Source organism: Leptospiraceae bacterium, from assembly GCA_016708435.1.
Lineage (GTDB): Bacteria > Spirochaetota > Leptospiria > Leptospirales > Leptospiraceae > UBA2033.
The window spans coordinates 115,343-173,013 of record JADJFV010000008.1; the positions used below are offsets into that span (position 1 = coordinate 115,343).

55 protein-coding genes, 1 tRNA gene and 5 pseudogenes are annotated in these 57,671 nt (G+C 35.7%); 32 read left to right on the plus strand and 29 right to left on the minus strand.

The annotated features are described in order from the left end of the window. Positions 1 to 198 precede the first annotated feature (198 nt). From IPH52_13690 to IPH52_13725, 8 genes and pseudogenes are all read left to right on the plus strand, one after another. Positions 199 to 1,122 carry a Fic family protein gene (locus IPH52_13690; protein ID MBK7056078.1) on the plus strand — a complete coding sequence of 308 codons (924 nt, stop codon included), beginning with the start codon at positions 199 to 201 and terminating at the stop codon, positions 1,120 to 1,122. Between the two features lie 151 nt (positions 1,123 to 1,273). After that, positions 1,274 to 1,951, plus strand: coding sequence for a hypothetical protein (locus IPH52_13695; protein ID MBK7056079.1), 678 nt, complete (start codon positions 1,274 to 1,276; stop codon positions 1,949 to 1,951). A 19-nt stretch (positions 1,952 to 1,970) separates the two neighbouring features. Beyond that, positions 1,971 to 2,735, plus strand: coding sequence for a DNA repair protein RecO (gene recO / locus IPH52_13700; GenBank protein MBK7056080.1), 765 nt, complete (start codon positions 1,971 to 1,973; stop codon positions 2,733 to 2,735). After that, complete coding sequence (locus IPH52_13705) at positions 2,719 to 2,943, plus strand: hypothetical protein (protein ID MBK7056081.1); 225 nt, start codon at positions 2,719 to 2,721, stop codon at positions 2,941 to 2,943. The genes recO and IPH52_13705 overlap by 17 nt, the downstream gene beginning before the upstream one ends. After that, a pseudogene (locus IPH52_13710) lies at positions 2,930 to 4,682 on the plus strand (arginine--tRNA ligase). The gene IPH52_13705 and the pseudogene IPH52_13710 overlap by 14 nt, the downstream one beginning before the upstream one ends. Then, complete coding sequence (locus tag IPH52_13715; protein MBK7056082.1) at positions 4,682 to 5,926, plus strand: CinA family nicotinamide mononucleotide deamidase-related protein; 1,245 nt, start codon at positions 4,682 to 4,684, stop codon at positions 5,924 to 5,926. The pseudogene IPH52_13710 and the gene IPH52_13715 overlap by 1 nt, the downstream one beginning before the upstream one ends. Before the next feature lie 4 nt (positions 5,927 to 5,930). Continuing rightward, positions 5,931 to 7,004: a hypothetical protein gene (locus IPH52_13720; GenBank protein ID MBK7056083.1), complete on the plus strand. Its 1,074-nt coding sequence runs from the start codon at positions 5,931 to 5,933 to the stop codon at positions 7,002 to 7,004. 3 nt (positions 7,005 to 7,007) lie between these two features. Further along, positions 7,008 to 7,679 carry a YkgJ family cysteine cluster protein gene (locus IPH52_13725; GenBank protein MBK7056084.1) on the plus strand — a complete coding sequence of 224 codons (672 nt, stop codon included), beginning with the start codon at positions 7,008 to 7,010 and terminating at the stop codon, positions 7,677 to 7,679. A 178-nt stretch (positions 7,680 to 7,857) separates the two neighbouring features. Here the strand turns inward: IPH52_13725 and IPH52_13730 are convergent, their stop codons facing one another. From IPH52_13730 to IPH52_13745, 4 genes are all read right to left on the minus strand, one after another. Beyond that, the gene (locus IPH52_13730; GenBank protein MBK7056085.1) at positions 7,858 to 8,076 is read right to left on the minus strand and encodes a hypothetical protein; all 219 of its coding nucleotides are present in this window, start codon (positions 8,074 to 8,076) and stop codon (positions 7,858 to 7,860) included. A gap of 117 nt (positions 8,077 to 8,193) precedes the next feature. After that, entirely contained in the window at positions 8,194 to 8,736 is a 543-nt protein-coding gene (locus IPH52_13735; GenBank protein ID MBK7056086.1) for a hypothetical protein, read from the minus strand. Beyond that, positions 8,733 to 9,074 (minus strand): hypothetical protein, encoded by a 342-nt coding sequence (locus IPH52_13740; GenBank protein ID MBK7056087.1) that lies wholly within the window; start codon positions 9,072 to 9,074, stop codon positions 8,733 to 8,735. The genes IPH52_13735 and IPH52_13740 overlap by 4 nt, the downstream gene beginning before the upstream one ends. A gap of 1 nt (position 9,075) precedes the next feature. After that, the gene (locus IPH52_13745) at positions 9,076 to 10,569 is read right to left on the minus strand and encodes a carboxypeptidase M32 (protein MBK7056088.1); all 1,494 of its coding nucleotides are present in this window, start codon (positions 10,567 to 10,569) and stop codon (positions 9,076 to 9,078) included. A 93-nt stretch (positions 10,570 to 10,662) separates the two neighbouring features. Between IPH52_13745 and IPH52_13750 the strand changes: the two genes are divergently transcribed. Then, positions 10,663 to 10,733 (plus strand) — tRNA-Gly (locus tag IPH52_13750). 148 nt (positions 10,734 to 10,881) lie between these two features. Then, entirely contained in the window at positions 10,882 to 11,634 is a 753-nt protein-coding gene (locus IPH52_13755; GenBank protein MBK7056089.1) for a DUF547 domain-containing protein, read from the plus strand. A 114-nt stretch (positions 11,635 to 11,748) separates the two neighbouring features. Here the strand turns inward: IPH52_13755 and IPH52_13760 are convergent, their stop codons facing one another. Continuing rightward, positions 11,749 to 12,027, minus strand: a complete 279-nt coding sequence (locus IPH52_13760) for a hypothetical protein (protein MBK7056090.1) — start codon at positions 12,025 to 12,027, stop codon at positions 11,749 to 11,751. Positions 12,028 to 12,507: 480 nt separating this feature from the next. On the opposite strand from IPH52_13760, the gene IPH52_13765 reads away from it, so the two are divergent. Next, positions 12,508 to 15,684, plus strand: a complete 3,177-nt coding sequence (locus tag IPH52_13765; GenBank protein ID MBK7056091.1) for a tetratricopeptide repeat protein — start codon at positions 12,508 to 12,510, stop codon at positions 15,682 to 15,684. Here the strand turns inward: IPH52_13765 and IPH52_13770 are convergent. The 7 genes from IPH52_13770 to IPH52_13800 form a co-directional block, all read right to left on the minus strand. Beyond that, on the minus strand, positions 15,674 to 16,216 hold the full coding sequence (locus IPH52_13770; protein MBK7056092.1) for an NAD(P)H-dependent oxidoreductase: 543 nt from the start codon (positions 16,214 to 16,216) through the stop codon (positions 15,674 to 15,676). The two genes, IPH52_13765 and IPH52_13770, sit on opposite strands and share 11 nt — an antisense overlap. Then, entirely contained in the window at positions 16,210 to 16,686 is a 477-nt protein-coding gene (locus tag IPH52_13775; protein MBK7056093.1) for a hypothetical protein, read from the minus strand. Before IPH52_13775 ends, IPH52_13770 begins: the two co-directional genes overlap by 7 nt. A 10-nt stretch (positions 16,687 to 16,696) precedes the next feature. Continuing rightward, positions 16,697 to 17,176 carry a hypothetical protein gene (locus tag IPH52_13780; protein ID MBK7056094.1) on the minus strand — a complete coding sequence of 160 codons (480 nt, stop codon included), beginning with the start codon at positions 17,174 to 17,176 and terminating at the stop codon, positions 16,697 to 16,699. Between the two features lie 12 nt (positions 17,177 to 17,188). Beyond that, entirely contained in the window at positions 17,189 to 17,596 is a 408-nt protein-coding gene (locus IPH52_13785) for a hypothetical protein (protein ID MBK7056095.1), read from the minus strand. A 144-nt stretch (positions 17,597 to 17,740) separates the two neighbouring features. Next, positions 17,741 to 18,907: an RtcB family protein gene (locus tag IPH52_13790; protein ID MBK7056096.1), complete on the minus strand. Its 1,167-nt coding sequence runs from the start codon at positions 18,905 to 18,907 to the stop codon at positions 17,741 to 17,743. A 14-nt stretch (positions 18,908 to 18,921) separates the two neighbouring features. Beyond that, a complete protein-coding gene (locus IPH52_13795) occupies positions 18,922 to 19,218 on the minus strand; it encodes a hypothetical protein (protein ID MBK7056097.1) in 297 nt (98 codons plus the stop codon). Further along, positions 19,208 to 20,383 (minus strand): bifunctional folylpolyglutamate synthase/dihydrofolate synthase, encoded by a 1,176-nt coding sequence (locus IPH52_13800; GenBank protein ID MBK7056098.1) that lies wholly within the window; start codon positions 20,381 to 20,383, stop codon positions 19,208 to 19,210. The genes IPH52_13795 and IPH52_13800 overlap by 11 nt, the downstream gene beginning before the upstream one ends. Positions 20,384 to 20,580: 197 nt before the next feature. Between IPH52_13800 and IPH52_13805 the strand changes: the two genes are divergently transcribed. Beyond that, positions 20,581 to 21,099 carry a DUF1564 family protein gene (locus IPH52_13805; protein ID MBK7056099.1) on the plus strand — a complete coding sequence of 173 codons (519 nt, stop codon included), beginning with the start codon at positions 20,581 to 20,583 and terminating at the stop codon, positions 21,097 to 21,099. 231 nt (positions 21,100 to 21,330) lie between these two features. Here IPH52_13805 and IPH52_13810 read toward each other — a convergent pair whose 3' ends face one another. Then, entirely contained in the window at positions 21,331 to 22,113 is a 783-nt protein-coding gene (locus tag IPH52_13810) for a nitroreductase family protein (protein MBK7056100.1), read from the minus strand. A gap of 91 nt (positions 22,114 to 22,204) precedes the next feature. Here IPH52_13810 and lpxA point away from each other — a divergent pair, with 91 nt between their 5' ends. Both lpxA and galE read left to right on the plus strand, forming a co-directional pair. Then, positions 22,205 to 22,990: an acyl-ACP--UDP-N-acetylglucosamine O-acyltransferase gene (lpxA, locus tag IPH52_13815; GenBank protein ID MBK7056101.1), complete on the plus strand. Its 786-nt coding sequence runs from the start codon at positions 22,205 to 22,207 to the stop codon at positions 22,988 to 22,990. Next, complete coding sequence (gene galE / locus IPH52_13820) at positions 22,987 to 23,958, plus strand: UDP-glucose 4-epimerase GalE (GenBank protein ID MBK7056102.1); 972 nt, start codon at positions 22,987 to 22,989, stop codon at positions 23,956 to 23,958. The genes lpxA and galE overlap by 4 nt, the downstream gene beginning before the upstream one ends. A 125-nt stretch (positions 23,959 to 24,083) precedes the next feature. Here the strand turns inward: galE and IPH52_13825 are convergent, their stop codons facing one another. Then, on the minus strand, positions 24,084 to 24,554 hold the full coding sequence (locus IPH52_13825) for a hypothetical protein (protein ID MBK7056103.1): 471 nt from the start codon (positions 24,552 to 24,554) through the stop codon (positions 24,084 to 24,086). Positions 24,555 to 24,682: 128 nt separating this feature from the next. Then, complete coding sequence (locus IPH52_13830; GenBank protein ID MBK7056104.1) at positions 24,683 to 26,218, minus strand: C1 family peptidase; 1,536 nt, start codon at positions 26,216 to 26,218, stop codon at positions 24,683 to 24,685. Between the two features lie 289 nt (positions 26,219 to 26,507). Between IPH52_13830 and IPH52_13835 the strand changes: the two genes are divergently transcribed. From IPH52_13835 to IPH52_13850, 4 genes are all read left to right on the plus strand, one after another. Beyond that, entirely contained in the window at positions 26,508 to 26,699 is a 192-nt protein-coding gene (locus IPH52_13835; GenBank protein MBK7056105.1) for a hypothetical protein, read from the plus strand. A 55-nt stretch (positions 26,700 to 26,754) separates the two neighbouring features. Next, the gene (locus tag IPH52_13840) at positions 26,755 to 27,066 is read left to right on the plus strand and encodes a hypothetical protein (protein ID MBK7056106.1); all 312 of its coding nucleotides are present in this window, start codon (positions 26,755 to 26,757) and stop codon (positions 27,064 to 27,066) included. Positions 27,067 to 27,160: 94 nt separating this feature from the next. Next, complete coding sequence (locus IPH52_13845; GenBank protein MBK7056107.1) at positions 27,161 to 27,445, plus strand: DUF2934 domain-containing protein; 285 nt, start codon at positions 27,161 to 27,163, stop codon at positions 27,443 to 27,445. Further along, a complete protein-coding gene (locus IPH52_13850) occupies positions 27,445 to 27,930 on the plus strand; it encodes a hypothetical protein (GenBank protein MBK7056108.1) in 486 nt (161 codons plus the stop codon). The genes IPH52_13845 and IPH52_13850 overlap by 1 nt, the downstream gene beginning before the upstream one ends. Here the strand turns inward: IPH52_13850 and IPH52_13855 are convergent, their stop codons facing one another. Continuing rightward, positions 27,931 to 28,344, minus strand: a complete 414-nt coding sequence (locus IPH52_13855) for a hypothetical protein (GenBank protein MBK7056109.1) — start codon at positions 28,342 to 28,344, stop codon at positions 27,931 to 27,933. 175 nt (positions 28,345 to 28,519) lie between these two features. Further along, positions 28,520 to 29,839 (minus strand): peptidase C1, encoded by a 1,320-nt coding sequence (locus tag IPH52_13860; GenBank protein MBK7056110.1) that lies wholly within the window; start codon positions 29,837 to 29,839, stop codon positions 28,520 to 28,522. A 344-nt stretch (positions 29,840 to 30,183) separates the two neighbouring features. Here IPH52_13860 and IPH52_13865 point away from each other — a divergent pair, with 344 nt between their 5' ends. Beyond that, the gene (locus tag IPH52_13865; GenBank protein ID MBK7056111.1) at positions 30,184 to 30,396 is read left to right on the plus strand and encodes a hypothetical protein; all 213 of its coding nucleotides are present in this window, start codon (positions 30,184 to 30,186) and stop codon (positions 30,394 to 30,396) included. 80 nt (positions 30,397 to 30,476) lie between these two features. On the opposite strand, the gene IPH52_13870 is transcribed toward IPH52_13865, so the two are convergent. The 12 genes from IPH52_13870 to IPH52_13925 form a co-directional block, all read right to left on the minus strand. Next, positions 30,477 to 32,270 (minus strand): IPT/TIG domain-containing protein, encoded by a 1,794-nt coding sequence (locus IPH52_13870; protein MBK7056112.1) that lies wholly within the window; start codon positions 32,268 to 32,270, stop codon positions 30,477 to 30,479. Between the two features lie 75 nt (positions 32,271 to 32,345). Further along, positions 32,346 to 33,950, minus strand: a complete 1,605-nt coding sequence (locus IPH52_13875) for a PEGA domain-containing protein (protein MBK7056113.1) — start codon at positions 33,948 to 33,950, stop codon at positions 32,346 to 32,348. A 12-nt stretch (positions 33,951 to 33,962) separates the two neighbouring features. Further along, positions 33,963 to 34,721, minus strand: coding sequence for an ABC transporter permease (locus IPH52_13880; GenBank protein MBK7056114.1), 759 nt, complete (start codon positions 34,719 to 34,721; stop codon positions 33,963 to 33,965). A 1-nt stretch (position 34,722) separates the two neighbouring features. Further along, positions 34,723 to 35,610, minus strand: coding sequence for an ABC transporter permease (locus tag IPH52_13885; GenBank protein MBK7056115.1), 888 nt, complete (start codon positions 35,608 to 35,610; stop codon positions 34,723 to 34,725). A gap of 12 nt (positions 35,611 to 35,622) precedes the next feature. Then, complete coding sequence (locus tag IPH52_13890) at positions 35,623 to 36,078, minus strand: PTS sugar transporter subunit IIA (protein MBK7056116.1); 456 nt, start codon at positions 36,076 to 36,078, stop codon at positions 35,623 to 35,625. Beyond that, complete coding sequence (locus IPH52_13895; GenBank protein ID MBK7056117.1) at positions 36,075 to 37,022, minus strand: hypothetical protein; 948 nt, start codon at positions 37,020 to 37,022, stop codon at positions 36,075 to 36,077. Before IPH52_13895 ends, IPH52_13890 begins: the two co-directional genes overlap by 4 nt. Next, positions 37,009 to 37,584, minus strand: a complete 576-nt coding sequence (locus tag IPH52_13900; GenBank protein ID MBK7056118.1) for a hypothetical protein — start codon at positions 37,582 to 37,584, stop codon at positions 37,009 to 37,011. The genes IPH52_13895 and IPH52_13900 overlap by 14 nt, the downstream gene beginning before the upstream one ends. Positions 37,585 to 37,642: 58 nt before the next feature. Continuing rightward, positions 37,643 to 38,185, minus strand: a complete 543-nt coding sequence (locus IPH52_13905; GenBank protein MBK7056119.1) for a hypothetical protein — start codon at positions 38,183 to 38,185, stop codon at positions 37,643 to 37,645. A gap of 24 nt (positions 38,186 to 38,209) precedes the next feature. Then, positions 38,210 to 38,491, minus strand: a complete 282-nt coding sequence (locus IPH52_13910) for a hypothetical protein (protein ID MBK7056120.1) — start codon at positions 38,489 to 38,491, stop codon at positions 38,210 to 38,212. A 90-nt stretch (positions 38,492 to 38,581) separates the two neighbouring features. Then, positions 38,582 to 40,126: a glycosyltransferase gene (locus IPH52_13915; protein ID MBK7056121.1), complete on the minus strand. Its 1,545-nt coding sequence runs from the start codon at positions 40,124 to 40,126 to the stop codon at positions 38,582 to 38,584. Positions 40,127 to 40,248: 122 nt separating this feature from the next. Beyond that, a complete protein-coding gene (locus IPH52_13920) occupies positions 40,249 to 40,773 on the minus strand; it encodes a hypothetical protein (protein MBK7056122.1) in 525 nt (174 codons plus the stop codon). A 386-nt stretch (positions 40,774 to 41,159) separates the two neighbouring features. Then, the gene (locus IPH52_13925) at positions 41,160 to 43,415 is read right to left on the minus strand and encodes an AAA family ATPase (GenBank protein MBK7056123.1); all 2,256 of its coding nucleotides are present in this window, start codon (positions 43,413 to 43,415) and stop codon (positions 41,160 to 41,162) included. Between the two features lie 149 nt (positions 43,416 to 43,564). On the opposite strand from IPH52_13925, the gene IPH52_13930 reads away from it, so the two are divergent. The 13 genes and pseudogenes from IPH52_13930 to IPH52_13990 all read left to right on the plus strand — a co-directional run bounded on the left by IPH52_13930 (position 43,565) and on the right by IPH52_13990 (position 57,462). Next, positions 43,565 to 44,443, plus strand: coding sequence for a hypothetical protein (locus IPH52_13930; GenBank protein ID MBK7056124.1), 879 nt, complete (start codon positions 43,565 to 43,567; stop codon positions 44,441 to 44,443). A gap of 125 nt (positions 44,444 to 44,568) precedes the next feature. Then, positions 44,569 to 45,696, plus strand: a complete 1,128-nt coding sequence (locus tag IPH52_13935) for a Re/Si-specific NAD(P)(+) transhydrogenase subunit alpha (protein MBK7056125.1) — start codon at positions 44,569 to 44,571, stop codon at positions 45,694 to 45,696. A 100-nt stretch (positions 45,697 to 45,796) separates the two neighbouring features. Then, positions 45,797 to 46,119 (plus strand): annotated as a pseudogene (locus tag IPH52_13940) (NAD(P) transhydrogenase subunit alpha). 3 nt (positions 46,120 to 46,122) lie between these two features. Further along, positions 46,123 to 47,524: pseudogene (locus tag IPH52_13945) on the plus strand (NAD(P)(+) transhydrogenase (Re/Si-specific) subunit beta). Between the two features lie 632 nt (positions 47,525 to 48,156). Beyond that, complete coding sequence (locus IPH52_13950; protein ID MBK7056126.1) at positions 48,157 to 48,384, plus strand: hypothetical protein; 228 nt, start codon at positions 48,157 to 48,159, stop codon at positions 48,382 to 48,384. A gap of 1,138 nt (positions 48,385 to 49,522) precedes the next feature. Beyond that, positions 49,523 to 51,615: pseudogene (locus IPH52_13955) on the plus strand (N-6 DNA methylase). 597 nt (positions 51,616 to 52,212) lie between these two features. Then, positions 52,213 to 52,302 (plus strand): annotated as a pseudogene (locus tag IPH52_13960) (restriction endonuclease subunit S). 2 nt (positions 52,303 to 52,304) lie between these two features. Continuing rightward, entirely contained in the window at positions 52,305 to 52,904 is a 600-nt protein-coding gene (locus IPH52_13965) for a restriction endonuclease subunit S (protein MBK7056127.1), read from the plus strand. Between the two features lie 3 nt (positions 52,905 to 52,907). After that, on the plus strand, positions 52,908 to 53,348 hold the full coding sequence (locus tag IPH52_13970) for a hypothetical protein (protein ID MBK7056128.1): 441 nt from the start codon (positions 52,908 to 52,910) through the stop codon (positions 53,346 to 53,348). A gap of 193 nt (positions 53,349 to 53,541) precedes the next feature. After that, a complete protein-coding gene (locus IPH52_13975) occupies positions 53,542 to 54,549 on the plus strand; it encodes a DUF262 domain-containing protein (GenBank protein ID MBK7056129.1) in 1,008 nt (335 codons plus the stop codon). A 188-nt stretch (positions 54,550 to 54,737) separates the two neighbouring features. After that, positions 54,738 to 55,070: a hypothetical protein gene (locus IPH52_13980; protein ID MBK7056130.1), complete on the plus strand. Its 333-nt coding sequence runs from the start codon at positions 54,738 to 54,740 to the stop codon at positions 55,068 to 55,070. A gap of 44 nt (positions 55,071 to 55,114) precedes the next feature. After that, complete coding sequence (locus IPH52_13985) at positions 55,115 to 57,181, plus strand: DUF262 domain-containing protein (protein ID MBK7056131.1); 2,067 nt, start codon at positions 55,115 to 55,117, stop codon at positions 57,179 to 57,181. A gap of 128 nt (positions 57,182 to 57,309) precedes the next feature. After that, complete coding sequence (locus tag IPH52_13990; GenBank protein MBK7056132.1) at positions 57,310 to 57,462, plus strand: hypothetical protein; 153 nt, start codon at positions 57,310 to 57,312, stop codon at positions 57,460 to 57,462. Positions 57,463 to 57,671: the final 209 nt, after the last annotated feature.

Below are 57,671 nucleotides of genomic sequence, written 5' to 3' on the forward strand. Positions count from 1 at the left end.
TAGAAAATAAGTTTAAAAATTGCAAGATAAATAGAAAAATTTATTCGATTCAAATTCTTGGTTTGTGCAGTGTTGATTTTAAATATCAGTTTTTAATTGTATCGGATCGGTTGATAAATGACTTATCCGATATAGTATTATATTTTCTTGACTCTGTATCGGATAGGCATAATTTTGACCTATCCGATACGATACAATATGAAACCAAAATTACTCAAAAGTCTACTTGGTAAGAAAAAAGAATTAGATAAATACCGACCTCTAGATAAAGCAATTGTAGACAAATTACGAGAACAGTTTTTGGTTGAATGGACATACAATTCCAATGCCATTGAAGGAAATACTCTTACGTTACAAGAAACCGAGCTAGTTTTAAGAAATGGAATTACCATTGGAAATAAAAGTCTGCGGGAACATTTTGAAGTAATTAATCACAAAGCAGGAATTGATTTTATTTACAATACAATCAAAAAGAAAACCAAATTAAGTAAAACTTTAATTCTAAATTTGCATGAATTGATTCTTACAAAGATAGATGATGAGAACGCGGGAGTTTTTAGGAGAACACAGGTTCGAATTTTAGGCTCAAGGCATATTCCGCCTAATCCTCTAAAGATTAACTCACTCATTGAAGACATGGTCGGTTGGTATTACGAGCATTATCCGCAGATGTCTGTTCCAGAGCTTGCCGCCTGGGTTCATTTTAAGTTTGTCCATATTCACCCCTTTATCGATGGGAATGGAAGAACAGCAAGGCTTATCATGAATTTGATTCTAATGCAACATGGTTATCCGCCGGCAGTAATTTTACATCTAGACAGAAAAAAATACTACCGAGTATTAAGAGAAGCAGATTCAGATAAATTTGATTCGTATATGGATTTTATTGGGAGGTCAATTGAGAGATCTCTCATTATTTATTTACAAGCGGTTACTCCCGTTAAGCCGAAGTCGAAGCAGGGATATATTTCTTTAAGTGAGGCAACAAAGTATTGCGATTATTCGATGGAGTATCTCTCACTACTTGCTAGAAAAGGAAGATTACCCGCAGTCAAATTAAATCGAAATTGGATGACTACGCGTGAGGCGGTAGAGAATTATATAGCAGAACTAGGAAAATAGAGTTGTATTTGACTTATAGACTTAGTTAAAAAAACAATACGATAGAGAATAAATGTCATGGTGAGTTTGTCGAATTCAATCTCTATCAAATAAACCCGTTCGACAGGCACAGGGTGACATTTTTACCCAATTCATAATTAAGGAAATTAAAATGAAATTTTTTCTTACGATTTTATTAACTCTATTTAGCTACTGTTCTTCCGTGCAAGTTGTAGACAAGACTGCAGATACCGTTCCCGGATTTACTCCTATTAAAGATAATGAATTAGCAAACCGTTATGCGCCACTTCTCGCGATAGGCTCAGAGCATGGTGATCCATTTGCAATTTATTACAGAGCTAGCAAGGATTTAGAGGGTAACACGCATATAACCTATCATTACTTTTGGGAAAAGGAAGAAAATACTCATTCAGGAACGGGACCTTTTTTTAGTAGGAACATTTACACCGGAGGTATTAAATTACAAAAGACTATGTTTGGTAAAGGAGACATTGAACAAGTTTCTTTTATCATTGACTCTTATGGGCGAATAGGGCAAGTCGAGTATGAAACAGCGGAAGACTATGACCCGAGCAAATTCGGAGTAAAGCATAAAACAATACTTAGAAAAGAGCAACATAAAGAGCCTGTCGTTTTTAAAGTAATGTCATGGAATCATCTATTTGATTTTGTGGGGGATAATGCCGGTAATTCGTCTGATTACCTTCGTATAACACCTGTTTATTTCAATCAAAAGCTTTGGGAAGAATATGAAATGGTAAAAGAGAAAGAATCTTTCTTAAGTAGAAGTCGAGCACATAAACCTTATGAAATAGAATTTGTAGAATAAGGCTAATTAATAGTAGCCCATGTCGCTCATAAAAGAAAAAGGAATTGTTGTATCGAGTAAGTTAGTAGGAGAAGCAGATGCACTCATTACTCTTCTTGGAGAATCGGGCAGTAAAGCAAAGTATAGGCTCAAAGGAATTAAAAAAAGTAAGAACCGTCCGATTATAGCCAGTGAGACGGGGTCTTATATTAGCATTGATTTTTATTTGCATAAGAATGAAGAAATTCACAATGTAAAAGAAGTGAGTATCATAGAGCGATTTGAAAATCCTAAAGCGACTTACGAGGGTTATCTGCTAGTTACCTATTTTTGTGAATTGATAGATACCGTTTTACCGAATGGAGATTCTCACGCTAAATGTTTTGAGCTTTTTTATGCTGCGATGCTTGCGTTAAATGCTGGTAAGTTTCAACCCTTGATCCTACCTTTTTTTAAACTCAGACTTTTATCTTTATTAGGAATCGTTTCAAAAGACTTTACTTGCTCTATATGTGATGAGCCAGTTCTTACAAAGAACTCCGCATCCCTTCAATACATGAATTTGGAGATGACTTGCGGAGATTGTCATCCTCCTAATAAAAACCAGATACTTTCGATTAGACTCATGGATAAGATTTTTAAAAATCGCTTTGCTGTATTATCACAAGAAGAAATTTCTATTGCAGTTATTGTAGAGCTAGATCAAATTTTAAATGATTATTTACGAGCGTATTTGAATGTTACCTTAAAGACATTCGATTTATTATATAAGTCTATGGGGACGAGTTATGAAATTCACTATTAAAACATTGATTCTTTTGACGTTATTGGCTGTGGTATTCGGATTTTTCTTGCGTCTTGCAGATCTAAACGAATACGAGATTCTAAAACCAGAAGTCGTCAGCTATGACAGTGAGCGTTCGAGCTGGGGAATAATTATGGATGTCAAAAAGGAAACCTTTAAAAATATAGAAAAGAATTGGCAGAAGAAGCATACCTATGAAAGAAAATGAAACCCTAAAAAATTTAGTTTTAAATGAACTCGAATCCGTAGTATCAAAATTTACTCCACCTGACTTACTTTCAAAAGTAAAAAGTCCGAGTCGAATACTCTCGCAATGAAAAATTCGGTGATTACTCAACTCCTTTTCTTTTGGAGAACAAAGACTTGTTAGGCGACGCGAAGGAAAATTCAGAAAGGTTCTTAGAGTTATTTAAAAATGTAAAATTATTTTCCAAAGTGGACTTTACTCCACCGGGGTTTATTAATTTTAGAATAGAAGATTCTCATTTACTAAATTACATCCATTCTTTTATCGAAGCGAATAATAATCTTTTTGCGCAAGTAGACGAAAAAGAAAAAATCATTTTTGAGTTCGTAAGTGCAAATCCTACAGGACCGCTTAATATTGTATCTGCAAGAGCGGCGGCTACAGGGGATACTATCTGTAATCTTCTTACAACTTTAGGTCATACAGTGCATAGAGAATTTTATGTGAATGATTACGGCAATCAGGTTTTTCTTTTGGGGGTATCCTGTCTTTCTCGATTGAGAGAGCATTTAACCGGTGTTAGTCTCAGTTTTCAAGAAGAAGGAGATACTTCTTCTTTAGAGACTTTACTTGAAAAAAATATTCTGCCAGGCGAAGGTTATCGCGGCGAATACATTAAAGAAATCGCAATTCAAATCTACTCTGATACAAACAAGAAATCCATAATTGATGAATTATTAAAATCAAAAAACTACCAGTCTCTAGCAGAAAAATTTGCAGTATGGGCAGTGGAGAGAAATTTACAAACTCAAAAAGAAGACTTAATTTCTTTTGGAGTCAATTTCGATCTTTTCTACAGCGAGAAATCTCTTCATGAGAGTAATAGCGTATTAACTGTAATGGATAACTTAAAGAAGTCAGGTGATATTAAAGAAGAAGACGGAAAACAGGTATTTACCTCAACTAAGTATGGAGATGACAAGGACAGAGTTGTGGTTAGAGATGATGGTCGTCCTACCTATTTGCTTGCCGACATTGCCTATCACAAAACAAAGATAGATAGAGGATTCAATCAAATCATAAATATCTGGGGTCCGGATCATCATGGATACATCGCAAGACTTCGAGGAGCAATGATCTCGCTTGGTTTTTCTGAATCTAGATTTAAAGTATTGATCTCACAACAAGTAAATTTAATTTCCAAAGGTGAGAAGCAAAAGATGAGTAAACGCCTGGGGCAATTTCAAACAATGAAAGATTTGCTAGAATTTTTGGGCGAGAGTGCAAAGGATGTGGGGCGGTATTTCTTTATTATGCGCTCGCTAGAATCTCCTCTGGACTTTGACTTGGATTTGGCAAAAGAAGAGTCTGACAAAAATCCTGTGTTTTACATCCAGTATGCGCACGCAAGAATTCATTCCATTTTTCGTGAGACAGGAAAAGAATTTAGTTTTGAAAATCTAAAGTCTTTATCCCTTACAGAAGAAAGAAGGGGATTATTATTCTGGGTGGCTCGTTTTCCAGAAGAAGTATTGGATGCAGGAAAAAATAAAGAGCCTCATCGAGTAGCGAATTATCTACAAAATCTAAGCAAAGCGTTTACACGTTTTTATGGAGCAAAAGATAATAAACTAAAAGATTGCGATGAAAAAACTCGTCTTGGTCTAGCTTTCATTTGTAAATCGGCGTCTATTACTATCAAAGAAGGATTAGACATTTTAGGAATAAGTTCGCCTGAAAAAATGGAAAGGAGCGCATAATGCTGAGTATTCATATTTTATCAACAGGAACAGAAATTACTTCTGGTAAAAGTGTTGATACAAATTCAACTTGGATCGCAAACGAATTAACAGGACTTGGTTTTTCAATTTCTAAGTTTCTTACCCTACCCGATAAGCCACTCATTATAGAAGAAGAAATTCGAACTATCATGAGTAGAAGTGGTGAGAATCTAATTATCATGACAGGTGGTCTCGGAGCGACGGCAGATGATTATACTCTCGATGTAATTTGTAAGATATCCGGCAAACCGGCAGTAACCCACGAGAAGGCATTGGAGAGATTGACTTTTCTTGCGGGGCAGAGAGGAAAGGTTTATCAGGATTTGCTTCCTGTTTCTCGAAGACAGACAACTATTCCTTTAGATTCGAGAGTTCTAGAAAATGATATTGGTCTTGCTCCCGGTTTTTATTTAGAACTAAATGATACGACTCGGTTAGCTGCAATGCCGGGAGTTCCAAAAGAAATGAAGAAAATGTTTTCCGATTATTTACTACCTTTGATGAAAAAAGATTATAATAAAGAAAATATGCAAAGTCGATCTCGCACTATTTGGGGGCTAACGGAGAGTATTTTCGAGGCAACGTTTATTAAGAATAATCAGGAACTAATCAGTGATGGAGTAGAATGGGGTGTAACCGCTAAGCCCGGGCATATTAAGGTCACTTTCAAATCTAACTCTTTTGATAATTTGCGTAAAATCATGGGAAGCATAGATACGGAGTATAAAGATAAAATTGGAGATGATATTTTTTTAGACATTCATTCTATGCTGACTAGTTCGAAGCGAACTGTCTCTACAGCAGAAAGTTGCACCGGTGGGCTCGTTGGAAAAATTCTAACGGATATGTCTGGAGCTTCTGCCTATTATCTTGGATCAGTGGTTGCTTACCACAATGATATTAAACAAAATATTCTGGGAGTAAAAAAGACTACTCTTGATTCAGTAGGAGCGGTTAGTCCGGAGACTGCGGCGGAAATGGCAAATGGAGTTCAACATAAGTTTAATACCAATTATGCGCTATCGGTTACAGGCATTGCCGGACCGACAGGTGCAACCAAAGACAAGAAAGTGGGACTTGTATATATTGGGCTTAAGGCGAACCACGAAGAAGCCAGGGTCTTTAAATATGAGTTTCCTCTGAATCGAGATGTATTTCGGGATTTTGCGGCTAATATTGCTTTGTTTCATCTCTATCAAAAATTAATGCAAGACAATTTGTAATTCTATGAAAATATTCTACTATCTAATCTTTATCACGCTTTTATCTCTGTTGATTTTTGTAAATCTTGGAAATTCCTATACTCCGATTTCTCATGTGCAAGAGAATTGGGCATGGAGCAAAACAGAAGAGATAGGTATGTCAACTGACGCACGTTTTAAGCTGAATCCTATGGAGAGACTCAATGGCTATAAGACTAAGAACGGAGTCTATTTTTTTAGAGCGGGCAAGTTTACCCTCGATGAAAATTCTTACAGTGAGATGCCACTAATAGGAAAAGGGCATTTTTTATATAAGAAAGTTGGAAATTCTGTTCTTTATTATTCAAATGATGGAGAGATCCTTTGGGAAAAGCCTTATAAGAGTTATCCGCGTGTATCGAATAACGGTGAATTGCTCCTATTTGTATCGGGAGACGAAAACCAGGTTTTGATTTCCGATCTAAATGGTAACCCTACCGGAGCCAAGCAAATAGACGGAAGGTTTTTAGCTGATATTGCTTTTCCAGTTATGGCAAATGGAGCATTACTTGTATTTTCCGGTGGAGAGATTGCTTTATTAGATGGAGCGGGGAAAGTCATTTTCCAAAAGAAAGATGAGCCTGGTTCAAAGGATTTTTTATTTTGTAAGAGTGGAGCCATATCGCCTAATGGAAAGTTGGCGCTCGTGCATTACCTTAGAAATGCGAAGGATTTTATTTCGCTGTTGAATGAAAAGGGAGAAATTGTTTCTAGTTTTACATTGGAGAATGTATACGCACATAAAATCTACATGGCAGTCGATGATGATGGAAATATCGCGGTTAATCTGCCCGATCAGATTTCTATCTTTGGAAAGAAGGGAAAGTCTATATTTAAAAAGCAAAAGACAAAGCGTGAAGATATTTATCAAATTGCTTATAGTAGCGGGAGTTTTTTTGCTCTTAGCCTCGAAGACCAAGTTTTATTTATCGGAGCAGATGGAAGTATATTAGGAAAAAGAAATATTTCTATGCCAGCCAGAATGCGACCTTCGGGTGAAAAAGATACTGCGTTCTTAGAAACAAAAGAAGAAATTATTTCATTTAAACTTTTTAAATAAGTCATGCGGGTTGCTTCTACTGATCTAGTTCCATTTTTATGTAAGGCAACGGGAAGATGTTGTATTCATAACCTGGTGATTTTGTCAAGCTTTGATATATTTCGAATTGGAAAGACGTTAGGCGCATCAGCAAAAGAATTATTTGAGAAAAAATTAATTACCTACAGAATTAATCCAGCTAGTTTTTGGATGGAGCCTATTCTAAATTCCAGGACTAATTCTACTTGTCCTTTTCTGTTTAGGGAAGTCGATGCAAACCCGGAACAGTATCTATGCGATATATATGAATCTCGTCCACTGGTCTGTCGAATTTATCCGCTTAAGTATGATAAAGATAATTCTGTCTTTATGCGTTTTCTTCCCGCTGAGCATAGATGCTTTGAATGCATTACAACTGAAAATAATCCTACACTAGAAGATTATCTAAATACATCCAATATAAATGAATTGCTAGAAGAGTTTAATCAATATTTGGCGCTAGTCGATAAGATTTCAGCAAGTGGTATGAATCTGGAAAAAATAAAAAAGAATAAAGCTGCTCAAAAGAAATTTTTCGAAATTCAATCTATTCTCTATGAGACTTATCCAGAGAAAGAAAATACGCATACTTCCCTGCCATTTGAAAAAATAAAAATAAGGATAGAAGAAGTATTGGATAAGAGTGAACGGAAATAAAGTAACTATTACAGTCATTTCGAACGAGCGATTTCCAAGTTTGCGAAAGTGAGAAATCTATCCTCCTTAATGCTATATTACTTTAAGTAAGGTAGACCCCTCATGTTTTTTCCGCACGAGCTAGTCGCTACCTTCGTCTTCGCGTGTTCGGGGTGACAGGGGTAAATCCTAATTATCCCTACTTCTTTTCGTCTTTTTTGAATAACCCTTTTAATTTGTCCTGGGTTTCTTTGTCCTGTGCTTTTTCTTTGATAGTTTCGATTACTTTTTTGCCTTCATCGGTTTCGGCTTTTTCTTTTATCGTGTCGATCAAAGATTTTTCATTGCCTGTAGCATTTGCTTTCTCAGCGGTTGGTTCTGTTGTTTCGGCAGAGGAACAGTAGAGGAAGGTAAGCAAAATGAGAGAAGTATACCATTTCTAGAAAGATTCCAATTAAATAACTTTCACTAAGAGACTCCTGTAAATAAATGATTATTAAATGACTTTTAAAAAATAAAACCAGAAGGCAAGAAATTAAAAAAGTTTAAAGCTAGATTGAATTAGAAAAAGTCCAGGCTTGATTCTTTCGAAATCTTCTTCGTAGTAGAATTCGATGATGGAAAAAGTTTTTTCTGCCTGGGTGAAACAGAAGATATTGATGCTGCCGGGATTTAGGAAAAGAATTTTTCCAGTGAGTTTCACTCCGTAGCCTTTTTGTTTGCCCCAGGAATCTCGGACTTCAACTTTTTCGGATTCAATTAGGTCTTCTTCAAATTCGGATTTGAATTCTTCGACGCAGGATTTGTTGTCCATTGCAGTTCCGTAGACAAAGAGTTGGATATAAGAGTTGCCAGTGCTTTCGATGAGATAACTTTTGAAATCGAGGTTGACTTTATTCTCTTTGTCTTCCTGGTATTCCCAGTTGGAAGGATATTTTAATTCGAATAATTCCTGCTTGATCATCTTTGGATTTGTGATGGCGGGAATTTTTTCTTCCTCAAAAAAAGACTGAATGCGCTTACAGTCCGAACCCAGGCATAGGATAAGTAAGATTAGCCCTAAAAGCTTATGTTTCATGTGATCTTACCGTTTTGGGTTCCGTAGTAAAAGTTGCCACGTTTCTCAATGAGGTTACGAGAAAGTAACCCCTCTGCAATAATGAGAAGACCTGAAACAGCACTTTCTTTTTTTTCTAAGTCTGCGTCTTTTTCTACTGCCATGAGACTGTGGACGTATTCTCTTCGTTTGCCGTCAAGAATTCCAAGCATAGAGCCTACGACTTTTGGATCTCCATGTAAAAAGGCAAGAGCAAGAGTCGATGGTGGGGTTTCATTACAAACATAGAAGAGAGCAAGGTTATCCAAATAGGTTAAGTCTTGAAATTTTGAAAAATGAGAAATATCGGAACCGGACATTTTATTCTTGCTCCTGCACTTTGGTCTTGAGGTATTTGATCAGATAATCACTCTTAGGCGCTTCCCCGGTAGCTTCTTTGATTAAATCCTTTGGATCAAGAATGCGACCATGAGAATATACTTTCTTGGCTAGCCATTTATTCAAGCTAGTTACATCACCACGATTGATGACATCGTCCCAAAAACTTTCATGTGTTGTAAAGAAGTGATGGAATAGTTGCGCCGAATAGATATTACCCAGTGTGTAAGTAGGGAAATAACCGAAGGCTCCGCCACTCCAATGCACGTCTTGAAGGACCCCTTCTGAATCATCGTTGATTGTTAGATCGAAGCTTTCTTTCATTTTTTGATTCCAGACTTCGGGAAGGTCGGAAACTTTAATTTTGCGAGAGATTAAAGCGCGCTCAATTTCAAAACGTAAAATGATGTGAAGATTGTAAGTTACTTGATCTGCTTCTACTCGAATCTTGGATTTATTGACTGAGTTTAGGTGATTGTATAGATCGTTAAAAGGTAGATCATAGTGATAGATGTTAAATTCTTTTAGAAGAATTGGATAAAAATATTCCCAGAAGGCACGGGATCTTCCTACTTGGTTTTCCCAGAGACGACTTTGGGATTCGTGAACGCCTAAAGAAGCTGCAGCAGTCAGGGGAGAGGGGTAATCCTTCATTTGCCCCAAGCCGTATTCATAGAGTGCATGTCCTGTTTCATGCAAGACTCCAAAGATAGACGAAAGAGGATCTGTGATATGGTAACGAGTTGTTATCCGCTTGTCCTTAGAGCCGAGGCTTGTAGAAAATGGATGGACACTTATATCGAGCCGAGAGGCAGTAGGGGGTAATCCTAATAAGCCCGGAAGTTTATCGTTGAATGCTTTTTGTAATTCTACTGGAACTGGCTTTTTAAAAGGAGATGGATACGATTTTCCTTCATTGACGATTGGAATTAAAGAGTTCTTGAGATGAAGAAAAAGATTTTCCAGGTCATGTGACTTTGCACCTGTCTCGTAGCCTTCGAGCAGTGCGTCATAACGCTCGGTGGTATAACCATAGCACTCCGCCATTTCGATAGAGAGCTCTGTGATTTCAGTGAGAGTAGGCTCAAAGGATTTGAAGTCTTTATTTTTTTTTGCGTCAGCCCAAATTCCATGAGCAAGATTTGTAAGCTTTGAAAATCGCTCGACTAGTTCAATGGGAAGTGTGATGGCACGATTTCTATCGCGCTCTAGAATTTCTAATTCCCTTCTGAGAGGTGCAGCTTCGGGAGGATTTTTGGCGATTAGGTTTTTAATATTTTCAATTTGGCGCTTAGATTCATCGCCCGTAAACATTTTGTGCGATAAGGAAGACAACTGCGAAATCTGCTCTGCTCTCTCTTCCCGTCCATCGTCCGGCATCATGACCTCGCTATCCCAATGCAGTAAGCTTAAAATGTCACCAAGACGAGTGTATTCTTTCCAAAAATTTCTATACGATTGTAATTCATTCATCATAAATAAAGAATATTTTTAAAAGCGTTTGGAGAAAACCATTTAATCTTCTTGACAGGAAAAATATATTTAAAAAGATAACATTATTATCTCAATGCGGGCGTGGTGTAACGGTAGCACAATAGCCTTCCAAGCTCTTAGAGAGGGTTCGAGTCCCTTCGCCCGCTAAATTCCCCCTAGATTCCCATATTCCATAATAGGCAAGCAATCTTTCCAGTTGATAATACTTGAATTGGGAAAAGAAATGGAAAAAATTTTTTCTTTTTTTAAAATCCCCAAGTTACGAAATATACTAGCAACGGAGAAGATTTCACAATGATAAAATTATTTTTAACAATTCAATTGGTTTTTCTATTGAGTGGAATTTTGGAAGTATCAAGTCTATTTGCTTTCGACCATTCTCATAAAGCATATGATGTCATTTTGAAAAAGTATGTTGCAAATGGGAAAGTCGCTTATTCGGAGTTAGCCAAAGATCCAAGTCTTAAGTCTTATCTTGATTCTCTTTCTTCTATACCGCAGGCGGATTACAACAGTTATTCGAAAGAACAAAAGCTTTCTTTTCTAATTAACGCATACAATGCATTTACCTTAAAATTAATTCTCGATCATTATCCAATAAAGAGTATTAGAAAAATTGGCTTTCTTCCCGGGGCTGCTTGGAAAAAAAAGTTTTTCAAACTACTAGGAGAAGAAAGAAATTTAGATTGGATTGAACATGAGAAACTTCGAAAAGATTTCGATGAGCCTCGGATTCATTTTACGATCGTTTGTGCTTCTATTGGTTGCCCTCTTTTGGCTAATGAAGCGTATACCCCAGAAAAGTTCGAAAAACAAATGCAAACCGCTTACCTTCTGTTTCTAAATGATGCATCAAAAAATCGGTATGACGTAGCGGCTAATACTCTTTATCTCTCACCTATCTTTGATTGGTTTAAAATAGATTTTACCAGAAAAGGTAGCCTAATTCAATTTGTGCAACCTGCGTATAAAATAAATATTCGAGAAGATGCAAAGATTCTTTATACTGATTATGACTGGAATCTTAACGATAATCCGGCGCGTTGAGTTTTTGTTGAGACTTATTTGGTATGGCTTCGCCAATGGTCTTTTTTGTGTTCAGAGTATAGCTTTGTTGGTGTAGTAGTTTTTTAGTTATTTGCTAGGGCGCGCAAGGGGGGGTTAAAAAATACACAACGACCAAGAGCCCTCAAGTTTTGGTGCATTGTAAAACTCTCCAGTTTTAATTTTCTTTGGATCGGGAAGCATACCTGAATGTGTAATTGCTCTATACATAGAGAGGAGATTTCGGAAATAGGCAGAGAAACTATTCCCATGGGATTTCACTTTCTCTTTGAGATCAGCGATTAAGTGAGCTGGGACGAGTAGAGTTGAGATAGTTTTGTCTCGTTCATTTAGTTTGTCTATTGAAAATGTTTTTTTGTTTTGAAAGGTAATCATATAAGGAATGGGTTCAGAAGTTGAATTTCGTGCGCAAAAAATAACTTTTTCTTTGCGATAGGATTCTTTTTATTTGAGTCTGGTATTAGGCGGGAGTGGATTGAATGGCTAAAAATTCTATTTCGATTGATGATAGAGGAAGAGATGTTGTAAAAAGCGAAAGAGCCCGCGATAGCGATTGTCGCGGAAATGCCGGTTTGGGATAGAAATTTTTTTGTTGATCTAGAAAATCACCGGCATTGGAACAAAAGCGCGGTCGGCCGTAAGCGAGAGGGAATTACTTTTATTCGTTGCATCGAACAATTGCGGATAATGCCGAATCGCCACATAAATCATTTTCCTTTGAATTGGTCAGAGAGAAGGATGCTTTTTTAAATTTGTAACCATTCCAATTGCGATTAAAACGAAAGGGAAAAAATCGATAAAATATTTATTGCCTAAATTCTTAATTCAATAGACGCTACTTCTACGGAGACATCTATGAAATTTATTCGTTTATCCAAACAAAATCTATTGAAAATTCTACTCGCCTTTAGCTTACTTTTCTTTTTTTCAGGAAAAGAAATCGAAGATGCGGAAATTCCTGATTCACCGCTATCTCTGACGGCCGGCGATGGAGCGGGTCTTGTATTAAAAGGCTATGAGTCTAACACTGTGTTAGATGGCTTTATTGCATTCACCGAAATCAAATTAAAATTCTACAATCCCGAAAATCGCCAGAGAGAAGGGCGGTTTAGAATCACTCTACCGGATAACGCTCATTTGGCTCGCTTTGCTATGCAGATAGATGGACGCTGGCAAGAAGGCGAAGTTGTTGAAAAAGAAAAAGCAGTTCGGGCATATGAAGATTTTCTTCATCGAAAACAAGATCCGGCACTTCTTGAATCGGATGCAGGCAATGAATTCAGTGCGCGAATCTTTCCTATTCCTGCCAAAGGGGATAAGGATTTAATTGTTTCGTATTCTACTGTTTTAGATACCGAGCCTCCGCAGTATACAATTCCACTTGTTGGACTTCCTGAAATTGATAATTTTAAAGTTACTGTTCTTTACGATGAAAAAGAATTTCAACAGGAAAATCAAAAAGCAACTCCAGCGAAAGACGAAGGAAATACAGTAAACAGAAAAGTATTTTCCATTCAAAAGAAAAATTATAAACCAGAACGAGATTATGCATTTGAGCACAAAACAAAGGGTAACCTCTACTTAAAGAATGAATCTTTGTTTGCACTTCATTTTGTTCCATTCAAGGAATCATCTAGTGAAAAATTTAAATCGGAGAAAGGAGTTTTTTTAATTGATACTTCTGCATCTGCTGCGATTCGTTACAAAGAGCATTTGGAAAAATTAGAAGAAGTCATTAAAAAGCTTGGTCTTAAAGAAGTTCATATCTTCGGCTTTGACAATAAGCTTACCTATTACGGCGATTCCATTGAAGACTTAAAGAAGTTAGAAAAAATTCTTCCTCTAGGAGCGAGTAATCTCTATTCTGCGCTCAAAGGAATTTCCTCTAAGGCAGACGTAAAGGACGCAAGGTTATTTTTAGTTTCTGATGGCGTTGCCACTGCTGGAAATATTGAGAAAGCTAAGATTGCCGAATTAGTCAAGAGTCAAAAGTGGATTAGCCGCTTGGATTTTATCGTTCCCGGCACGTATAAAGATGCAGGCTTAATTAAGAAAATAATTCCTCTAGGAAAAAATCCTGGCACAAGTGTTGAGCTAGGAGATGAGTTAGATTCTATTCTTAAAAAGATAAATCGAAAAGTCTACACTGACAATAAAATTTCTATCGCAGGGGCAAAGTGGTTTTATCCGGATACTCTGGATTCGATTCAACCAGGTGATCCTGTAGTTGTATTTGGTGAGTTAAAAGATAAAAGTGGCAATCCATCAAAGGACATTCAGTTCAACGGAAAGCCTGTGGATAGTTTTACCAATCTTACAATGGATGAATTGCTACTCGAGCGTGAAGCAATGGCAGCGCGTATCAATCGCCTCATTGACTTATCCGAGAAAGAACAAAATGAAGATACCGCAAAAGGATTTGAACTACAAGCACGTGAGCTTTCGATTAAGCATAGAATTCAATCTCCTTATACTTCCTTTTTAGTTTTAGAAACCGAAGCAGATTATCAAAGATTTCAAATTACCCGTAATTCATTGACTAATATTTTAACCATTGGTGTTGGTGGGTTAGAGGTGATTAACCGCCGCAATTCTAAGAACTACGAATTCTTAAGCGAAGAAAAAATGGAAGAAGCAAGACGAACCAAACAAGAAGAAGCAAATCGACTTGCTAAAAATCATCCTAAGAAAAAAGCTAAAGGTAAAAATGGAAGCTCTTCTTCTGACACTTCGGCTAATGGGAATATGGCGATGAAAGATAGCTTGGACGATTACGACGAGGACATTGCTATGGAAGAAGAACCACGCAGAGCGAGTGATAAAATGTCTCCTCCACCAGCTAGTCAGCCAATGCGAGAGAAGGAAATGGATAGAAAAAAGATGGATGAATCACCTGTTTCAGGTAAAATATCCGTAGCCGATACAAAGCCTTCTCCTAAACCAGAAATGAAGTCAGAAGAATTAAAAAAAGAAATTTCCGTTGAGAAGCCACAACAAACTACGGCTAATACTGTTATACCAACAAGAGATGAAGTTGAACCACTTCCTGAAAGAGAAAAACGTAGACTGGAATCTATTCGTAGACCGCCACCTCGTCCCCGTCCTGAGCCAGAAGAGAAAAGAGAAAAGGTAGAGCCTTATACTGGAAATATGAAAAAGTTCCAGTCCTTACTAGATAAAAAAGAATTAAAGAAGGCTTATCAATTTGCTTTAGATTGGCGTATCAAAAGTCCGGATGATGCCTTAGCTCTAATTGCCCTTGGAGATGCATTCGACAAATTAGGCGATAAACCAAATACAATCCGCGCTTATACTTCTCTTGTAGATTATTTTCCTAAGCGAGCGGATATTCGTCGTTGGGCGGGAGAGAAACTTATGTCAATCGGAGAATACGATGATGCAATCGACACTCTAAATCATGCACTCACGCAACGTCCCGATCATCCTAGCAGTTACCACCTATTAGCCATTGCCTATATCAAAGATAAACAATACAAAGCAGCGGCAGGAGTTGCACTTAAAGGTATCAATTTCCAATTTGATGGAAGATTTGGTGCCGTGCATGATATTCTATACGATGACTTAGATTTGGCTTATAGTCTTGCTATGAAGACAGACTATAAAGATAAAGAATATTTTACAAAGATAAAATCTGAGTATAAGATTAAGCAGCTAACAAAGGAAATCCGCTTTATCCTGGTTTGGGAAACAGATGCCAATGACGTTGACTTTCATATCTATGATAAAAACGGAAACCATGCTTTTTATAGCTCGATGGAACTTGCCAGTGGTGGTGCGCTTTATGCTGATTTAACCGGTGGTTATGGTCCTGAATGTTTTCGTATTATCAATCCACTTGCATTTCCGTATAAGCTAGAAGCACATTATTATAGCCGTGGACCTATGGGCTATGGAATGGGGGCAGTTCAGATTATCCGCTATGATGGTGATAAAGATTTAGAAGTGGATACTCGTGATTATGTGATTATGAACGATGGCGCCTTTCTGGACTTGGGAAGCGTTAAGGAGTAGAATTTTCCTGAACTTCTCTAATCATCACTTGTAAACTAGTTTCAAGAGCATGGGAAATCTCTTTTTCTACATGGAGATTTCCCTCTTTATCTACTTTATTTCGTAAGAATTCAATGTGCACAGCAGCGTCTTCGATCATACGTGCAGACATTACGGATAACGTATTTGTTAAGGAAGCTTTTACGATTGGTGATGCATTCAATAAGGCAATTGGCTTTCCAATAAATTCTCCACTCGATACAACCCAATCAAGTGCATTCTTAAATACGCCCGGAATTCCATGAGCATATTCAGGACAGGAAATATAGAATCCATCGGCTAATGCTAATTCTCTGCGCCAAATTTTTACATTTGGTAAGACTTCCACTTTATCTAAGTCAGGATTAAAATGAGGAAGTTGATCTGTATGTATGCTAATTTTGAAATCTACATTCTTCGGTGCAAGCTTCGCAATTTCTTTTAAGGCGGCTAGATTCGATGAGCCTTTTCGCAGACTTCCGGATAGTCCAAGTAATTTAATTCTTTTTACCATTTGCAATGCTCAATATTAATTTCTGTCCATTGTAGCGCAATCATATTTGGGTGCATGTTTTCATCTTCTTTGAGTTTTAAAACTTTTGCTGATTTATTTAGCTCTTCAAATCCCCAATAGAATTTGTGACCACTGCGAGCTGTTGATAGATCGGGACAGTTGGCAAGTCCACTGTGATATGTGGGTGAATACTGTTTGCCTCTCTCGTCGATTAGAATATTGGATTGTAAAATGGTGCAGGCGCTATAGTCTTTTATGAATTCCATCTCGATGACTGTTTTACCCTTCCCTACACAAATTTTATTAACTCGAATTTCGTTGTAAGTGTTTACATGATTGATTTCACAGCATACAATGTCTCCCTTCAAGGGCTTTGGCTTTTCTACTTTTGGTTTTACTTTCATCTCTCCAATTCTAGCAAATACTGATACTGAAACCAAAGCAGCTAATAGTAATAATGCTTTTCTCATAATAACTCCTTTAAAATTTACAATGACTTACTGTTATATCATTCCAATACCAGAATTCCCAATTGGTAAAAGTAGGAGATAGGTTTTTGTTTTTATTTTCTGTAAGGTTTAGAGTAGAAATGCCTTTTTCTAATTTTTCAAAACTCCAGTAGAATTTGTATCCTGCATTTACTTGTAATATTTCGGGGCAGGTAGGGATATTTTTCATTCCAATCATTTGATAGGATTTCCCATTTTCATCAGTCAGTCCAATATCTGAAACATTCGAGCACATCGTATAGGGGATAATTACCTGTAGCTCTATTTTTGTAATATTATTTTCTATACAAATTTCTGTGATATTGATTTTATTTTTAAAGGTTCTCTGAATGGAGCAACATTTGTTTTTCTTTTCAGGGGCTACGTTTGGTTTTACGCTAGGCTGTGTTTGAATTTTAGCATAGAGAGCGGTAATGGATAGAATGAACATAATAGTGATTATGTGCGTCATGATGATTTCCTTTTATAGATTGCAATGTCCTACGGTTACATTTTTCCAAGCCCACCAATTCCATGCACCACTTGTTGGACTCGGGGCGCTAGCATCTTCTTCTATATTGATTGAATTTGTATTCTTGTCAATTTTTTCAAATTCCCAGGAGAAAAGAGTATGACCTTGAATTAAGTTCGCTTTGGGGCAATTGTTGATTCCGTGAATTGCAATCGGACTGTAGCTCTTTCCTTTATCGTCTACAAGGCTAATTCGATCCATATAGGAACAAGCATTGGCTGTATTCTCTAAATGCATATAGATGAGAGTTGACTGTTTTGTTTGGCAAAGTTTGATTAGCCGCACATTGTCCTGCTCCGTGGCATTTAAAGGACAGCAATCTGTTTTCTTTGTTACAATCGGTTTTTTAATTGGTTTCACACCCGGGTTGATGATGGTATATAGTTCACTTGATAGAAAAGTAAGAGAAAATAAAAGGAGGATTATATTAAATAGTCGCATATTTTTAAAGATTACGTTGAGAAATATTTAGATCATTCCAAAGAAAAATTGCCATTTCATCTTCTAACCCTTCACGCAAAGAATTTGTTTTAATTCGTATTCCACCTTGACTAAATCCTTTTGGTTATGAATTACTTCCTCAATATTTTTGTAAGCACCTGGAATTTCATCTAGAACTCCTCCATCTTTTCTACATTCTACACCCGATGTTTGCGCTTCCAAATCTTGAAGCGTATAATTCTTCTTAGCCTGTGTGCGGCTCATTCGTCTTCCTGCCCCGTGAGAAGCGGAGTGAAAAGATTCTGGATTTCCGAGACCACGCACGATATAAGATTTAGTTCCCATAGAACCGGGGATAATACCCCATTCTCCCTCGCGAGCAGAAATGGCACCCTTGCGGGTAACGACTACATTTTCCCCAAAATGAGTTTCTTCGGAAACATAGTTGTGATGACAAAGAATTGGCTCTTCAAATTTTATTTCTGGAAAGAATCCTTTGAGAATTGTTTTGTAAATTTCGAACATAGTTTGTCGATTTAATAAAGCATATCTTTGTGCCCAGAATAAATCTCTTCGGTAAGACTCCATCTCAGGTGTATTAGCTAGAAATACAGCGAGGTCGCGATCCGGTAAATAAGTATTATGCGACAATTTCTTTGCTACGCTGATATGAATTTCGGCGAGCGTCTTACCGATATTTCGCGATCCAGAGTGAAGCATCATCCAGACAGTATTTTGCGTATCTAAACAAAGCTCGATAAAATGATTTCCGCCACCGAGAGTTCCACATTGATACACAGCTTTTGATTCTAGTTTCATGACTTTCGGGTGAAGAGAACGGAATTCGGCAAACAACGAGTTTGTCCTACTTTGCACTTTGGGCTGCTTGTGCTCGTTAAATCCGACTGGAATTTTTTGTTCAATTTTATTTCGAATTTCAGTTAGGCTATCGGGTAACGCATCTGATTTTAGGTTTGTCCGAATCGCACCCATTCCACAACCGATATCAACGCCAACAGCTGCGGGGCTAATGGCATCTTTCATTGCTATCACTGATCCGACTGTTGCACCAATTCCAAAGTGAACGTCTGGCATAACGGCAACATGATGGAAAACCCACGGAAGACTCGCGATATTTTTGAGCTGAGTCAATGCCTCTGACTCTACATCGTCCAATTTTGTCCAAAGTTTTACTGGAACGGTTTTGCCTTGTAATTCAGAAATTGCCATTTGGATCTCCTTGTTTAAAATTCATAAAGCCATAAATAAATGGAAAGAACAATTGCTGTAATGATTAAACCATAAAAGAACGCCTTAAAAATAAATTCAATCTGAATACTAAATTCTTCGATAGAGGCTTGCTTTTCTTGGTAGGTTAATGTTTTTTTATGACGAATAGAATTTCCCTCTTTTGTAAAAATTAAGTGTTTAAGGAATATTCCCACTAGAAACATGATGATGAAAGCTAGAACGAGTGGAAATATGTATAGAAAAATCCATGTCGATAGATGAATAAAAAAAAGGGAAATGCTAAAATTCATTTTGTTTGATCGGATGATACAATCTAAAACTTCCTAAAATCAAACAGGCACTTTGAGTTATAGACTGAATCAATTGGTCTTCTGGTATTCTAATAATTTTCGAATGGTGGATACTTTCGTTATTCCACGTATCTCCATTAATTTGAAAAACCTTTTGCACCAACGAATCATTGACTAAAACTTCTAATATTTTCTTGGAGTCTTTGTCTTTGAGGGAGCCAAAGTAGATGTTCCAATTTTTTTCGTGCGGATAAAGAGCTTTCAAGGATTGGAGTATATACTGTGCTGCAGAAGGATTGTGTCCTGTATCAAATAATAGGATTGGATTCTTGCGGAGAATCTGCATTCGCCCCGGAATATTGTGGATAAGATCGATTGCCTCTTCTTTGATGAGAGGCTGATTCTTTCTAGCTAAGATATGGTTAACGATAAATAGCGCAAACTCTTTATTAAACGAAAGATAGTCTTTTTGGACTTGGTGGGGGGATACAATTAACTCAATGTTGTTTGCATTGCAAAAAGATTCAATGATTTTTAATTTGTATTCTTCCTGTAAGAATGTAAAAAGGATTTTTGTGTTATTACCAATAATTTTTAATTTTTCTAAGAGAATTTTTTCTTCCGTATTACCAAGAATTTCTGTGTGATCTAAACTAACTTCGGTTAATACAACTATGTTTGGATTGACTAACTTTGTTGCATCAAGTCGTCCACCAAGTCCGGCTTCATAAATCTCCGTCTTACATCCGTTATCCTTAAAAAAAAGAATCGAAAGAAAAGTAAAAAATTCAAAATAGGAAAGAGTTTTTAATCTTTCGATTTCTTCTTTGGCGAATGTATTTAATTTATGATTCATCCATTCATCTGAAATCATATCTCCATTTACCTGTATCCGCTCGTTTTGTATTATTAAATGTGGAGATGTATAAAGTCCTACTGGAGAACAGTTTTCTAAAGTCAAAAATAGCTGACTCAATGAGAAAGCAGTGGAACCTTTCCCATTTGTTCCGACTAGTGAAATACGAAGAGTATTCTCATTTGTTTTTAACAGATCAAAACTATCCAAAACGGATATAAATTCATCTAGAGAATAATCCTTGAATACATTGAAATTTCTGGTTTTTTCTAGGTTTGTTAAACTGGACAAAAATTGATTTATATTCAATTGCGATTTCCCTTTCTTTTAAGGATAATACTAATTATACCGTGATTATGTAAACACAAATTGCACACGTTCGCAATTGTAATCTGTAAGAGCACTCTCAAATACCTAGAGAAACTAGACGGAAGAAAAATCTGCTCTAACACGTAGATTTACAATAATTTACCGCACAAAAGATTAGTTTTTAACCTAATCAAGATATGAGAGGAAGAATTTTTTATCCTAAAGATCAAATCAATGAATGCAAAGAGTTTCCATCAAAGACAACAAGCTCAACTCTTTTAATTCCTGCGCGTAATATGGAGTTGTATCTTACTAGATTAGAAGATTTTGAAAATAGTCCCACAGACTATCTAACCTACTTACTTAAAAGTTATGGGTTCTGGATTCGCAATGGTATACTGGCTAAAAACTCAAAATTGGAAACGGCTTACCAAGAAGAAGGATTGGATTTGCAAAGAGTTGATTTTGTCCCTAAAGGAGAGGACTGGGCTGAGTTGAAATGTTTGAGAACTTTTTTGAATCGTAGTATGACTTGGATTTTCGTTCAACTTTTACTCCTAGACTCATTAGAAATTGCCAAACATCTTCCTGAAAAGTTAGCCGACTTTGTAGTTCCGAAGATATCCCAGTTTCGAGTAATGGTAAAAGTCATTTTATCGAGAAAGTTGCCTCTTTATACTAGAATTTTACGGCATACAAGAGATAAGGCAGGATAACAAAAAGATTCTTCTGATTAAACTTCCTTCTTCCACAAAAAACTTTCATCTCACTAGCGATAGCGATCAAGCCGTGGTCTCTTATTACTTGTTTTGATTTATACAAATTCTAGAGGCTAAGAGACCGTAGGTGCGAGCGCGGTCGATGGTTCGACTTCGTTAAACTATTGACTTAGCTCTTGACAGATTTGCAAGTCGAATCAGCGAATCGCCCAGAATAATAGTTAGAAGCTAACTTTGTTTTATCCCTCCATAGTAATTCCAACTTACTAATTCTTCAAAGCTTCGTCTCTCATCGGAAACCCAATCGATTGTATTTCGTTTTCCATCCTGATTGATATAGCCTAAGCGGTAAACAGCCATTAACTCATGCGTGTCGGGAACTTTTAATATTCTTAATATTTTTTCCCAATTCTCTGGAATCTCCATTGGCGTGGATACGAACTGTAAGCCTATTCCGAGAGAAGTAGCTGTTAACCAGATATTCTGTAATGCTGCTCCCATTGAGATGAGTGAATAGATTCCTGATTTTTCGCCTGGCTTGTATTCTTCTTTTCTTAGCATAAATCCAAGAAGGAGAGGGGATTCTGATACGATTTTTTTTGCATCTTTGCCCAGTATATTAGGCACACGTAGGAAGTTTAGAAATTTTACTCCATCGTCTCCGAATATTTTTGAAATAAATGGTCGAAGGATTGTTGGAATTTTATCAATGAAAATTCCGGACTTTGTTTCTTCGATTTCCGATTTCGAGAAGCGAAAGTATTTGAGGTAACGTTTGAAGAAAACACCTTTCGATATGAGTTGATTCATGGACTCTCCTGCAATTACTCCAATCTCTTTTCTTACTTTTTCATCTGTCACTAAAATGAAATCCCAAGGTTGACTGTTGAAATGCGATGGCGCTCGGTTTGCTGCCGTAATGATTTCGCGAATGTCTTCTTCTCTCAATGGTTCGTTTTTGAATGCTTTGTTTGTTGTTTTTCTTCGAATAATACTTTCTCTTAATTCCATTCTTGATTCTTTCTTTTGAAAACATTGTAAGTCAACGAATAAAACTGTAAATTTACTTGAAGAATTTTAGCATGTTTAGAATTCTATTTTTATGAAAATACATCCAACAGCTATCATTGATCCAAAGGCGGAACTGCATGAATCGGTAGAAGTAGGTCCCTACTCAATCATCGAAGGCGATGTGCAAATTGGAGAAGGTTCCTGGATTGAAAGCTGTGTTAGAATTTATTCTGGCACACGCATGGGAAAGTTTAACAAGATTCATCACACAGCAGTCATCGGTGGTCTCCCCCAAGATATTAGTTTTAAGGCAGAGACAAAAACGTATACTCAGATTGGTGACTACAATACATTTCGGGAAGGAATCATCATTCATAGGGCAACGAAAGATGGTGGGGCTACAAGTTTTGGAAATCGAAATTATCTTATGGGGCAAACACATATTGCTCACGATTGTTCTATGGGAGATGATAATATTCTTGTATTAAATGGACAGATTGCCGGACATTGTCATATCGGTAATAAAGTTTTTATCTCTGGTCTTGTAGGTATTCACCAGTTTTGCAATGTTGGTGACTATTCAATGTTAGCCGGATGTTCTAAAATAGTAAAAGATGTTCCTCCTTTCGTTACGATCGACGGGAATCCTGCTACTGTAATTGGTCTAAATTCTGTTGGTTTAAAACGAGCAGGATTTTCAAGCGATATCAGGAATAAAATCAAACATGCATACAAAATTCTTTATCATTCTAAGATGAACATTAAGCAGGCATTAGCGGCACTTAAATCCGAAAATGATCCAAGTCCGGAAGTGCAATATATTATTCGTTTTTTTGAAACTAGTGAAAGAGGAGTTACCGATCATCGGGAAATATGAGATTAATCGTCACCGGGGGAGCCGGTTATATAGGCAGTCACATCGTATGCGAGTTAAACGCTCGCACAAAACATGAAGTAGTCGTTGTAGATTCAATGGAAAAAGGTTCTGAAGTAAACTTATTTCCTCAAAATGAATTTATCAAGGGAGATATTGCGGATGACGCTATTCTAAAGAAAATCTTTTCTAAGAAAGTAGACGCAGTATTTCATTTTGCCGCATGGAAAGGAGCAGGGGAGTCAATGATTCTTCCTGAAAAGTATTCCATCAATAATCTAAACGGAACCTTGAAACTTCTAACAGCTATGTCAGAAAACAATTGTAAGAAATTTATCTTCTCTTCTTCTGCCGCCGTTTATGGTGCTCCTGTTTATCTTCCTATTGATGAAAAGCATCCTTTGAACCAAGAGAACTATTACGGTTATACCAAAGTAGCCATTGAAGAAAATCTCAAATGGTATGATAAATTAAGAGGAATGAAATTTGCCGCCTTACGCTATTTTAACGCTGCTGGCTATGATACACAGGGTAGAGTGCGTGGTCTAGAAAGAACTCCTGCTAATCTACTTCCTATTATTATGGAAACAGCTTCTGGTATGCGTGAGAGTTTTGAAATTTTCGGCGAAGACTATGATACTCCCGATGGAACCTGTGTCAGAGATTATATTCATGTTAGTGATCTTGCACTGGCTCATCTATTGAGTCTTGATTATATTATTGCCAATGAGAGTTCAATCACCATTAACCTCGGCTCCGAAAACGGCTACTCCGTAAAAGAAATCACTTCTATGGCAGAGCAAGTAGTAGGAAGACCAATTCCTCATAAGATTGGAGCTCGTCGTCCAGGAGATCCAGCAAAGCTTCTTGCTTCTTCTGCAAAAGCACGCGAACTCTTAAATTGGAAACCGGTATTCAGTGATTCCAAGACTCTTATAGAATCTATGTGGAATGTCTATCCTAGAGGATAACGGCTTATTTCATTCCCGAAATTCCACCCTTCGCTTGGCGGTTGCGTGAGCGAAGCGAAGGGTGGAATTTCGGGGGTGACAGATAAAATAATTTCCTTATATTCGAGTTCACATTATCGACTAAACTATAAAGAATTCCAATTTTCTAATTTCTTAATGAATTCAATGATTTTTGCTTCTTTTGCAAACGTGGATTCATCTAAATCACCTAGGGTGTAAACGATTTTCGATTTATCCTTTGCGCCTATTTGAATATTCAATTCGTTAAAACTAATTCCCACATTATTCTTTGTATCTTCATCTAGTTCTTTGCTTACGCCTAACGCATCAAAATCTTGAAGAGAATTCAAAAACTTCAAAGCTTTATCCTTCGGTATGAGATCGTCTATGACTTTCTTGTCTTGTGCTTCGCCTGCTATGAATTTACCTTCATAAGAATAATGAATACGAAGACAATTTCCTTCGTTGTTTAACACTATGCTCAAGTTAAATTGATACGGCGGAGAAACAGGACCCGATGATTCCTCCAATTCAATTTTCACTGAAACTAAATTTCCGTTTTCATCGATTAAGTTATTTCTTTTTACTTCTGACATTCTTTCTTTTCCTTTCAATACTCACTGATCTGCCCAAAAAAGCATCAGAGTTGCGGTAATTCATTATTTACTCCAACTAGCTAGAAATAAATAACAAATCCCGGCAACTCTATCTTATACTACAATGCTCAGCCCGAAATAAATGCTGCAAAACAAGGAGACGATTCCATCAAAGCTTTCTTTGCGATGTAACAGTATCCTTTATCGCCCCATTCTACTCCCCAGGAGTTTTTCACGATAAAATAGTTTCCGATATACCCAACAATTAACATTGAGTGACATCCATGCTTGCCGGAAGGCGCTTCTGCTTGTCGTAAAATTCCATCTCTACTAATTTTTTGAAATTCAGTTCCTGTGTTCATGTAAAATTCAACAGGTATTCCTTTCGAGAGTAATTTTTTTAGGTCTTCAATTCCAACATTCGCCGGCTTTAACTTGATCTTGTATTTTGCCGCGTCTGCATTCATTTCTTCTTCACTTACTTTTGGTTTTTTGTCATCGTTAGACCATAGTTTCGCACTGCAAATTCCATATTTAAGTAAATTCTTCAGTGGCTCAATGTTACCAGGAGTTCCATCGGCAGCAGCATGAGCTTTTTCGTAACTAGTGAATTTTCCAAGCAATTTATGTGTGCGCAACATTGTATAGTTGGTAGAGAGTTCTTCATGCTGTTTGTTAGCCATTATCCGCAGCATTTCAAAAGCATGTGTCATCGCATATGCCTTACAACGTCCGGTTTGTTTTTGATTTCCAATTGGAGAGCAATATTTTCTTAGATCCACAATGTCTTTCGGATCAACGTTTTTTAATTCGTCTGGAAGTTCTTGTGGTTTTGGTATTTTATCTGTTCTAGGAGGATCGACAATGTGAATATTTTTTGTATTGAAATCTTTTCCGAAAACGAGTAGCAAGATAGCAAGAGCTTCTGGTGTTAAGAATCCCAGTGGGCTAACTTCGCTACCATTTTTATAGAATTTGATTGTATCATAAGAGGCAGCACTTGGACTTTCAGCGGCTAATTTATCTTGATAACTACTAACCATTTGTTCTTCCACTGGTTCATATCCATCTTCAGTCATCCAATCATCAAATGATTCACCAAAGTGTTCGTTATCCGCAAATACTTTTCCGCCAAATTCTTCATAATCTTCTTGTGACCAATCCCCGTTATCCTCTTCTAGCCATTCGTCCTCTAATTCGTAATCGGAGGCTGTGGAAAATGCGTCATCATCGTCACCAAGATCATAGTCTAATTCTTCTCCATCATCTTCAGGCTCTTCTTCATCGGATTCTTCTTCCTCTGAATCCTCTTCTGCCTCTTCTTGTTCTTCGGAATTCTCATCTGATTCATCTGTTTCGTCAGATTCTTCTTCCTCCTCCTCCGAACTCTCTTCTTCTTCTTCCTGTTCTTCTGAATCCTCTTCCGGTTCATCGGACTCTTCTTCACCTTCTGTATCGTCAGATTCTTCTTCGCCTTCCTCGTCTGACTCTTCCTCTACTGATTCGTCGGATTCCTCTGTATCTTCTTCTCCGGAATCTTCTTCAGTATCGTCTGAGCCTTCATTGTCATCATCTTCTTCGTCAACGGCAAAGAGTTGAAGATCAATTGCATATATTGAATGTAAAACGTTTTCATTTTCTAAATCTATTAATGTTTTTGTCATAATCTCCATTTTTCCTACGGAATTTGTAATCAATTGAATCTGCTTATCAAAAAAGATTTTATCAGACCAATGATTAATAATATTTTTGCTTTCTAAAATTAGTCAGTAAAAAGAATACAATTTAATGAATGATATTCATGTCTCTTTTTTTTTATAATTTCTAATTCTTTTTAAGGAGTTATTTTATATTAGCCGCTAATTCTATTATTAGAAAATGATTTACCTGAGATAAAAGTATTGCAAATTGAACGATAATTTAAAATAAAGGGAGAAATACTTTATATTAATCATGATTTCTTTTTTAATTCTTTTTATTTGTATTTCTATTGGTGCCTTAGTTGGTTTCTTTGGACCGTTTCTAATTGCACAGTTTGATGAAAATCCTGCATGGGGATTTGTTCCAATGATAACGATTCCAGTTGGTATGGGAATAGGACTTGTTATTGGTATAATTATTATTATCCTCAAATATTTTTGTTGACCGAACTACTTATTTTTTATTCCATTCGATTATTCAGAAATAAATGGAGAGAACTATGAAATTTTCATCGCCCATTCTAAAAAGAGCTATTAAAGCGGATAAAACTAAATTGCCGGAATTACTCAAGATGATAAAAAAAACTGAGAATCCTTTTCTTATAGTTTCAGAAAGTGAAATGAATTACATTCAAGTATTCTGGACATCTAAGGGATATATTGTTGAATACCAAGAAGGTAGTATAAAAAAACACTTCGAGTCAGTTGAAAAAGTCACAATGACAGAAGCTAGAAAATCTATAGAGCTTTATATGGATGGTGACAAGTCTTGGAAAGATAGAATCGAATATGTTAAAATGAAAGTTCAGTAGCCTAATGCATTGCGCTTTCATCAAAACTTTTAATAGGAGTAATATACATGTATAATCAATTGACTTTCAATAGGAATCTAAAAAGGTAAGCGATATGCCATACGATATTACATTTTGCGTGGGACAAGATTGTCCTTTAAAAGAAAATTGCTTACGCTTTACAGGCGTTGCTTACGGTCGAACAGATTATTTTGGATGTATCCCGTATGATTTTACAAAGATGCAATGTGAGCACTATTGGGATGATAGACCTAGTGAGGATAATACCCGTTTGCTTGCCTATAAGCTTTGGCAGCAAGCAGGAAGTATTCCTGGAAAAGATTTAGATTATTGGCTTATTGCAAAAAATCAATTGATATACAATCTGCGAAATTCTTAATGGATAAAGGTTTTTATATGCTGTCAAGCGTTGAAGTTGAAATTCTAGTTGGAGCAGTAGAACAGGCAAGGGCAGAAGGAGAATTTCTATCTGCGAAATCGTCTTCTATTGCATGCAAAGAATCTAAGGAAGTCTATTCATGGAAGGATATTCATTCTACCAACTTTCCAGTATCTCAGGATTTATACGATGACTGGATTCTAAAAAACAAAGAGCCTATATCGTTCACCGATATTTCTGAACAGATTAAAATGAAATCTATTTCTGACGCGGAGTTTGGAGTTTTGAGTGAGACTATTGAAAATAAATGGTCTATTTTGTATTCTTTCACTAGACCCGGCATATCGGATAATGGAAAATTTGCGCTTGTGCAGATAACAGCGTTCTGCCCTTCCGGTCCTCCGAATTATGGAAGCATTTACTTACTAGAAAAATCTGAAATTGGTTGGACTGTAAAATATAACTATGGGTTATACAATCAATAGCTATCTTCGAAGAGCAAGGATCAGAACTGTTATGTCCAAAGCTAGCAAAGGGAAAAGAAGATAAATCATTAGATTAAATTGGGACTCGATCAAGTAAGTTGTAAACTTATTCTTACCAATCACTTTTTCTAGCACACTGACTGTGCTATCCGATGCATCGTTGAAATCTATCTGCACAAGATAGAATACGATATAAACAAAATTCATTCCAAAGAATAAAAGTAAATCCATTCCTTCAGGATCAGGAAAACTCATTGTATTTAAAAATGTCCAGCCGCTGTATAAGTGAAATCCAGTTACTAATATAAATCCTATTCCAAATAGGAACAGAAACCATCCATACGCTAGAAAGCGAAGTAGGAACATTAGGAATGTTATTATGATGAGCAATGTTTTAAGTAGAGTTAAAGTCATGTAGATTTTTTATTTATGTGAGAAATTTGTAGCAATAAACAAAGATTATCCACTATTCAGATAAACCGATCAGACTTTTAATAGTGCACCCTTCGAGAGCCTCCGGGTGACACTATGTCTAATTTTTCAAAAACGTTTGTAAATCCAATGGTGGATAATATTTAGTATCTGCTACTTATTTTTCTTCCTCGTCGTCGTCTTCGTCTTCTTCTTCATCTTCTTCAGACTCTTCACCTGAGTCTTCGATTTGCCAAGTTTCAGTTAAGGAGGCTAAGAATTCTTCCTCTTCCTCGGAAAGATCATCTACCCCAATTATTTCTCTAATATCATTTAAAACTTTTGCGAGTAGTGCAGAAGATAAATATTCTCCTACAAGAGTAATTGACTCTTCTAGTAGTTCTTCATTGTCTTCTTCTTTTGCACAATTTTTTAGAATTGCCTTTGCAGACATATCGACCCCAAGTTTTTCAAGAGTGGTCTGCATATAAGTAGAGATTTCATCGTATTCTTCTTCGCTAACTTCCCCGTCAGATCCAGCAGCGGCTAATATGATTAGTCCTAGTCTAAATTCTAGCGGATAATCACCCATAGCATCTAGCATTTCTTGATAATCTTCTTCACTCATATCCGCGAGTTCAGAATCATAATCTCCTGTAATGGAAGAGTCATCGCCCCAAGTAGATTCATCTACTTCGAAATTAGTAAGCTGTTTAATAATCCAACTATCTCCATCATTGTATTTTGGATTCACTAAATAATCATAAGGAATATAGCAATATCCGTTGTCTCCCCAATCTTCCCCCCAAGAATTTCTTACTATAAAAACTTTATCAGGATCTGAGTAACCAACGCATAACATCGCGTGTCCGCTATGTGATTCTCTTGATACTTCTGATGGAGTAGGAGCAGGAACTAATCCCGGTTTGCGCTGCGAATCAAATGAGTTAAATAAACTTAATCCAAATATGATTGGATGTCCTTCTGCTAATGCTTGCTTCCATGCATCTAAACTGACTGGAACTAATTGCATATCTTCTACTACAAAATTTGCTGCTTCTTCGTAAGCTTCTTCTGGAGGTTGTTCGCTATACTTGTCGATTTCATACGGCCAAGTATTTTCTGAGCAAGCACCTTTTTCTTTCAGGCTTTCTATCGCAGATGTAATCACGCATCCCGCATCTTCATCCGCGGTTCCATCTAATTCCCTTGCATTATAATAAATGAAAAGTCTGCTTACATCGTAATTGTCTGTGCCTTTGTGTTTCTTTACCAAATATTCATAAGCACCGGCTACTGCATTTGCCACACAACTCCCAATCTCACTTTGATCTTCTACTTTTGTCATATACTTTCTAAGATCGACTTTGGGAGGTAGTTTACTTGGAGCACTACTGCTTGCTGCATACTGCTTGGATCCTGCTTTCGGCTTTGCAGCTTTATATCCATGAACTTTTCTGGATGAACCGTCTGCACGATTGATTGTTAAATTAGCCATTTTTATTCCTTTGATTATAAAATTTAAATGAGAAAGAATTTCAAAATACTTTTATGAAATTTTCATAACTAAGCCCATTAAAAAGCAGTTAAGTATTTATTAAATGAAAAATAGAGTATAAGCAAAATAATCTTTGCCTCTACTAAATTTGGTGAGTTAATTTGTATTATGCGAAAGTTGAACAGACTATTGCGGTTAATGCGAAGTAGTTTTAAAAAATAATTTTATTTGTTTCTGTGCACATATTTAATAATTATATACAAAAAAATAAGAATAAAGTTACTTGTAATATTCGTTGGATTCAATTCCGACATTAAATACTTCAAAATTAAAGGAAATTAAAAATGAACATAGATAAAGCAGTAGATAAAGCGTTTGCAACAAAGTCATTAAAGGAAATCGCAGATTCACCTGTAGATGCTCTGAAAGGTGTAAGTGAAGGGGATGCTGAACTCTTGCAAAAAGCATTCAATGTTAAAACAGTAAGAGACCTAGCTGAGCTTAAATATGTGAAATGGGCGCAAGCAATTGTAGCTTTATCTGACACAGAATCTTAGAAAATACTTTTTCCCTAAAAAAATAGGGAATCTTGTTCAATGAACAGGATTCCCTATCTCCAGAAAAATTCATTTATCCTTTACGATTTACTTTCTTCCGCACTACCTTGATTTTCTAAATTCTCAACAACTGGTATTTTAGAATCGGTCGCATCAATAGACTCCTCTTCTTTCGGAGCAATATATCCGCCTTGCCCTACTTCCGCAATTTCAATATCTTCACTGGATTGGAGAGGAACTCCTGAAGGAGGAAGCAATGTAATGGAGTGCTTTCCTACCGTATCAAACTTCGGCATAGCAAATGTTAATTCTGATGCAGACTTGCAATCTGCTGCAATTGGACTACTAAATCCTTCGATCATGATCTTAGTTCCTTGGACAAACCCGGAACCTAAAATCGAGACTATAACATTATCTTGGTTTACTTCAATATGGTTTGGAGTAATTGCGTTTATGACAGTATCTTTTCCAATTGCCTTGCTTCCTAAGTAACCTGTTTGGCTAACACCCATTAGACCAAGAAGTGTAGGAGGTATATCTGGGAGTCCTTGTAATGGATTTCCGAGAGCAAAGTTGTATATATAAGCTCCAATTGACACAATGGTGAATCCAAATAATTGCAATCGAGATAAATCCACATTACCTCCTTCACAGAAAAGATTGCTCAGTTCTGGAGGCTTTGCTTTAATTTCATTCTTTGGTTTTTTGGCTCCTAGACCGTTAGCCGCAATCAATCCCCCGTAGCTGATAGACATTAAGACTACGAGAGTTGGATTAAAGTCTGGGATCTTTCCATTTCGCAGAAGTAGTCCCTGACTGATAATTACATACGCATAACTACCGATAGCCGCTATTGTCCAAACAAAAGCCTGGAATTTAGATAGACTATAACTATTTGTTGCTCTATCCGTTAGCATTAGCTCAAAGAAGTAGACAATAGAAGGACGTTTTACTCCTTTTCGACTTTTCATATCTGATTCTTGGTGTTTTTTGATTAATCCTCTAAGTATCATGTAAAGAGAAATTAAAAATAGGATAATAATGATTAGCCCAATAAAAGCAGCATAAACTTTCCAAGAAGGAGGAAGTAGCGTGATATTTACATAATTGGAAGGTCTACCTGAAACAAATACTTTAATCTTGAGCGTTTTTCTAAGCTGTCCATTTTTCATTAAGTCTTTTCTTAATGGAATGTTAAAACGTAAATCCTGTGCTTCATTGATAATGGGAGATAGAAAAAATGGTCTTTTCTCATCTACCTCAACGAATATGTCTTCTCCTTTTTCATTGGTGGTCAATTCAAGGATGCTAATGGAAATATCATCAATATCTGTTCCGAAATTATTACCGGATAATGTGATAGTATCCCCTCGTGTTCCACCTTCTGGACTGATTTTTTCGATATACGGTTGTTTGCCGGGTTGATCGTTTACAACTGGGACTTCAAAATCAAGAGTTGACTCAAGCACTTCATTCGTATTTGGAAACCTTGAGAAGAGTTTAATCTGTTTTTTCCCCGCTTCAATTTTATAATAAGCAGCAACTAAAAAGTTAATAACATTCGGATTATCACTGTCTTTTTTTGCAGAATCAAGTAAAATATCCGTTTTAACTTCCCCAATTTGAATTCTAAGTTTTTTTTCTTTTTTGCCATTCAATTCATCTATCAATTCATCTGGTTTATCACTGACGATAGATAAAGTATAAAGATCACCTGATAAATCTTTAAAACTAAAATACTCGATACTATATTTGGAATTTGTTGATGTATCTGAATTTGTCACCGGAGGATTCGATGATTCCGGTTGTGGATTACTCATTTGAGCAAAGAGTAAAGATGGGATGAATAGTAATAAAAAGAATTTGTTACGCAAAGTGTATCTCCCTTGTTGACGTTAGTTCTGACTTAGAACAGATTTACAGTTTTTAACATAGGGAAAAAATGCAATTCAAAATCGAAAATTAAATTTTGCGTAGGACTCAACGGTCGGCTGGGAAATTCCATTACCAGTATTGTTAAGGACAGGTGGAATAAAGGCAAATTCAAATGCGTCATTATCCACACCTAAATAGTAAAATACACCTGCCATGACAAGCATAGACAAAGCAGCACCTCCACTTGTATTTCTATAATTGCGAAACTCAGTCACTTTTTGTTCATTGGAATCTACTATACTCTTTTGATAAGAATAAAATATAAATAGATTCGAAAGAGAACTCGCATCTGTTCCTGAAAAATAATTTTGATATGTAGTAAAAAGAGTCAGTCCTCCAATAACTCCACCCTGCCAGGGATCTCCACGAATCGTATCTCTATGCACATTGATTCTATAATTCCAATATTGAAAGCTTGCATAGAACAAAGCTACCGAATACACTGAGTATTGCGAAAAATCAAAATAGGTGTAATCTAAAAAAACCTTCAAGCGGTTTTTGTAATAATCCTCGGTCTTGCCTTGCTTTAATTTTGCATTTACGGTAACAGGCTTTCCCTGTTCAATTTCAACGCCTGCATAATAGTCTACATGATCTTCCTTTTCAATTCGAATTCTATTTTGACCTAGCGGCACAACAATATTAGCCAGTGGACTTTCTCCAAGATAGGTTATTCCTAAGTAGACACTTGCACCCTCTGGGTTTGTTTTTACAGAAATTGTTCCTTTCTTTTCTAGTTTTTTTAAGGCGAAGGCATATTTAGATACAGAATCTTTTTTTAGATTCACAACTCTATTTAAAGTTTCAAATCCTTCTTTTGTAATTGTTACCGCATGTTGTCCTGCGGCTACATCTGATTTGTCGAGAGGTGTTTTCCCTGCATAATGTCCATCGATAAAAACAAGTCCGTCTACTTCTTCACCAGTGTCAATTTGAATCGTTGCCATTTCTTTGTTAAATAGCATTTTCTTAATTTTAAACCCTAAAGTATTCATTTCTTGATAGGCGCGGCGAAGGGATGTTACCTCTGAAATTTTTTCTACTTTCCCATTTTTCCTATTTGTAAATTCTACATTGATAGTAAGAGAATCGCTTTCCGTTGTGATGTATTCCCCTGTTATAACATAGAAGCATTTATTCTTTCTGCCGATTTCAAGATTTGATTCTAGGAGTGGTGCTGTCTCCATTGGAATCAAGGCAACATCTAACTTTATATACCTTGGATCTTTTTCAGGCAAAACATCCTTAGCCCCTGTGTTTAAATCGTTCAAAGTTTTACGGTTTAATATTGGTTTACCCCTTTTAGCGGGTTGTTCCTTTGACTGATCTCCGAATGCATGGTATACAACAGTCTCTAAGACATCTGCATCATAAACGTATTTGAATCCATTTAAATTGGAAATGATTACTGATGGAATTCCATTTGCTAAATACTGAAATTTTTCATTCTCTACTTTACTTCTAAAAGGAAACAGGCAAAGCTTTCTAGATTTTTCATATTCTATTTTTTCCGGTAAAGATTGTTCCGGAAATTGAAAGTATTCATCAATTCCAAAAACAGAAAGGGAAAATAGAAAATAAAGGAGTAGGCTTTTTACAGTTTTTTTATCGGTGTTCATCGGTGATAATCCTCATTTCTTTTTTCCTAAAGACAAAACTAAAAATAAAATTCCGAGGATAGGAGTAAAGAGAGAAATTGGAGAAACTAAAAAATAATCTTTAGAAAAGGCAATCTGCTCTCCAAGTCCGGGTCCTAAAAAATCTGTTCCAAAGTCAATTCCCATATAACTGAAAATGGCAACTGTCATGATAACACCTGGAATTCCTGTTACAAATAAAATAAAAAGCATAGAAATTATTTCAGGGAAAATATGTTTTTGAAACAAATAATACTGATTTGCCCCCATAGTCTTTGCGGCAACTACAAAACCGCTTTCTTTTACTTCTCTTATTTTTCCCTGAATGGATTCATAGGCAAAAGCCCAATCGGAAATTACGATTGCAAGATAAAATACAAATAGTTCAGAGCCGAGCGAATACAATACAATAATGGCGACTAAGAAAGAAGGAAGAGATAAAAATACAGAAGCAAAAGAATCAATGATGAAATTAATATACTTGTTTGATGCATATGATAGAAAGGAAATGCAGACAGAGAAAAATAAAGTTATCCCGCGGGCAGGAATAGAAATTAAAAAAGTCGTAAAGGTTCCAAATGCGTATAATGCATATATATCTCTACCGAGTCTATCACAGCCAAGCGGATGCTTCCAGGATTGAAATGCTTTCTCACTCGATTGAAGCAAATCTACATTTACCGGAGCTTCAAAGAAGACTAAGCCAATGATTACAGATAGAATGAATAGAAAGTTGAAAACTATAGATGCCATCTTACTCCATCGACAATTTGAACTGTAATTTCTTGGCTGTTCGCGTAAGGATATAAAAAACAATTCCAGAATAGAACAAGAGTGCACGTAGAAGATTTTCATCTAGGCTTTTTACTGCGTAGTATAATGATTTGCCGATACCTGGAAAAAAGAAAATCTCTTCGACAAGAATGGAACCTGAGAGCAGAGAACTAAAATCTATTAGTATAAAAATTAAAACCAAAGGAAAAATCTTTCGGAAGATATAATAAAATACAATTCGAGCACGACTGAATCCGCGAGTTTGTAGAAAGAAAAAGTAATCAGAATCCTTTTCTTTTTTTCCTTCATCTAGGCTTATATAAAAGATTCTTGCGAAGACGCGTGAGCCAAGAGCAATTCCGGGTAAGATCAGATAAAGTATATTACCCGCTTCGTATCCCCCGGGAGGTAATATTCCCAAATACAAAAAGAAAAATAGAAATAGTAAAATGGATACAACGAAAATAGGGGTAGATAGTATTAACCTCGAAAGAAACAGCAGAGAATTTTCTAGAATTTGAATCTCTAAGTATACACAGGAAAGTGCCGCAGAGATCGAAGTAATTGAACCAAATAGAATTGCAAAGATAGACAATTGCAAAGTGGGAAATATTTTCTTACCGATATGAGAACTAACGTTTTCTCCCGATTCTGTTTTACCGAAGTCTAAAAAAAAAAGAGACTTCATTGAATCAAGAAATGATTTGGAATAAGAAGAATCTTTGGCTAACTCTTGTATGTCGCTTTTAGCAAGGCTTGATTCTGCGTAAAGGAAACTCTTGTCTTTTGCGCGAATAGTTGTTATGCCTGAAATGAATACCGACAAACAAAGTATAAAGACAACAAAATGGTAAATTTCACGGACCAAAGAAAAATAATCCTAGCTAGAGAAAGCTTCCAATATGTCTTCATAGTTGTTGGAGTAGATCATCTTGTTGCGCTCTTCTTTTAGATTTAATGTCTTGGCTATGAGTGCTAACGTTTTGATATGCTCTTGGAATTTATTTTTAGGAACTATGAGTAAAATGAAAATATGAACAGGCATTTTGTCTATTGCATCGAATGCAATTCCTTCTTTGGATAGACCAATGACAACTTTTAATTCTTCTACAAGGCTTACCGAGCAATGAGGAATAGCAACGCCACTGCCAATTCCTGTTGACATAGATTTTTCACGATTAAGAAGGGAAGTAACAATTTCAGCGCTTGCGGCTTCCGTAATGCTTCCGATACGAACACCGTGCTCCACAAGAATGGAAATCACGTCTTCTTTATCTTTCGCCTTCAAATCATAGATGATATTATTCGGAGTGATAAGTTCTAAGAGATGATTCATTTTCTTACAATGTATCTATAGAGTAAGTTTTTCGCCAAAATGCTTTCTGTCACTAAATAAAATATAATCCCATATAAAATAAAGAAAATTATGATAAAAAGGATAGGGGGAAAAACTAAATTTGCTTGTATCAAGAACCAGCTTGTAACAAGAGTGCCAAGTGCAACGATTAAAGATAGGAAAGATGATAGATGATGACTTCTCCCGGGGGCAGAAAATAGAATATACCACAAACTGGTAAAATTAATAATTTTATTTTTGCAAATGAGTAAATCATATCTGTAGAAATAGCTAAAAATAAATGCCATCACAGAAATAAGAATTACATCCAAGATAAAATTCTCCTGACGTAAAAATAAAAAACCTACAAGCATTAGAAGATATAAATCAAGACTTTCTAGAATAGAAAAAAAAGTTGGAGCAAAGGAATTTCCAAAAGAAATAAACGGATTCATATACATACCGGTTACGATTGGAAAAAAAGAAAACGGCATTTCTGAATTAGCCGCAAATACATTTAAAGTGATAATATTCATTCTTCCCAATATAAGTCCAAGTGCAACAGAAAGCAAAGACAGAAAAAGTCCGGGCGGAAACCTAAATTTATAAAATACATTTCCCCTTAACGAAAAAATGAAATACACAACCAGGCTAAACGAAATCGTAAACCAATTTAGAAAACCAATCGGAGTAATCAAAAGATAAAGAGTCAATTGATAAAAAAAACTTAGATAGTAAATATACCCAACGTTTAATTTGTAATAGAGGTAAAACAAAGCAGCCGCAACGTAAGCGAATAAGAAATAGAAAAGGAATGAAAGATTTTGGAACACAGTAAATACAGCTATTGTAAATAAACTAATAAACGACAGAGCATCCACAAAAAAATCACTGGAAAAAACTTTAAAGCCTCGGTTGGTTAATAATATACTATGCGACGACAAAACTAGCTCCCTGTTTAATTTCGTTTATTCTAGTAGAGAGATCGATATGAGATGGACAAAGCAAAGAGCATATACCGCATTCGAGACAAACGCTAGAGTTAAATGCTGATTTGTCTTTTTCTAAAATACCTCTTGGATTTGCATTCACAGGACAATAATAAGAACAGTCATTGCAATCAGTGCAATGCTTTTCTGTTTTTTCAAAATGAATTCGATCACATATAATGACAGAATGATGCCTGTATATATCAAAGATAAATTCCGTTCCTATTTCATAAACAGGTTGTTTATCATAGAAAGAATTTACGGTAAAGTATTTATACTTCGACTGGAAACTATTTAGAAAGTCTGAAAGATTTAAACCATTGCGTAAGAGGAAAGCCTTTGTTTCTCCTTCTAATGTTCCACTCTGATTGATGATATTGACTGACACATAACGCTCGTGAAATGGAATATTAAAATACAAGGCTCGAATCAAATGGTAAATTGTTTCGGGTCCTAGGTATAAAAATCTTTCTTTGGGAAAATCTTTAACAATATCTACACCTACATATTTATGCAAAAAATATCTTGGACTACCTTCTGGATAACGGTAATTAATCTTCTTCTCAGTAAGAAAATCAATTGTGTTTACGTTTGGAAAAATATTGGTAATATTTTTTTTGAGTTCGGGTTAATTCATTTTTGTAGATTTCAAAAATTTTAGATTTATAATCGATTAAGTTTTCTCTTGTAAAAGGTGCAAATACGATAAATGAATCTCTATCAGGAATAAGGGATGAGAATAAAGATGCGAGTGATTGTCCGGGAAAGTCTAATGATACTACACCGGAAGAAATAATCTTTTCGTTTAGTAAGTCAAGCGCATATTCACCATTAAACTCGGTAGGACGAAAGTTTAATTCACCATCGATTGTAAACGTGATTGTTGAAGTGCTTGGAAAGTAATTAGCGATACCATTTACAGGGGATAATACCTTAATAGCCTCATCCTGAAAAACTGTATCACCTATATTAAGGCGTCTTGGATACTCTCCTACGACTGAAAGTTTTTTTCCATAGAATTCATTGTGAAGAGTAAGCTCACTGAGAGAGGGCACGGGAACCCGTAAGTCAGTTGAGCTTTTGATTTTAAAGAATTGAGAAGTTTTGTAAGTTGCCACGAAGAACTTCCCTTAAGAGCTTAATTAAGAAGCAGATTTTACCATGTAAATTTCGTCTTTAATTGGAAGTTCTTTCTTTAGGTTTTTGATGTATGGGAGAATCTCACCCATTTCTTCATAGAATTCACAATCTGCTTGCATACGTCTTGCAACAGTAAAATATTTATAGAGTTTTTCTTCGCCTGAGCGCTTTGACCATTTCTTCTTTGTGCATTTTACACGAAGAATATATTTATCTTGCTCAGCTTCAAAATTTCTTACTACAACACAATTAATGCAATTGGCACAATAGACTTTCTCGCTCATTTTTGGTTTGTCCCTTTCTCGGTTTAGAATTAATTCAGAGTTGAATGGAAATCCAACCCTGAATCAGTAAATTTAATGTTTAGTACATTGTCAAGCAATTTCGATGCTGACTGCTGGCTTCTCTTCCATTTCTGGTTTTGCGCTCCAAAGAGCTTCTTTGATTGAGTTGATTGACACAAAGAAAAAGCCTAGAGAGTAGATGAACATGAATCCAATGATAAACGGCTTCTCTACCATGATAGAAATATACACACAGAATAGACAATAAACGCCCATTAAGAATTCAAGAATGGTCAAAGAGTCAAATGGAACAAAGTATTTAAGTCTTTCTTTCATATTATCAGTGTTGTTTTCTAATCTCATCTTAGGTGTTCGTTTAAAGCTAGACTGAATTCCTAAAAGTGCCTCTAACCAAGCGCGGGTATTTACAATGGCAACACCAGTTCCAATCATAATCATCACAGGCAGAAAGAAGATTCTAGACTTCCAATCTGGATAGATTTCTTTTTGCGAATACATGTAAAATATAATCGGACCGATTGACCCAATAGATAAAAACGCAGCTGTTCCATAAAGAATCACGACTGGCAAATCAAACAAGTTGAATCCAGACCAAAATTCCATGAGAAGAAGAGGAGCAGTAAATAGAATATTGATTACCATAAGTGGATGCACGGAATAATTGATTAGATGAATAATCGCTTCGGATTTAATTCTCCAAGGCAATTCAGCATTCCAAATTCTAGGTAAAAGCTTAACAGCAGTTTGGATACTTCCCTTACACCATCTGAATTGTTGGGATTTATAAGCAGAAATCATAGCAGGAATCTCAGCCTTACAAACGATGTCTTTAAAATAACGGAATTTCCAACCTTTTAACTCAGCACGGTAAGAAAGATCAAAGTCTTCAGTCAAAGTATCATGCTCCCAACCACCAGCATCAACGACACAAGCCTTTCTCCAGATACCAGCCGTTCCATTGAAGTTCATCCAAAGGTTGCTAGCATTACGAGCTACTTGTTCGATCATGAAGTGACCGTCGATCCCATAGCTTTGTGCTTTTGTAAGTAAGTTATAGTCTTGGTTGATATGACCCCAACGAGCTTGCACCATACCAACTTCTTTGTCTTTAAAATAAGGAACTGTTTTTAATAAGAAAGAAGGCTCAGGAACAAAGTCAGCATCAAAGATAGCTACGAATTCACCCTTTGCTTTTGCAAAACCAGCTTCTAACGCACCAGCTTTGTGTCCGGCACGGTTGGTTCTATGCAAATGAGAAATATTAATTCCTTGCGCTTTGTATTGGTTTACAATGCGACGAGCCTTTTCGACTGTTTCGTCTGTAGAGTCGTCTAGAACTTGAATTTCAATGCGATCAGCAGGATATTCAAGGCGAACGGCAGCATCAATCAAGCGATCTACAACGTAAAACTCATTGTAAATGGGCAATTGAACAGTAACGAAAGGTAGATTCGGATCTGTAACTTTAAAAGCTAGGCTAGGATCAGATTCACAGTAAGCCTTGTTCTTACGGTAGAGATTTACCATAAGCAAGGTATGGAGGCTAAATAGAAATAGAACAAATATGTCTATCGCGTAAATGGAAATGAAAAGAACAGTTATAATTATTAGCATAAGAGTCAAAATATACACATGAGCCGCCCTGTCAAGTCCAAAACGGCATAGCCAATGCGCGCTAAGAATAAGAAAGGATTACCACCGATAAATTAAAGATAGAGTTTGATTTCAAACGGGCTTTAATTTTTTACTAATTGACCGCCGGATCTAACCCAGTCGGCACAGGCGAAAGAAACAATGTCATGCTCAAAGCCCGGAAGCTTTGCGTTTTTGAATTGTTTACGGAACCATTTAAAGAAATCATCTGCCATATGTAAAAATTCAGGAGATTTGGGAACTGTTCGAAGAGGCTCTTTTAAGAGTGCGTCTTTGATATAGTAGATACGGTCAGATTTTTTTGACTCTCCTGAAAGATTAGAGCACCAGATTTCTATGACAGGCGAATTCATTACGTCTATAACATAATATTTTTGTGTATCCACATAATTTAAAATAACAGATTCTATATCTTCTCGACGCAATATATATTTATGTCCACGAAGTTTGTGATTTCCAGAATAATCGCTTAACAGAGAGTCTGCGAAAAGTAAATTCTTATCTGGAGATGGCTTTCCAATTAATAAAAGATCATTCTCTTTTATATAATTGTCAATTTTCTTAATATCATCTAAAGCTAAATAAAAATTTATTTGTCTACTATTCATTGTCTTTAGTCATTGTAAGGATGAAATTCTACTTCGATTCCTGTTTCTTTGGATACTTCTTCAATTACATCTCTTTTCCTCTTTACAGGCAAGCCTTTTTTGGTTTGCTTTCCAATCTGATGTAATTCTACAATATTCCTATTATCATCTAAACCGGCTACATCTATGAATCAACGTCTTGGGCGACCTCTTTTACTTTTTCCTGATGCTTTTCACCACCCTTTTTTCCGAAAGGGTTTGGTATCTTTTTAAAAATAGACATTAGCCTAGAATGAGCTAAACATATAATTGGTAAATTCTTTTTTCATCTATAGGAATGCTAAATTGCGAACCCATTTAACTATAGGCAAGGTAATTCGATTTTTCGAGCCAATTTCTACTTATATCTAATCCTCAAACCCAATCCTTCTATTATTGATTGAACTTAAGGGTGGCAATTCCTGAATATCTGCATCTTCGATTGTGTCTAAGACCGCGCGATTCATTAGCTCACGAGGATTAAGCAAGGCGACTCTTTTGGCGTGGTTCTTAAATGCCTGTTCAATTAGATTGCGCGCAGTTCTTGCGTTGGCGAAGTCGCTGTCTTCTTTTCTTCGCTCTAGGAGTTGAGAAATAAGCCTTTGATGAGCTGTGTCTGTGATTTCATATCCATCATTCTTGCAAATATCGCGGCAAATATCACTTAATTCCTCGTCAGTGAAATTTTGAAACAATAGTGTTTTACCAAAACGACTAAGGAGTCCCGGACTTGAGTTCATTAATTTTTCCATCGGCTCTTGGTAGCCTGCGAAAATAATTACGACTTCATCGCGGTAATCTTCCATATACTTTAGAATTGTATTCACGGCTTCTCGTCCATACATATCACCCGAAATGGAGTCGCTGAATAAAGAGTAAGCTTCATCTACAAATAGAATTCCACCACGAGCATCTTCAATGCATTCCTTTGTCTTAAGCGCGGTTTGTCCTAAGTATCCCCCCACGAGCCCGGAACGATCTACCTCAATCACATGACCACTAGGAAGCACTCCTAACTCTCTATATATATCACCAATCAAGCGGGCAACCGTTGTTTTTCCCGTTCCCGGATTTCCCGTGAATAGCATATGTAGTTGTAATCCTCTTGCGGAAGAAGGTCCTTTTCTAAGTTTACGAATACGTATGAAGTCAGCCATGGTTTGAATTTCTTCTTTGATTCCATTCATCCCACGTAGAGAATTCAATTTATAAATGGCTGATTTTGGGTTTTGTTTTGGATCAACGGGAGGTAATAGCTGTATGTCTCCAACATCAAATGGATCAACAGTTATATCACTGTAAACAAACTTTTGGAAATGTTCTTTCGGGAGAGTTTTTATATCCTGGTTTGTGATGCGTGCACAATGCTGCGAAATTGCGCGCTCGAATATGTTTCTTACTTCTCTTGCGTTGCCAAATCCTTTTCCTCTTTTTTTGATTAGAATTTGCTCTATGGCAAAACTTCTATCTTCCTTTGAAAGACTCATTTCGTGTTTACTGCACATATTGTCTAGGAGAATTCCGATTTGCTCATCTGTGAAGTCTTCAAATGGAATTATATTTGGAATACGACTCTTTAATCCCGGATTCAAATCAAGGAAGCTGCGCATAAGGTCTGTATACCCCGCCAAGATGATGACTAGTTCGTCTCGATAATCTTCCATGTATTTTATAAGAGTATTGATACATTCTTGTCCTAAAGTATCATTCTTATCAATCTTAAGGCTATAGGCTTCATCTATAAATAGAATTCCTCCGCGAGCTTTTTCGACTACCGCCGTTGTCTTAGGAGCAGTATGACCAATATACTCTCCAACTAAATCGACGCGGGATACTTCTACTAGATGGCCTTTCTTTAAAATTCCAATCTTTTTAATTTCTTGTGCATAGTAACGGGCAAATGTTGTTTTGCCGGTGCCAGAATTTCCTGAAAACACAGCGTGTAGATTTACTTGAAAGGGAGGAAGAGAATGCTTTTTACGCTCTTCATTTACTACTGTGAGCGCCAACACTTGCTTAAGCGCATTCTTTGCGAGTTCTTGTCCTATAAGATTTGATTCTTTTAAAAAAGACTCTTCTGGAATCTTGGATCCTTTTGTGATAGGAGCAAGAATAGAAATGATTTCGGTATGATTATTTTTCTCTGCATAATCGAGTGGCTTTGCACCGTTTTTATCTTTGAAATCGGGATCTGCATTTGCTGCTAATAGACATTCGACAATCGCTTTATTTCCTTTTTCAGAAGCAATCATGAGAGCCGTTTTCTTGGGATCCGCAACATATCCATCTACTTTCGCTCCCCAATTTAAGAGCATTTGCACCATATCCAGGCGTCCACCGATGCAAGCTTGACCAAGAGTAGTAACAGGTCCTGAAGAAGTAAAATTAGGATTAGCCCCATGTTTTAATAAAAGTTCAAGAATATCTAAGGAGCTTCTTGCGACGGCAAAATTGATAGGAGAAGCAATTTCGGGACGTTGGAAATTGGGCGTGATTCCTGTTTCTAGAATCGAACGAGTGTCTGAAACGTTTCCGTAATCTACAGCAGTCGTAAGTTTGGTTCGGAGTAGTTCTACTGTCTCGTTGAATTTTTCTGGTATGGTTACTTCTGCTATAGTAGTCATTTTTTCCTCTTTCCTAGCCATTGGCTTATTTCATTTCTGTTTGCTTATCCCCTTGTCATTAGCCGCTAAGGCGGTTTCAAAGAAAAGCCAAATATTGATTGGAAAAAAGAAGGGTATTTGAAACACTTAAAAATATTGGAAGGGACTCTTTGAAGCTATATACAATTCTAATCTTCATTGCAATTCATTTATTCAGATTTAATAATACGAATACACTTTCAGCGCATGACGAACAAGGAAAAATAAAACACCAGTTAGAAGTAAGCCTTGATATTACAGAGGAAGCGGCTAAGAGAATTATTACTCACTATGCGTTTCAGCCAAAACAGAGAATTGATTATGTTTTTGACGTATATGATGGGAAAAAATTTCTTCTTTTTCCAGGGATGCATAAGGTAAGGTTTCGAGTAAAAGAAGAAGAGGATAAAAGCGTAATTCAAATGAATACGAGTGTTGAGTTTTTGCAAAGAAGCTGTGAGAAGGATTTGGCAATCACTATTCGAAAAAAGAAAAACGGGGAAATGCAACTCTCGCGTAAGAAACACAAGCATTTGACTCAAGGCAATGATTTTCTAACTCAATTGATCGCAAGTCCGCAGAAAGGAATTCGCTCTTTGAATGAGTTTAATAAGACCTTACAAACTTTAGATATTCCCCTCAAAAATGAATTAGAAAAAACTTTTTCTGATAAGAAATGGATTTATCTGCCAATCAATATCACTAAGAAAACTAAATGGAAAATAAAAATAAACCTGGGATACGGAGAAATCATTGTTTCTATTTCAAAAGGAAAAGATTTTATCGGGAATAGGTATATACAAGAAAAATGGGAGATAGAATTCCAAGTCGATCCAGAAGACTGGAAGGATACTAACTGTATCGAAAAGTATTGTGGAGTAGAAAAGAGTGTTTGTAAATTCTTACAGACAGAGAAGATTTCCCAAAAAGATTTGAATCCCACCAAGCTCTCTACCTATGAGGAAGTAAAAAAAATCATCTATCCGTATAACCAAGACTTTGGCTTTTAGAAAAACCTCACTGTATAGGAGATTGTCTCGCTAGTAGTAGTTGATTCTTGGCTTCAGAAAGGCTTTCCGTTTTAAGCTTGCTTCTATAATGCGTACTAAAAACCTTGTGGTAGAGATTAAAAACTATGAAATTTGGTATTTTAAAAGAAACAGGGGAAGAAAAGCGCGTTGCGATGCTTCCCGAATCCGTGGATGCACTCATTAAAATGGGTCAATCTGTGTTAGTAGAGAAAGGTGCTGGCGATACAGCTTATGCATCTGACGAAGACTACAAGAAAGTAGGGGCGACAATCGTTTCTAAAAAAGAACTTCTTGCACAAGCCGAGGCTGTTATCAAAATCCAGCTTCCTGATGCAGAAGAGTTAGACGGCTTAAAGCCTGGAACGATTCTGTTCGCTGTGTTACAACCTTTGTTCAATTTCCAATTGATTAAGGTTTTAAACGATAAAAAGGTCTCTGTATTCAGTATGGATACAATTCCTCGTATCACAAGAGCCCAGTCAATGGACATTTTAAGTTCACAAGCAACTGTTGCTGGATATAAAGCAGTATTAACCGCTGCGAGTCATTTACCCCATTTTTTCCCAATGCTAACAACTGCGGCAGGAGCAATTCCTCCTTCTAAGATGTTAATCATGGGAGCAGGTGTTGCAGGTTTACAAGCGATAGCCACATCTAAGCGTCTTGGTGCAGTGACAGAAGTATTTGATACTCGTCCAGAAGTAAAAGAGCAAGTAATGTCTCTCGGTGGAAAGTTCGTTGAAGTAGAAGGAGCGGCTGATGCTTCTAAAGCAGGCGGATATGCAGTAGAGCAAACCGAAGACTACAAAAATCGTCAAAGAGAAGCGATTCATAAATCAGCAGTTAAGGCAGATGTAATTATCACAACAGCACAAATTCCTGGAAGAAAAGCACCGGTTCTGATTACAGAAGATATGGTAAAAGGAATGAAAGCTGGCTCTGTTATTATTGATATGGCGGCTTCGACTGGGGGCAACTGTCAATTAACCGAGAACAATAAAACAATCGTTGCGCATGGAGTTACTATCATCGGAAATTCCAATCTGCAATCTACAATTCCTTTTGACGCGAGTAAAATGTTTGGAAAGAACGTCATCAACTTCTTGAAGAATATGCTTTCTAAAGAAGGAAAGATTGAACTCAATTTCAACGATGAAATTATTTCGGGAACTTGTATTGCTCACGCAGGCGAAGTTCGTCACAAGGCAACACTGGATCTAATCAACAAATGATTGGAGTTTGGCTAATTACTATTAACCCATATGGGCAGGAGCCTCAGAAACAAAACTCTGTGACTCAGTGCCTCTGTGGCAAATCTTTTTAGGAGATATTATGGATCAGATATTAGACTTTTTAATAAAGAACAAAGCAATGATTTACATGCTTGTTCTCTCTATTTTCGTAGGGATAGAAATCATTTCTAAAGTCCCGGCGGTGGTATTACACCTCCGCTCATGTCAGGTGCGAATGCAATTCACGGAGTTGTGATTGTAGGTGCTATTTTAGTTATGGGAGCTGCGAAAGAAGACGATACGCTTTCTTTGGTTCTAGGTTTTATTGCCGTGATTCTAGGAACTCTAAACGTAGTCGGTGGATTTGTTGTTACGGATAGAATGCTGGAAATGTTTAAAAGAAAACTCCGCAAAGAAGGTTAAACGATGACTGGATATATAGAAATAGCTTATTTTTTTGCATCTCTTTCGTTTGTAATTGGACTCAAGATGTTAAGTCATCCTGATTCTGCTAGAAAAGGGAATATGTTAGCCGCTATCGGTATGGGGCTTGCAATTTTACTTACAATCCTTGGAGAAGGTGTTCGCAATTATGCTTGGATATTTGGTGGATTAGTAATCGGAACAGCACTCGGTGCAATATCTGCTCGTAAAGTAAAGATGACTGCAATGCCACAGATGGTGAGTCTTTTTAATGGAATGGGTGGGGCTTGTGCGGCTGTAATTTCTCTTGTTGAATTTGTTCATCATGATGATTTAAAATCAGGACTCATGAATAGCACAACAGGTATTATCCTCGCGGGAATGCTAATTGGTTCGGTTTCTTTTTCAGGATCGATGATTGCGTTTGGAAAACTACAAGGCTATAAAGCAATTGAAAAGCCTGTTACTTATCCAATGCAAAAAATCCTCAATACAATTCTCATGGCATTGACCATAGGAATTGGAATTTTCATTATGACAAGTTACCAGAATTCGCATGATGCGAGTGGACTTTTCTATGGAATGTTTGCACTGGCTTTACTTTATGGAATTCTTTTTGTATTACCAATCGGTGGAGCAGATATGCCGGTGGTTATATCACTCTTAAACTCATTCACTGGGTTGCGGCTGCCTCGCTGGTTTCTTATACAGCAATATGGTAATGTTAATCGGTGGTATCTTAGTTGGTTCTGCAGGAACAATTTTAACTGTTGTTATGTGTAATGCGATGAACCGTTCTCTAATGAACGTAATCTTTGGAAGTTTTGGAGCAGGTGCTGGTGCGTCAGCGTGACCTCTGCTTCTGGAGATCAAACAGTTAGAGAAATTTCTCTTACTGATGCGGCAATTCTATTAAGCTATACTAAAAAAAGTAATTATCGTTCCCAAGTTATGGTCTTGCAGTTGCACAGGCACAACATACCTGCCATGAGCTAGATACCTTATTAGAAGAAAAGGGTAGATGTTCGTTATGCGATTCACCCTGTAGCGGGTCGTATGCCTGGTCATATGAACGTTCTTCTTGCAGAGGCTGATGTGCCTTATCCAAAAGTTATTTGATATGGAAGAAATCATCGGTGAGTTTTCTTCTACTGACGTTGTATTAGTCATTGGGGCAAACGACGTAGTAAACCCTGCGGCTCGTAAGGATACAGCAAGTCCAATCTATGGAATGCCTATTCTAGACGTAGACAATGCGGCTAATATCATTGTGCTCAAGCGTGGTATGAATGCTGGTTATGCTGGGATTGAAAACGAACTTTTCTTTGATCCAAAAACAAAAATGCTTTTCGGTGATGCAAAGTCTTCTCTCGTTAAGTTAGTAGCAGAAGTAAAACAAAACTAGAACGCTAGCGCATAGCCAATATCTTTAAGCTAAGGATTTCACAGTCATTTCGAACGAATGTGAGAAATCTATTCTGCAAAAAACGGTAGTATTAAGCAAGATAGACCTCTCACGATGAGACAGTTCGAGGTGACAGGGGTAATCACTCTTAACTTAAGATATTCGGCGCAAACCTAGCGTAAGGAATCCAGTGGAAAGACGAAAAGAATTTCTAGACCATTGCCGGTGATTGTATTCGGGATTTTATTTTTAATTCTCCCGTTTGTCAATTATATCAACTTCGCTTATCATTTTCAAATACCATTTGAGAGTTTTGTAGAAGTATTAAGAATGTTAGCGTAATCGCTATTATCCTTGCCGTGCTTCCGTTTGCAGTCGGAATTGGTATCCTACTTGTAAAGCGTTGGGGTTGGTTTCTGTTTTTATTCTATTGCTGTTTCGGTATTGATTTATAACAGGTAGTATCTTTTTCTGAGCCATCCGAGGCAAATATACTTACTGATCCAAAGCGCACTTGGATTTTCAGCGATGTTTTATTTTTAAAGCCAGATATTTCTGCTCCTTATATGAAAATGTATGGAAGAGGTTGAGATTTCAAATTAGAAAACCAATCGAAGTAGATATCAATGTAAATGATCTCAAGCTTAGAACAAGAGATATTTCGCCTACCGGTTTTTTTCGTAGAGTGGCTCAACTGCCCACTCGAACTAAACCAAGAAGTCAACGTTACTCTTTATATTGATAAACAAACTCTCGAATTAAAAGCAGGAGTTGTCCGACTTGATTCAGTTGGTGCCGGTATCATCTTTTCGTTTCTTAGATGCAGATTCTACAAAGACAATCAAAGACTGGATTTCTAAACAAGAAAGTTAATATCCCTTTACTCACTTTCACTAATAGAAACATTTAAAAGATTAGCACCGATAAAAGATACGATAGATTTTAAACTTACAGTCTATACGGGATTGTATAGGTTACAATTTCACCGCCCTTAACCGGCAAATTGACAGTAGCTGATAGAGCATTTCGTTTTACCATTGCCATAGATATTTGTTTTATGTCTTTACAATAGACTACACAATGAACATAATAGGCATTATCCTGTAGGTTATCTTCTTCCCATTCGAATAAGACTTTGTTTCATTCTTAGATATTTTAGACCAAGAGTCCTTTCATTCCTAGATTCGTAAAATTAATTTTTCATACTCGATGTTTACAGAATCTAAAGAGGTTTACAAAACTATGATTCAAAGAATAAAGAAGGAATTATTGCTATTAATCCCTCCTGGGTAGTTGGTAGTGCAAGGTATGTCGAAAGATTTGAAATAGTTTTGAGTGGAAAATCGCTTTTTGACTTATGATTTGCTTTTCGCTATTTGATTGTTTAATTTTTACGGGAGAGTTCGAATGAATGTTTTCCATTTCTTCAATAGTAAACTAAATCTCGAGCTTTCCACTAAGTGTGCTATTTGGTTGTGTGAATAATTGTGCCATAATGTATTAGTCCTTACCTCACCTTTCGAACAGTTCCTCACTCCAATGCAATTGGGCGAGTGGTTACTTGCTATTTACCTGATATTTCAGAGTATAGGGAAGGTGTTTTATATTTCGCTATTAAATTGTTTAAAGTAAATTAAATTTATTCTGTCTAAAATTTTTTCCAATAATTACGTAGTTCAACACATTTGAGACATATAACGAGTTTGCGGTAGATATTTTGCAAAAATGAGATAATATTAATCGGTGTATATGCTTTCTTTATGTTGTCGTTTACTCTTCTTCGGTCTAGCTCGCTTATATCTCGGTCTAAGTCCGGTTCAAACTGCCCAGGTAACGTGTTAGACCGGCTCTATAAGCGTAGCTAGAGCGGCTGTGAGTAAAGGTTTGGTTATAGGAAACTAAATAATGAATATTCTTGAACATTCTATTTCCATTTGGAATGGTTGCGGGTGTGTTGAAATTGACAATATATGTAGGGGAAAGACTATTGTAATTTATATGCAAGGGAAAGAACTTCGAAAATTAGAAGCCGAACTTTGGAAAGCCGCCGACCAACTGAGAGCTAATAGTAAACTAACTGCCTCTGAATATTCTATGCCGGTATTAGGGCTGATATTCTTAAGACATGCTTACAATCGTTATTTAAAAGTTAGAATTGAATTAGAGAAGAATCTACCCAGTCATCCACAGCGCGGAAAACGCCCGTTAACCAAGAAGGACTTTGAAGAAAAGAATTCTATGTTTCTCCCTGACAAAGCACATTTTGATTATTTGGTGACTCTGCCCGAAAGTGCTGACATTGGCGAAGCAATTGAGGCAGCGATGAAAGCTATTGAGGATGAATATGAAAACCTCAAAGGTGTGTTGCCAAAGAATTATTCTATTTTCGGCAAAGACTTGTTACGCGAACTACTACGAATTTTTAATAAAGAAGTTTTGCAAAAGGCAGAAGGAGATTTGTTCGGAAAGATTTATGAATACTTTCTAAATAAATTTGCGATGACTGGAGCACAAGAAGGTGGAGAATTTTTTACTCCGATGAGTCTTGTGCAAACGATTGTAAATGTAATCGAACCAGATCATGGAACCGTGTTCGATCCAGCGTGTGGAAGTGCAGGTATGTTTGTGCAGACGGGATATTTTTTAGAAACAGAAGGAATGTCTACAGAGAAAGTTCTATTCAAAGGACAAGAGAAAGCAGAAACAAACACACGACTTGCAAAAATGAATTTAGCTGTTCATGGACTAGAAGGAAATATCCAAGAGGGAAATACATTTTACGAAGACAAACACGACTTAGCCGGTAAATGTGATTTCGTAATGGCGAATCCTCCGTTTAACGTAGATGGAGTGGATAAGGGTAAAGATGCAGTAAAAAAAGATGCACGTTTGTTATTTACAAAAGATGATAAAGGAAGTATCACACGACTTCTTCCCAAAAACGATAACGCAAATTATTTATGGATTCAATATTTTTACGGTTACTTAAAACCCACCGGACGTTCTGGTTTTGTAATGGCTTCCTCTGCAAGTGATGCAGGTCACAGCGAAAAAGATATTCGAGAAAAATTGGTCAAGACGGGTGCTGTTGATGTGATGATGGCGATAGGGAATAACTTCTTTTATACTCGATCACTTCCTTGCACTCTTTGGTTTTAGAAAGTCTGGATCAGGCAAGGAAAAGGATCAAGAAGAAAGGTGACAAAGTATTGATGCTCGATGCGAGAAAAATTTATCGGAAGGTAACTTCGAAGGTAAATGGTTTTAGCCCCGAGCAATTGCAGAACTTGATTTGTATTGTAAACTTATACAGAGGAAATACGAAGAAGTTTAAAGAGACTGTAAAAACCTACTTGGAAACGTCGTCTGGTTTAGCGAAAGAGACAAGTGAGGTTACTTTAGAATTGCAAAAACAATTTAAGAAAATTCATAAGATGTTGAGTGAATATTGTCAGAATCAGGATTTGCAGGATTTTGGGATGGACAGGATTAAGATTTTTGTTGAGGCAATCAAAGAAGTTGGAACGGAAGCAACTAGTGTATACGAAGAGCAAAATAAATTAATAGCAGAGATTAAGAAGTGTAAAACAACTATTGATAGTTTAGAAAAAATTGCCCATGAGTGTAAATCTTTGCGCAAACCGCAAGACAAACTTATCAAACAATTAATCGACGCAATTAACACAGGAAGTAAAATTAGGGATAATAAAGATCAGCCGCTCAGTAAATCGAAAGACTGGAAAGACTTAAATCTAAAAGAACAAATCGACGAATTAAAATCTCTCCAAGAACAGCTCAGCGGCAATCCCGAAGAGGAAGAGCCAGGACTTCTCCACGAAACGGAATACTTCTGGAAACAAGCTCATTGGCTAACAAGCCGTTTCCCCGATGGAACATATGTAGATATAGAAGGATTGTGCAAAGTAGTAACCCAAAAAGAAATTGAATCCAAAGATTGGTCTCTAAGCCCAGGACGTTATGTGGGAGTTGACACTAGCACAGACGAAGACTTTGACTACGAAGAAAGATTAAACGAAATTCATATCGAGTTAAACGGATTACACGAAGAAGCGAATATGCTTCAAAGATAAGGGCTGTCTGAATCAGGATTATCAGGATTTTAGGATGTTCAGGATGAAGATACAAAAAGTAATATTTAATACTAATCCTGCTAATCCATTAATCTTGAAAATCCTGATTCAGACAGGGGGATTTTGAGATGAAGTGGGAGAAATACTGCTTATCTGATATTATTCATATTAAACATGGCTGATTCAATAAGTGAGTTTTTTTTTGGATGAACCTACGGATGATATTTTATTGACCCCGAAATTTTTTGTAATGGTGGAGGCTTTAAATCACAAAAGTTAAAATACTACAATGAATTTCTTGTTGATTACATTTTAAATGAAAATGATGTTATTGTAACAATGACTGATTTGAGTAAGAAGGTGATACCTTTGGTTTTTCAGCTAAAGTCCGCTTGAATGGTAAACGGTTTTTGCATAATCAGAATTGGTTTAGTTAGTTTAAAGAAAGAGGAATTTGATATTAATTTTCTTCATTGGGTAATGCGAAATTACTCCTATCATTGGTAATTAGTGAACGAGACCGGTGGAGCAACAGTAAAACATACTTCTCCGACAAAAATTTGTTCGTATTCTTTTAATGCTCCTGAAAGTAAATCCACCCAGCGCAAAATAGCAAATATCCTCTCTGCTTATGATGATTTGATTGAGAACAATTTGAAGAGAATCAAGTTGTTGGAGGAGAAGGCGTTTTGCGGTATAAGATGATTGTCCGAGAGAAGTTGTTGAAAGTAAAATTAAAAGAAGTTGCTAGGGTAAATCAATCAACACTTAAAGGAAATTCAAATCTTGAAAAATTACTCTATGTAGATATTGCTTCTGTTTCAACTGGAAATATTGATAATAAAACAGAGTATGATTTAAAGGATGCTCCTGGAAGAGCCAAAAGAATTCTAAACCATGAAGATATTATTTGGTCGTGTGTTCGTCCTAATCGAAAATCGTATTCTTTCGTTTTCAAGCCCGAAGATAATTTAATTGCGTCAACAGGCTTTGCTGTTATTACTCCAAAGGAAATTCCTTCTACGTTTTTATATCAACTTACTATAACGAATGAATTTATTAGTTATCTTGAAAATCATGCAAAAGGGGCAACATATCCAGCAGTCACAGCGACAGATTTTGAAGAGGCAACTATCTATATTCCGCAATCTTCATCCATGATAGAATACCATGAAGAGATTTATAGACATTTTGAATTGAAAGATATTTTACAAAAACAAAACACCAAACTCCGCGAAGCTCGTGATATATTGTTGCCTCGGTTGATGAATGGGGAGATAGAGGTATAAGGAATGAGTAACGTTGAATCATTATTAAAGAGTAAATTATGTGATGTAGATGTTGCTGGCTTAAAAGCCATAAAAAAGGAGTATTTCGAGCTACTTATAGATAATCCATTTTCGAAAGCACCAACTTCAGGTAATTTCTATGAAATGATAAATTACTTCAAACGCAAAGATGAAACAAATCCAATTTGTATTGGTCCCTACAAAAATATTACTCCTTTTGAAGCAGCTAATCGCATAGCTAGTGATTTAGTCATTATTAATGGACTTTTACAATTAGAGAGAAACAATCCGAATTTAAAAGAAGCAAGTTTTATTCTTAGATTGGGAACAACACATAAAAAAGAGAAAGGTGATATTACCATTAAAATTGGCAATAATGAATTCGAAGGTGAAGCATTTAATGTTGCACCAAGTTTTTTAAAACAAAACTCAATAAGACTCTAAGAAGTGGAAAAAAACGACAAACTAAGATATATATTAATAAACAAAGATGCATTTGAAGAAATACATTTCAATAGTTTAGATGAAAGAGTAGTAAAAGTTGAAAAATGGCATGAGTAAACAAAACACCAACCTTCACGAAGCGCGTGATATATTGTTGCCTCGGTTGATGAATGGGGAAGTAGAGGTATAAAGGATGAGTAAAACAATAGATATAAATCCTTCAAAAAATCCTGAAGTTGGAACAATTTATGTAAATGATTTATTCAATAAGTTTGAAATATCATTTGTCATTCCTGATTACCAACGACCTTATACCTGGAATGAAAAACATTTATTAGATTTAATGAATGACTGGAAGGATCATTTTTTCATAGAAAACAAATTTAATGAAAATTCCATAGAATATTATTTTGGTACGATCATGGTTCATAAATCAGATGAAATTTATGAAATTATTGATGGGCAACAGAGATTGACAACTCTTCTAATAATGGACTTTATATGGAATGAGGAAAACTCTATATTAAAAAAGGAAAATTTTAAATTTAATTATAATTCGAATATATCGATAAAAAATATTAAACAAAATAGAAACTATTTAAAGGGATTTAAAGATAGCAATACATCTGAGTATTTTAATGAAATTTTAAAAAAACTTGTTTTTTCCGTAATAATAACCGACTCGGAAGACAAATCATTTGTATTTTTTGAAACCCAAAATAATAGAGGTGTTCCACTTGATGAAGTAGATTTTTTTAAATCCTTCCATTTAAGGGAACTAAAAACCAATTCAAAATACCTTCAATATTTTGCTAAGAAATTTGATCAAATAAATTCTTTTTATAGCTCAAATAAGAATAAGGGAGTATATGCGAAAACCTTAAATGATCTTTTTATTAAACAATTTTGGATTTTACGCTCTTGGTCAAAAAATAAATTAATATTTCCGGATAGAAGATTAATATTGAATTCTTTTCAAAAAGATACAAAAACCTTTGGTAGTATAGATGAAGTAAAATTATATCCATCTTCTAATAATAGCCTTGGTACTTCTTTGTTTTTCAATCAAGAAATGAAACCTGAAATTAGATCTACAATCAAATTGTATGGAGCAGAGTCTATTGATATTCCTTTTACAATAAATCAACCTATTCAAAGAGGAATTGGTTTTTTCTTTACACAGAGAAATATGCATCATTAAATAATTATTTATTTATAAATAATCAAATAGAGGAAATTAAGCAGATAAACTTAATTATCCCAAAGCTATACAATCTTGATTTTGTAAACTTATATCAATCTGCTGTAGTTCTTTATTATGATAAGTTTGGAAGGGAAAAAATTGAAGAATTTGCAAAATTATTTGAACACTATTTAGGTGCATTTAGAATGAACCGCTTAAGTATTGTTGAACAATCTTCAATTGTTTTACTTAGAGAATATGGAAATATATTACTCGATATATGGCATGGTTATCTACCAGGAGAAATATTAGAAATCCTTAAAAGTTACATTATGGAAAATTATTATAGTGATTTTAGATATGATTATAACTATGAAACAAAACAAAATATTATTTTGGATAAATTTGGAAATAAATTAACTAACGCTAGGCAAAATTATTATCAAATAATATATGAGTTTTACAATAATTCCATTGTAAATAATAATATTCAATTAACAGAAAAAAGGAATTTGATTAATGCAAGCCTTAATAAATAAAATTACAAACTTTTCAGAGTTAAATAATCAATCGAATATTCGCATTGGTTCTGGATTGCTCTCTTAAGGATATTGTTGAAAATGAAATTCAATTCAACATTCCAATATACCAAAGGCTATATGTCTGGAAGATAGATCAAATTAAAATTCTATTAGAAGATTTAAAAAATGCATTTCTAAATAATAATGAAGAGTTCTATTTTCTCGGTTCAGTGATGTTTTCAAATACGATCGATAGTAAAATTGATTTAGTTGATGGTCAGCAACGTTTTACAACCTTGTGGTTGATTTGTGATATATTAAGTGATATCGATGAAGAACTTAAAAACTTTACATATAATAATGAACCGAGAATTCTTTTTTCAATTAGGGATAGAGCACAAGCTTATTTAAAGGATAAAAATACATTTAAAGAATTTTTAAATGAAAAAGGAGAATTAATTGCAGGGGCTGAATTAGAAGTAAGTGAAATAATCCCTTTGGCATTAGGTAGAGAAATCATAGAAGAAACAATAAACAATTTTCAAAAGGATGAGAAATTTGATAAGTTAAAGTTTAGTAAATTTATATTTTCCAATGTCCAATTAACTTACACTATTATTCCTAAAGAATCTGATCTAAATAGAGTATTTGAGGCAATGAATAATCGAGGTAAACAATTAGAAAATCATGAAATTTTAAAATCAAGATTATTGGAAAAAATTGAAAAAGCTGAAAGAAACCAGTACGCAATGATTTGGGATGCCTGCTCTCAAATGAATTCATACATTGAGAATAATTTAAAAAATGTGAATAATTTTTCTTGGAAGGATATTTTTGGAAAGAAAGTTGATTTGGAAAATGAGTCTGAAAGTGATATTGATTTAGTTAATCTTGATATAATAACTCTATTAGCTAATAAAACTAAATCGGATGATTTTCCTTCTAAAAGTTTATTAGATATTCTTAATGATACATCTATCGAAAATGATTCGAAAAGAAATGAAATTTCAGAGATAGAATATTATAGTAAAAGTGTTAGGAGCATTATATCCTTTCCAACCTTTTTACTTCATACTTTAAGAGTATTTCAAATAATAAAGCATAATCAAGACTATAATTCATCTGAAATCAATGATAAAAAATTGTTAGATGTTTTTAATGTAAAAGAGTCTTTTTCAGATACCAAAGATGTTAAAAATTTTATTAAATTACTTTGGAAATTGAGAGTATTATTTGATAAATATGTAATAAAATGGATTTATAATGAAGATGAAAAGGAAGAATACCATTTTTTAGAGAAAATACAAATTTCTAAATCAATAATTAAAAATAAAGATGGGACGGAAAATGAAAATATAAGTGTTCAAAGAATTGAAACCACTGAAAAAGAATTATTAGATTTAATAAAACTTCAAGGAATGCTCTATCATTCGCAGGAAATGACAACTCAATATTGGTTAACACCTTTTTTATTTTTTCTTCAATCAAATGATAATTTAAACAGTAACAAAATTGTAGAAAAATTAGAGAAACTTGAAAATGCATTGTTTTACTCAGAAACAAATACAAGTAAATTAAAAGATAGAACATTTAAAATTAATTTTCTAAATGAAGCAAATTTTTTAGATAATCTTGTAAATACTAGGGAATATTTATCTGGGTTCCATGGTACAGGATATCCGAATTATATTTTCTATAAATTGGAATACATTTTATGGAAATATAGAGAATCAATTTGCAGGAGTTATAGTCTTGATCTTAAAAAATGGAATCGTTTTAGACTTACAGCAAAGAACTCAATAGAACATATATTTCCTCAGAAAACTAAAGATGAAAATGAACATATTATATACATTAAAGAAAATGAAATTTCAGAAATTAGTTTAAAAAATAAAAACCCATTAGATGATTTTGGTAATTTGGTTTTATTATCTCCTGGAATGAATTCTGAGTATAGCAATAAACCTTTTCAAGAAAAAAAAGGAAAATTTGATGCTAAACAAGAAATCGACTCTCTAAAATCTTCTATAATTTTTAAAAATACTTCTTGGAACTGGTCTTTAGCTAAGCAGCATAGAGATGATATGATTAATCTAATTGAGAAATATATAAATGAATTAAGGGACTAATGATGAAACTTAATCACAATAATCTTATCCCCAATACTGAGTCTTAATTATGCCCCAAAAAAAGAACCCTAATCCCAACGAATTCGACGAAACCCAATTATACACCACTCCAAATGGAAAGGGGAAAGTTGAAAAATTTTTTTGAATCAGGAGAACTAAAAGAAGAAGTGGTTAGTTCCATTTTGGAACAAACCACTCAACCATGGGGCATTAGAAGGAAAAGCGCACTAGAGATAAAAGTAAAATCCGACAAACCAGAATCCAGACAAAGAATACAATAAAATATAGAAAAGTAAGGTAAATAATTGAGTATACTATTGCCGAAAATAGAAGGAAGAGGTCAGTGCAAATTAGGTTGGATTTCGTTCTAAATGTGATGAGTTTTCTTTTTAAGATGGTATAGCCATAAATATTTTTCTTTGTTTGCATTTTTAGATTTACAATAAGTAAGGAAGCGACTCAAATATATAGGGAAGGAGGAATGAATGAA

Excerpts from the sequence above, each read along its gene's own strand:
- IPH52_13690 (MBK7056078.1), top strand. The coding sequence starts at position 199 with ATGAAACCAAAATTACTCAAAAGTCTACTTGGTAAGAAAAAAGAATTA.
- IPH52_13695 (MBK7056079.1), top strand. The coding sequence starts at position 1,274 with ATGAAATTTTTTCTTACGATTTTATTAACTCTATTTAGCTACTGTTCT.
- recO (MBK7056080.1), top strand. The coding sequence starts at position 1,971 with ATGTCGCTCATAAAAGAAAAAGGAATTGTTGTATCGAGTAAGTTAGTA.
- IPH52_13705 (MBK7056081.1), top strand. The coding sequence starts at position 2,719 with ATGAAATTCACTATTAAAACATTGATTCTTTTGACGTTATTGGCTGTG.
- IPH52_13715 (MBK7056082.1), top strand. The coding sequence starts at position 4,682 with ATGCTGAGTATTCATATTTTATCAACAGGAACAGAAATTACTTCTGGT.
- IPH52_13720 (MBK7056083.1), top strand. The coding sequence starts at position 5,931 with ATGAAAATATTCTACTATCTAATCTTTATCACGCTTTTATCTCTGTTG.
- IPH52_13725 (MBK7056084.1), top strand. The coding sequence starts at position 7,008 with ATGCGGGTTGCTTCTACTGATCTAGTTCCATTTTTATGTAAGGCAACG.
- IPH52_13735 (MBK7056086.1), bottom strand. The coding sequence starts at position 8,736 with ATGAAACATAAGCTTTTAGGGCTAATCTTACTTATCCTATGCCTGGGT.
- IPH52_13740 (MBK7056087.1), bottom strand. The coding sequence starts at position 9,074 with ATGTCCGGTTCCGATATTTCTCATTTTTCAAAATTTCAAGACTTAACC.
- IPH52_13745 (MBK7056088.1), bottom strand. The coding sequence starts at position 10,569 with ATGATGAATGAATTACAATCGTATAGAAATTTTTGGAAAGAATACACT.
- IPH52_13755 (MBK7056089.1), top strand. The coding sequence starts at position 10,882 with ATGATAAAATTATTTTTAACAATTCAATTGGTTTTTCTATTGAGTGGA.
- IPH52_13760 (MBK7056090.1), bottom strand. The coding sequence starts at position 12,027 with ATGATTACCTTTCAAAACAAAAAAACATTTTCAATAGACAAACTAAAT.
- IPH52_13765 (MBK7056091.1), top strand. The coding sequence starts at position 12,508 with ATGAAATTTATTCGTTTATCCAAACAAAATCTATTGAAAATTCTACTC.
- IPH52_13770 (MBK7056092.1), bottom strand. The coding sequence starts at position 16,216 with ATGGTAAAAAGAATTAAATTACTTGGACTATCCGGAAGTCTGCGAAAA.
- IPH52_13775 (MBK7056093.1), bottom strand. The coding sequence starts at position 16,686 with ATGAGAAAAGCATTATTACTATTAGCTGCTTTGGTTTCAGTATCAGTA.
- IPH52_13780 (MBK7056094.1), bottom strand. The coding sequence starts at position 17,176 with ATGACGCACATAATCACTATTATGTTCATTCTATCCATTACCGCTCTC.
- IPH52_13790 (MBK7056096.1), bottom strand. The coding sequence starts at position 18,907 with ATGGCAATTTCTGAATTACAAGGCAAAACCGTTCCAGTAAAACTTTGG.
- IPH52_13795 (MBK7056097.1), bottom strand. The coding sequence starts at position 19,218 with ATGAATTTTAGCATTTCCCTTTTTTTTATTCATCTATCGACATGGATT.
- IPH52_13805 (MBK7056099.1), top strand. The coding sequence starts at position 20,581 with ATGAGAGGAAGAATTTTTTATCCTAAAGATCAAATCAATGAATGCAAA.
- IPH52_13810 (MBK7056100.1), bottom strand. The coding sequence starts at position 22,113 with ATGGAATTAAGAGAAAGTATTATTCGAAGAAAAACAACAAACAAAGCA.
- lpxA (MBK7056101.1), top strand. The coding sequence starts at position 22,205 with ATGAAAATACATCCAACAGCTATCATTGATCCAAAGGCGGAACTGCAT.
- galE (MBK7056102.1), top strand. The coding sequence starts at position 22,987 with ATGAGATTAATCGTCACCGGGGGAGCCGGTTATATAGGCAGTCACATC.
- IPH52_13825 (MBK7056103.1), bottom strand. The coding sequence starts at position 24,554 with ATGTCAGAAGTAAAAAGAAATAACTTAATCGATGAAAACGGAAATTTA.
- IPH52_13830 (MBK7056104.1), bottom strand. The coding sequence starts at position 26,218 with ATGACAAAAACATTAATAGATTTAGAAAATGAAAACGTTTTACATTCA.
- IPH52_13835 (MBK7056105.1), top strand. The coding sequence starts at position 26,508 with ATGATTTCTTTTTTAATTCTTTTTATTTGTATTTCTATTGGTGCCTTA.
- IPH52_13840 (MBK7056106.1), top strand. The coding sequence starts at position 26,755 with ATGAAATTTTCATCGCCCATTCTAAAAAGAGCTATTAAAGCGGATAAA.
- IPH52_13845 (MBK7056107.1), top strand. The coding sequence starts at position 27,161 with ATGCCATACGATATTACATTTTGCGTGGGACAAGATTGTCCTTTAAAA.
- IPH52_13850 (MBK7056108.1), top strand. The coding sequence starts at position 27,445 with ATGGATAAAGGTTTTTATATGCTGTCAAGCGTTGAAGTTGAAATTCTA.
- IPH52_13855 (MBK7056109.1), bottom strand. The coding sequence starts at position 28,344 with ATGACTTTAACTCTACTTAAAACATTGCTCATCATAATAACATTCCTA.
- IPH52_13860 (MBK7056110.1), bottom strand. The coding sequence starts at position 29,839 with ATGGCTAATTTAACAATCAATCGTGCAGACGGTTCATCCAGAAAAGTT.
- IPH52_13865 (MBK7056111.1), top strand. The coding sequence starts at position 30,184 with ATGAACATAGATAAAGCAGTAGATAAAGCGTTTGCAACAAAGTCATTA.
- IPH52_13875 (MBK7056113.1), bottom strand. The coding sequence starts at position 33,950 with ATGAACACCGATAAAAAAACTGTAAAAAGCCTACTCCTTTATTTTCTA.
- IPH52_13880 (MBK7056114.1), bottom strand. The coding sequence starts at position 34,721 with ATGGCATCTATAGTTTTCAACTTTCTATTCATTCTATCTGTAATCATT.
- IPH52_13890 (MBK7056116.1), bottom strand. The coding sequence starts at position 36,078 with ATGAATCATCTCTTAGAACTTATCACTCCGAATAATATCATCTATGAT.
- IPH52_13910 (MBK7056120.1), bottom strand. The coding sequence starts at position 38,491 with ATGAGCGAGAAAGTCTATTGTGCCAATTGCATTAATTGTGTTGTAGTA.
- IPH52_13915 (MBK7056121.1), bottom strand. The coding sequence starts at position 40,126 with ATGCTAATAATTATAACTGTTCTTTTCATTTCCATTTACGCGATAGAC.
- IPH52_13920 (MBK7056122.1), bottom strand. The coding sequence starts at position 40,773 with ATGAATAGTAGACAAATAAATTTTTATTTAGCTTTAGATGATATTAAG.
- IPH52_13925 (MBK7056123.1), bottom strand. The coding sequence starts at position 43,415 with ATGACTACTATAGCAGAAGTAACCATACCAGAAAAATTCAACGAGACA.
- IPH52_13935 (MBK7056125.1), top strand. The coding sequence starts at position 44,569 with ATGAAATTTGGTATTTTAAAAGAAACAGGGGAAGAAAAGCGCGTTGCG.
- IPH52_13950 (MBK7056126.1), top strand. The coding sequence starts at position 48,157 with ATGATCTCAAGCTTAGAACAAGAGATATTTCGCCTACCGGTTTTTTTC.
- IPH52_13970 (MBK7056128.1), top strand. The coding sequence starts at position 52,908 with ATGAGTAACGTTGAATCATTATTAAAGAGTAAATTATGTGATGTAGAT.
- IPH52_13975 (MBK7056129.1), top strand. The coding sequence starts at position 53,542 with ATGAGTAAAACAATAGATATAAATCCTTCAAAAAATCCTGAAGTTGGA.
- IPH52_13980 (MBK7056130.1), top strand. The coding sequence starts at position 54,738 with ATGAACCGCTTAAGTATTGTTGAACAATCTTCAATTGTTTTACTTAGA.